Source organism: Syntrophaceae bacterium (assembly GCA_013177795.1).
In the GTDB taxonomy this organism is placed as follows: domain Bacteria; phylum Desulfobacterota; class Syntrophia; order Syntrophales; family UBA2192; genus UBA2192.
In genome coordinates this window covers 569,804-627,474 of sequence record JABLXY010000003.1, presented here as the reverse complement: position 1 = coordinate 627,474, position 57,671 = coordinate 569,804, and the positions used below count along the sequence as shown (strand labels likewise).

Sequence of the window (57,671 nt, the reverse complement as noted above, 5' to 3'; positions counted from 1 at the left end):
TTGAAGCGCAGGAAGAAGAGGCGTTCCACCGAAAGCCTTGGGACAAGGCTGTCCCTGATCCTCCTGGTCGCCTGCATCACGGGCCTGATCGCCCTCTGGCTCATCCCCGAAGGCGGCCGGCAAGACGGCGCACCGCCCCCGCCGCCATCGAAGGAACCCGCCGGGAAAACCCCGCGTGCCGCCCCGGACAGGCACGGCACGGTCCCGTCCGGCGAAAAGGGCACCGCGGGCAAACGGGTCGCCATCGTCATCGACGACATCGGCCACGATCCCGACGCGCTGGGAAAGCTGCTGGCCATCAAGGCCCCCTTGGCCTTTTCGGTGCTGCCGCACGCCCCCCACGCCCGATCCTGCGCTGACGCCATCCATCGGGCGGGCCGGGAGGTTCTCCTGCACCTTCCCATGGAACCCCACGGCTGGCCCGAGCGGGACCCCGGCCGGGGCGCCCTGTTTGCCTCCATGACGGCGAGCGAAATCCGGCGGACCCTCCTGGAAGACCTGCAGGCCGTGCCGCACGCAAAGGGCGTGAACAACCACATGGGATCGAAGTTCATGGAGGATCGGGAGGCGCTGCGGGTCGTCTTCGGCGTGCTGCGGGACAGAGGGCTCTACTTCGTGGACAGCCGGACGACGGAGGCCTCTGTTGCGCGGGAGCTGGCCGCGGAGCAAGCCCTGCGGTTCGCCGAGCGGGACCTCTTTCTCGACGAGGCCGAGGACCCTAGCCGGGCCGCGATGCGCCTCGAGAGGCTCCTCGACAGCCGGGATGCGCGGAGCGAGCTGCTGCTGATCGGTCACCCCTACCCGGAGACGGTGAGCGCCCTGGAGGAAGCGGTCCCCCGGTTGTCCGCGGCGGGCATCCGCTTCGTGCCGCTCTCCGAGCTCGTCGAGGGCCGTGAGGCCCCCCGGGGCGCGGCCATGCACAGAAACCCAAACAGGAACCGGTAGCCATGAAGAAAGCCATTCGGAATGCAATCCTGCTGGCCGTCACGCTGGCGGCGCTGGCCGGCCTCGCCGCCCCCGCGGCGGCAAAGCAGGCCGCGGCGTCCGACCCGTCAAGGAACGCCACCTATCACTACTCGATCGGCACGATGCTCGCCCTGGACGGCAAGCTCAAGGAGGCGGCCGCGGAGTACGAAAAGGCCCTCGCGCTGGACCCCAAGTCGGCCTTCCTGGCCGGGGAGCTGGCCTCGCTGTACGTCAAGATGGGCGATTTGGACCGGGCGCTCACCGTCTGCGAGCAGTCCCTCGTGCACAACCCCGAGCGCGCGGAGACCTACGCGCTCATGGGAAGCATCCACCTCTTCAAGAAGGACTACGAGAAGGCCATCGGGGCCTACAGGCGCGTCATCGCGCTGGACCCGGAAAACCACGACACCTACCTCTACCTGAGCGTGATCTATGCCGAGCTCAAGCGCTACGACGAGGCCGTGGCGACCCTGCAGTCGCTCCTCGCGAAGGACCCCAAGAGCGTCATGGGCCACTACTACCTCGGAAAGATCTATGGGGAGATGAGGCTCTACAAGGAGTCCGCGGCGTGGATGGAAAAGACCCTGGCCCTGAAGCCCGGCTTCGAGTCCGCCCTCTCCGATCTTGCGCTGCTCTACGAGATCCAGAACGAAACCGCCAGGGCCCGGGAGATTTACGGCCGGCTCATCGAGGAGCACCCCCTGCGCATGGGCTACCGGCTGCGCCTGGCGAAGCTCCACATCCGGGAGAAGCGCTATGCCGAGGCCATCGCGATCCTCGAGGAGGTCCTGAAACTCGACAGCCGCAACCGGGAGGCGCGCCTCACCCTGGCGCTGGCGTACCTGGAGACCCAGAAGACGGAGCGCGCCATCGAGGAGCTCAACACCCTTCTGGCGAGCGCCCCCAACGACCACGAGGCGCGCTATTTCCTCGGGGGAGCCTACGAGGAGAAGAAGATGCCCGGCGAGGCGCTCGAGGAGTACGAGCGCATCCCCGCCGCATCGACCCTCTACGGAAGCGCCCAGGTCCGCGCCGGCTACATCCTGAAGGGACAGGGCAAGACCGCCGAGGCCATCGTGAGGGCCCGGAAGGCCCTGGCCGCCAAGAAGGACGACCCGGCCCTCTACGGGCTGCTGGCCGCTCTCTACGAGGCCGACGGCAGGCTCGACGAGGCCGAGGCGACCCTCAAGGACGGCATCGCGGCGGCTCCGCAGAACACGGACCTGCGCTACCGGATCGGGATGCTCTACGACAAGATGGGTCGCCCCGACGACGGCATCCGCGAGATGGAGGAGATCCTGAAGCGGGAACCCGACAACCCCGAGGCCCTCAACTTCATCGGGTACAGCTGGGCGGACCGCGGGATGCGGCTCGACGAGGCCGAGGCCATGATCAAGAAGGCCCTCTCCCTCAAGCCCGGCGACGGCTACATCACCGACAGCCTCGGCTGGGTGTATTTCCGGAAGAACCGGCTCGACGAGGCCATCAAGTATCTCAAGGAGGCGGCATCGATCCTGCCCGAGGATGCAGCCATTGCCGACCACCTGGGGGATGCGCTCGAAAAGGCCGGCAGGCTCAAGGAGGCCCTCGAGCAGTACGAGAAGGCCCTGAAGCTCAAGCCCGACATGAAGGGGCTGGCCGAGAAGATCGACGCCCTGAAGGCGCGGACGGGCGGCAAACGGTGAGGCGGAGCCTGTCATCATGCGGAAGTTGAGAAGTTTTGAAGTTATGAAGGTTGGATCGTCTCCCCGGACGAGATAGGTCGATAGCCCATCCAAGCTTCTCAACTTCCCGGCTTCTCAACTTCATCATCCACGAGCGGAAACTCATGATTGGAAGAAAACCCGCCATCCTACTCTCCCTGTTCAGCCTCCTCGCCCTCCTGGCCGGCTGCGCCCCCGTGGGGGGGCTCGTCGTCTCCGAGAGGGACATGCCGCCGCCGGAAGCCCTCCTCGACAGGCTCGGCGCCGACGACGCCCCCGGGAAAGTCCTCATCGGCATCCTGCATGTCACGGCGAGTCTGCCCCGGGAGAGGCACACGCTCAAGATCGCAGCCGCGGCCATGCGGCCCGACCGCCTGCGTCTCGAGGACATCTCGGTCATCGGCCTGCCGGACTTCATGCTGGCGGTCAGGGGCGAAGAGATCCGGATGTTCCTGCCCCGCTCGGGGGAGTTCCTGATCGGGACGGAATCGTCGGAGGAGATCCGGCGCGTCCTCCCTCCCCCGCTGAGGCCGCTGGACCTCGTGGCCCTGCTCTACGGGCAGCCGCCCGGCGTCCCGGGAGCGAAGACCCTGAAGGGCTCCGTCGACGGCAACCGCTTCCGGGTGGACGTCTACGCGGGCGGCCGATGGGCCCAGTCCCTCTGGGTGGATCCGGCCTCGGGACGCCTGGCGCGGATCGAGATCGCAGGCCGCGACGGCGGGACGGCGTACGCGGCGCAGTTTCACGACTTCACGGACGTGGGGTCGATCGCCGTGCCCGGCCGGATCGAGATCGAGACGTCAGGCCTGGCGGCCGTCCGGCTGTCTCTTCGCAACACGGCCCCGGAGCTGGCGGAACGGGATGACGACCGGGACCTCTTTCTGCTCACCCCCCCCGAGGGCGTCACCCCCAGGGCGGCCCGGTAAAAAAAGGCGCCCGGCCTGACGGCCGGCGCCCCGCAGAGAAATCCCCCTTCATCCCCCTTGGTCTGAGGGGGATTGCATTTACTTCAGTTCAGAAAGCTTGGCCTTCGCGACCCGCGCCTGGTTCGTGTTGGGGTACTTCTTGATGACCTGGTTGTAGACGATCTTCGCGCTCGCCTTGTCGCCGAGCTTCTGGAAGGCCATCCCCTGCTTCAGCAGGGCGTAGGGGACCTTGTCGCCGTTGGGGTGGTCCTTCACCACCTTCTGGTACTCCACGATGGCCCGCTCGAACTTGTCCTCCACGTACCACGTCTCGCCGATCCAGAACTGGGCGTTGTCCGAGTACGCCGTCTTGGGGTATTGCTTCAGGAACTTCTGGAATTCCTCGCGGGCCTTGACGTACTGGCCCTCCTTGAAGAGCTTGTAGCATGCGTTGTAGGCCGCCTCCACGTCGTTCTTCGGCTCTGTCGTCGCCTCGGCGGCCCCGACGCCCACGCCCTCGGCCTTCGCGCCGTTGGTCGATTCCTTCTTCGCGATCCCGAGGAAGCTCTCGATGTAGCCGATCCGGAAGGCCATGTCGTCGAGGCGGGCCTTGAGGTTCTGCCCTTTGCCGACGCCGGAGAACTCCTTGTGCATCTCCTCGACCTGCCCCCGCATCGTCTGGACCTGGTCCCGGACGCTGCCGAAGTCGGCGCCGAGGTCGGCCTGGTTTTTCCGGAGATCCCGCGTCGTGTCGGCCTGGCTCTTCTCGAACGCGTCGAGCCGGGCCTGGAGCTTTTCCACCTCCGCGCGGAGCGCCGCGATCTTGCTGTCGGAGTCCCGCTGCGTTTTCTTGAGGTCATCGGTCGTGGCACAGCCCCCGATGATCAGCAGTGCGATGGTCACCAGAATGACAGCCGTTCGTTTCACCGTGAGCCCTCCCCTCCCCGTCTGCTACTTCCCGGAAAACACGAAGGTCGCGTTGCGGTTCTTCCGCCAGCAGGCCTCCGTCGGCTCCGTGCAGACCGGCCGCTCCTCGCCGTAGCTGATGGTCTTGATGCGCTTGCGGTCGATGCCGAGGTTCTGCAGGTAGCGCGCCGCCGCATCGGCCCTCTGCTGGCCGAGGGCGAGGTTGTACTCGTTGGTCCCGCGTTCGTCGCAATTGCCTTCGATCGTGAGGCTCTTCGTCGGGCTTGCCTTGAGCATCTGGGCCACCTTGCCCAGCGTCTCGCGGGCCTCGGCGCTGAGTTCCGCTCGGTCGAACTCGAAGTAGATCCGCAGGTCCTTGAGGCTCGCCGCCTCGGCGGCCGCCCGGTCACGCTCGGCACGCTCGCGGGCCTCCTGGTCCCGGATGGCCTGCTCGCGCAGGGCCCGCTCACGGGCCTCCTGCTCGGCCCGCTGCCTGGCCATCTCCTCTTCCGAGAGCCCCGGCTTCGCCGCGGGCTTCGCCACGTCCTCCTTCACGGCCTTCTTCGGGGCGCCGCACCCGACCGTGAGCGAGAGAGCCAGCACGAACGCCATGATGACTGCCGGAAGGACACCGTATCGCCTCATTGCCATCCTCCTTTTGAGCCCTTCGGATGAACCCCGTTGTCAGCTCCTCCGGGCCTGATGAGGCAAGTGCCCGTAAGGAAATTGCTTTTGACGGGTTTCTCTTAAACCATCCCTCCGGCTCCGTCAATACAAATTTAGGTGGGGCGACCACGTGGGGGACACGTAGGCGTCGAGCCCCTCGTGGATGACGCGCACGTTGGTGCCGTTGGCGTTCATCACGCAGAGCCGCGACTTGCCCCCTGCACGCGACACGAAGGCGATGTAGCGACCGTCAGGGGACCAGGCGGGGTTCTCGTTGCGGCCCCCGTTGGCCGAGACCTGGACCGGCGTGCCCCCCTCGGTATCCATGACCATGATCTGGAAGCCGCCTCCCGCCCGGCCCTCGTAAGCGACCCGGTTTGCGCGGGGGTGCCAGGCCGGGGATGTGTTGTAGCCCCCCTCGAAGGTGAGCCGCCGGACGTTGCCGCCGTTGGCATCCATGAGGTAGATCTGGGGCGTGCCGCCCCGGTCGGAGACGAAGGCGATCTGCCGGCCGTCGGGCGACCAGGTTGGGGAGACGTCGATGGCCGGGTCGTGGGTGAGCCGCGTCATGGCGCCGTCGGCGAGATTCAGGATGAAGATGTCCTCGCTGCCTTCCTTGCTCGAGGTCACGAGCATCCGCTTCGAGTCGGCCGACCAGCTGCCGGGAAGGTTCAGCCGCCCCGTGGACAGGATCCTCCGCGTGGTCTTGCGGTTGAGATCCATGACGTGCAGGTCGGGGTTGCCGTCCTTGTAGGACAGGAACGATATCTGCCGGCCGTCGGGCGACCACCTCGGGGAGAGCGTGATGGAATTGAAGTTGGTCAGCTTCACCGGTTCGGTGCCGTCGTAGTTGACCGCGTAGATTTCGGATGCCCCCCCCTTCTTGCCGGCGAAGGCGATCTTCGTGTCGAAGAGCCCCTTTTCACCCGTGAGCGCAACCAGGATCTCCTGGGCGAACCGCACGACCATCTCCTTGCGCTCCTCGATCTTGCCCGAGTAGCGCTTGCCCACGAGGAGCTTGCCCTGCACGACGTCGAAGAGGCGGCACTCGAGGGTGAGGTCGCGGCCGCTCACCGTGAACCCGCCCGTCACGAGCGACTCGGCGCCGATCCCGGCCCAGGCCGGGAACTGGATGTTCTCCGTGGCGATGCCGAGCTTCGCCTGGTCGACGAGAAAGGCCTTGCGGTCGAGGACGTTGAAGAACCCCGTGATCTCGAGGGTCTTGCCCAGCGTGTCGGCGAACCAGGGCGAGAGGCTGTCCTGGCCGGCGGCGTTGTTCATGTTCTTGAAGGTCGCGATGGCAATCGGGAACTTCTGCGCCGACGGGGAGTCGATGTTGATGTAGACCTTGGCATCCGCCGCCGGCGCGGCGGCGAGCAGCAGAACACTCACAAAAAAAAGAACGATGCGGTTTTTCTTCATCGTGCCTTCAAACCCTCCCGTTTTGAAAAGATGGAAGTTAGGAAGTTGCGAAGTTATGAAGCTTGGAGGATCCTTCAGAACGCGAAAAACCTGCATGCCTTCCAAATTTCTCAACTTCCAAACTTCTCAGCTTCATTATTTTCGATAGTCCGCCGAGCGGAACCGAATCCCCAAGTCAACGCTCGAGTCCTGGATCCAGGACGGCAGCGGCGGGAAGGGGTCGGATTTCCGGATCGCCCGGTAGGCCGACTGGTCGAAGTAGCTGTTGCCCGAGCGCTTCTCGAACCGCACATCCGTCACCTGCCCGCTGCGCAGCACCCGCACGTCGAGGATGGCCTCGAGGTTCCTGTCCGCCAGGATGCTCTGCGGCAGGGCCCAGTTCTGCCTCACCCGGGACCAGATCTCGGCGTAGTACTGGCTCATCAGCGAGGCCGTGTTGCCCTGCCCCGAGAAGGGCTGGCCGCCCGCGTCGGCGGACTCCGCCCTCTTGCGCATCTCCTCGATGGCCTGATTGAGACGGGCCGCGTCCTGCTTCGTCGTCGGCGCATCCGACTTGAGCAGCGGCGTGGGCGTCTTCGTGACGATGCTCTTCTTGAGGACGATCGCGTTGTCCCGCACGCTCTCCCTGAGGGCCTCGCTCATGACCTCCCGGGAGAGGGCCGCCGTGGCGCTCTTGCCCGGGCCGGGCGGCGCGCTCACCAGGTCCACGGAGTAGGCCGGGCCGAAGGTCCACGTGCGCGACGGGAAGGCGGGGGAGAAGAAGAGGACGGCGAGGGCGACGGCGTGGATGAGGAGCGACATCAGGACGGCCGCATTCAGGCTCGCGGGGCCGTCCGGCCGCCATCTGAGGATGTTGCCTGTCATCTCGAATCCCTGGGCGGTTCCGTGATCATGCCCAGCTTGTCGATGCCGGCCTTCCGGACCTCGGACATGACCTGAACGACGACCCCGTACGGAACTTCCTTGTCGGCGCGCATGAAGAGCTCCCGGTCCGTCCGCGACTTGAAGATGCTCTCGAGCTTGGCGCTCAGGTCCGGAAGCGTCGTCTTGAACTCGTTGATGTAGATCTCCTGCTTGCCGTTGATCGTGAGCACGAGCTTCTCCTCGCTGACGTTGATGCTCTTGGCCTTCACGCGGGGCAGGTTCACGTCGATCCCCATCTGGAGCATGGGCGCCGTGACCATGAAGATGATCAGCAGCACGAGCACCACGTCGACCAGGGGGGTGACGTTGATTTCGGCCAGGGGCTTGTTGCCGTTGTCCGTCCTTCGTCTGAAGCGGGCCATGCTCTACCTCTGCAGGTAGTGCCTCTCGACGATGTTGAGAAACTCGGAGGCGAAATTGTCCATCTCCAGGGAGATGGAGCGGATCCGGTTCAAGTAGTAGTTGTAGAATACCACCGCGGGGATGGCCGCCGCAAGGCCGAAGGCGGTGGCGATAAGGGCCTCGGAGATCCCGGGCGCCACGACGGCCAGGGTGGCCGACCCGCGGGCGCCGATGCCGCGGAAGGCGTTCATGATGCCCCAGACGGTGCCGAAGAGGCCGATGAAGGGGCAGGCGCTGCCCGTCGTGGCCAGGAACCCCAGAAGGCTCTCGAGCTTCGAGGTCTCGGTGCCGCAGGCCCGGTGGAGGGCACGCTCCACGTTGTCGAGCCCGCGCATCTCGATGCCCGGCGCATCCAGGAGATCTCCCTGGCTTGCCCGGGGGGTGCGGCTGATCTTTCCCAGCTCGAGATAGCCCGCCCGGAAGACCTCGGCGATGGTCGAGTTCGGATACCGCTTCGACTCGGGCAGCACGTCAGAGAGCTTGCTTGCGTTCATGTAGGCATCGAGGAACTGGTTGTTCTCCTTCTCCGTCCTGGAGATGACGCGGTACTTCATCAGGATAATGGCCCAGGAAACGATGGAGAAGACGAGCAGCAGCAGCAGGACGAACTGCACCATCGGCCCCGCGTCGATGACCATCTGGAGGAGATTCCCCCGGAATTCCCCCCCGAAGTCGACGGCGGATACCGCGAAGAGAGTGCCCATGACGACCTCCGGGTCCGGCCCCTAAATGCGATGAGACGATGGAGCGAGACCTCGCATCCATCGCCTTGGGGCAGCGACCCTGACAAGTTGAAGTGGCCTATCTGTAATGGATAAGGCACCGGATGTCAACCCTCTTTTCCGGGCGGGCACGAGGGGCGGCGCAGGAGTCAGGGCCCTGCAGGCGCAGGGCAAAACCGGCCGGGCCGCCACGGATTCCTTGACTCCGCCCCCTGCCTCTGCTATAGACGAACCAACGCCCTTTTAAGAGCAATCCGGAGAGATTGAAAAAGGTCGCCACCATGACTGTCACCGTTGTTCGTCGGCTGCCGAGAAAACAGGGCCTTCCCGGATGAGGGAGGGTTTTTTTTTGCGTGCCGGAGGGCCGCAGGGCGCCGAACGCGGAGAGGAGGGACATGAAGAAGCGAAAAGTCGTCATGGACGCCGAGGGGATCGAACGCTCGCTGACGAGGGTGGCCTACCAGATCCTCGAGAAGAACAAGGGGGTCGAGAACCTCGTCCTGGTCGGCATTCAGAAGGGCGGCGTCCTGCTGGCCGAGCGCCTGGGGAAGAAGATCTCCCAGATCGAGGGGGTCCCCGTGCCCGTGGGCAAGCTCGACATCACGCTGTACCGGGACGACATCATGAAGTCCGGCAGGGCACGCCAGATCGGCAAGACGGACATCCCCTTCTCGCTCGACGGCAGGAAGGTCGTCCTCGTCGACGACGTGCTCTTCACCGGCCGGACGATCCGGGCGGCCATGGACGCCCTGATGGACTTCGGCAGGCCCACGCTCATCCAGCTGGCCGTGCTCATCGACCGCGGCCACCGGGAGCTGCCGATCCGGGCGGACTTCGTCGGGAAGAACCTCCCCTCGTCCCACTCGGAGGAGGTGCTCGTCAAGCTCTCGAAGCGCAAGACCTCGGACTCGGTCATCATCGAAGAAGCCTTTTGAGAAAGCGGCACGCTGCAAGCCAAACGGCCCTGACGTCGGGTGCGCCCCGGCCGCCGCGGGCTGAGCGACAACACCGCAACCTGTTGCGCATCCACGGGGTTTCGACATGAAGCTGGCCAGAAAAGACCTCCTGGGCATCCAGGAGCTGAGCGTCGAGGAGATCAACCTCATCCTCGACACGGCGGACTCCTTCATCGACGTCTCCACGCGGGAGATCAAGAAGGTGCCGACCCTGCGCGGCGTGACCGTGGTGAACCTCTTCTACGAGCCCAGCACGCGCACGCGCACCTCCTTCGAGATCGCCGCCAAGCGCCTGAGCGCCGACACGATCAACATCGCCACCTCGACGAGCAGCGTCGTCAAGGGCGAGACCTTCATCGACACGGCCCGCAACCTCGAGGCCATGAACCCGGACATCATCGTGCTGCGCCACAGCGCCGCGGGCTCGCCCCACATGCTCTCGCGGGTGGTCCGCCAGTCCGTCATCAACGCGGGCGACGGGGCGCACGAGCACCCCACGCAGGCCCTGCTGGACATGATGACCATGCGGGAGAAGAAGAAGCGCCTCGCGGGCCTCAAGGTGGCCATCGTGGGGGACATCGCCCACAGCCGGGTCGCCCGCTCGAACATCTACGGGCTCACCAAGATGGGCGCGAAGGTGAGCGTGGGCGGCCCCATCACCATGATGCCCCGGTACATCGAGCGCCTCGGCGTCGAGGTCCACTACAGGCTCGAGGACGCCATCCGGGACGCCGACATCATCATGATGCTGCGCATCCAGCTCGAGCGGCAGGAGACGAACCTCTTCCCCTCGCTCCGGGAGTACGCGCGGTACTACTGCCTGAACCGCACGAACATCGCCGCGGCGAAAGACGACGTCCTCATCATGCACCCGGGCCCCATGAACCGCGGCGTCGAGATCTCGCCGGAGGTCGCCGACGGCCCCTACTCGGTCATCCTCGAGCAGGTCACCAACGGTGTCGCCGTGCGGATGGCCCTTCTCTATCTCTTGTCGGGAGGCAAATCATGACGACGCTGCTCAGGGGGGGACGGGTCATCGACCCCTCGCAGAAGATCGACGACGTGCTGGACGTTCTCATCGAGGGGGGGAAGATCGCCGCGACGGGGCGCAATCTCGTGGACGACGGCAAGGGGAAGAGGAAGGATGCCGGCCTCACGGTGATCGACGTCCGGGGCAAGCTCGTCGTGCCGGGGCTCATCGACATCCACACCCACCTGCGCGAGCCGGGCTTCGAGTACAAGGAGACCGTCGAGTCGGGGTGCGCGGCGGCCGTGGCGGGCGGCTTCACGTCCATCGCGTGCATGCCCAACACCAACCCCGTCAACGACAACCGCTCCGTGACGGAGTTCATCCTGCGGCAGGCCCAGAAGGCGGGCCTGGCCCGCGTCTACCCCATCGCCGCCGTCAGCAGGGGCTCCGAGGGGAAGGTGCTCACCGAGTTCGGCGATCTCAAGGAGGCGGGCGCCGCCGGTTTCTCCGACGACGGCAGGCCCGTCATGCACTCGGGCCTCATGAAGCGGGCCCTCGAGTACGCCCACTCGCTGGACATGCCCGTCGTCTCCCACTGCGAGGACCGGCAGCTCTCGACGGGGGGGCTCATGAACGAGGGCCTGGCCTCGACGGAGCTGGGCATGCCGGGGATCCCCACGATCGCCGAGGACATCATGGTGATGCGGGACATCCTGATCGCCGAGTACGTGGGCACCTCGGTCCACATCTGCCACGTCAGCTCCGCCGGCGCCGTGCGCATCATCCGGCAGGCCCGGGAGAGGGGCGTCCGGGTCACGGCCGAGACGGCCCCCCAGTACCTGCTGCTCACCGACGAGGCCCTCAAGGGCTTCGACACGAACTGCAAGGTCAACCCGCCCCTGCGCAGCGCCGAGGATGTGGCCGCCGTCCGGGCGGGGCTGCGCGACGGGACGATCGAGGTCATCGCCAGCGACCACGCCCCGCACTCGGCCATCGAGAAAGAGGTGGAGTTCGAGTACGCCGCCAGCGGCATGGTCGGCCTCGAGACCTCGCTGGGGCTGTGCTGGAAGCTGGTGGAGGAGGGCGTGCTGACCCCGTCGGAGCTCATCGCCCGGATGACGGCGCATCCCGCCCGCGTCCTGCGGATCCCCGGCGGAACGCTGAAGAAGGGCGCCGATGCCGACGTGACCGTCATCGACCCGAAGAAGGCCTGGACGGTGGACATCCGGAAGTTCCGCTCCAAGAGCCGCAACTCGCCTTTCGACGGCTGGAAGCTCCCCGCGAAGGCCGTCCTCACCATCGTGGGGGGCGAGATCAAGTACAGCGAACTGTAAGGGCGGGGGCAAATCCTCTCCCCTGTCGCCTCTATGAAGACGTCTCAGAAAACAAGGGCGATCGTTTTGCGGTCGCTCGACTACGGCGAGTCGGACCGCATCCTCACGTTCCTCACCGACGACTTCGGCAAGCTCAAGGGCATCGCCAAGGGCGCACGGCGCAGCAGGAAGCGCTTCGCCAACGCACTGGAGCCCTTCTCGCTCACCACCCTGCTGTTCTCCCGGAAGGGGCGCAGCGGGCTTGCCCTCATCGAGGGATCCGATGTCATCCGGCACTTCGCCGGCATCCGGGAGGACCTCGACCGGACCCTCGTGGCGGCCTGCGTGGCGGAACTCGCCGAGCACTTCTCCGTGGAGGGGAAGAAGAACCTTCCGCTCTTCGACCTTCTTGCGGATTTTCTCGACTTCATCGAGTCCGGCCGGATGACCGAGACGGCGGAGCGGTTCTTCGAGCTGCGCCTCCTGAAGGCGGCGGGATTCGAGCCGGTGCTGGACCGGTGCGTCACCTGCGGGGCGCCCCTGGAGATGATCGCGTCGCCCCGGTTCGACTGCCGGGAAGGGGGGATCCGCTGCCCGCGCTGCGCCGCAAGCAGCCCCGACAGCATCCCCGTCTCCGCCGGCACCCTGCGAACCCTGCTGATGGGCCGGGACATCGACTTCGTGAGGATGCCCCGCGTCGTGCTGTCGGGACCCATGGCGCGGGAGGGCCGGGAGGTGCTCGGCTGCTTCATCCGCCACCTCACGGGCCGGGAGCTCAAGTCCGCGGGCGTCCTGGCGGAGATCCGGAAGCGCTATACAGATAGAAGTTGAGAAGCTACGAAGTTGAGAAGTTCGGAAAAGCCGGACGGACGCGTTCGGCCATCGGTTTGTCCAAGCTTCCCAACTTCACAACTTCCCAGCTTCCCGTTTTTTAGTTGACATACCCCCCTCTTAGTGCTACTTGTCGCGCTCGACAGATCCCCGTTTTAACAGGTGTTTTGCGCGACGGGGCGTTTCTTCGATCAACCGGCTGCCCCCTTGGGCCGCACAGCGGGAGGTGACGGACGTGACCTTTCAGGAATTGGTTCTTGCTCTGGACAAGTACTGGGCCGGCCAGGGCTGCATCCTGCAGCAGCCCTACGACCTCGAGGTCGGTGCCGGCACCTTCAACCCGGCGACGTTTCTGCGCTCCCTGGGCCCCGAGCCCTGGAACGTGGCCTACGTGGAGCCCTCCCGGCGCCCCACCGACGGCCGCTACGGCGAGAACCCCAACCGGCTGCAGCATTACTACCAGTACCAGGTCATCATGAAGCCCTCGCCCATGAACATCCAGGACCTCTACCTGGACTCGCTCCGAAGCTTCGGGATCAACCCCCTGGAGCATGACATCCGCTTCGTCGAGGACGACTGGGAGTCCCCCACGGTGGGCGCCTGGGGACTGGGCTGGGAGGTCTGGCTCGACGGCATGGAGATCACCCAGTTCACGTACTTCCAGCAGGTGGGCGGCATCGACCTCAACCCCATCTGCGCCGAGATCACCTACGGCATCGAGCGCATCGCCATGTACCTCCAGGGCATCGACAACGTCTACGAGCTCGAGTGGGGCCACGGGATCAAGTACGGCGACGTCCACCACCGGGGCGAGGTGGAGTGGTCGCATTACAACTTCGAAGAGGCCAACGTGGAGATGCTCCGCAAGATCTTCGACATGTACGAGGCCGAGGGCATCCGGATGGCCGAGAGGGGCCTCGTGCTGCCCACGTACGACTGTTGCCTGAAGTGCTCCCACACCTTCAACCTGCTCGACGCCCGGGGGGCCATCAGTGTCGCCGAGCGCACCACGTACATCGGCCGCGTGCGCAACCTCGCGCGCCTGAGCGCCGAGGGCTATCTCAAGCAGCGCGAGCAGATGGGCTTCCCGCTCATGGGGAAGTTCCGCAAATAGGAAATATTGGAATGATGGAATGGTGGAACCATGGGGCTTTTTGAATAGAAGAATTCTTCTTCATTCACCCCCAATATTCCATTGTTCCATTATTTCAAATGCAACCGAAACAAGACATATCCGACATACACGCATGCAGCGATTTCATGGAGTAGATTGATGCCGAAGGAGCTGTTTCTCGAGATCGGGACGGAGGAGATCCCCGCGGCCTTCCTGCCGAAGGCGATCGCGGACATGGAGGAGATGATCCGGAAGGAGTTCGCCGCGAACCGGATCCGGCACGGCGCGGTCAAGGCCATGGCCACACCCCGCAGGCTTGCGCTCTGCGTGGCCGGCGTGGCCGAGAGGCAGGAGGACCAGCTCATCGAGAAACTCGGCCCTGCCAAGAAGGTCGCCTACGATGAGCAGGGCAACCCCACGAAGGCCGCCCTCGGCTTCGCGAAGGGACAGGGCATCGACATCTCCGAGGTGGAGATCATCACGACCGACAAGGGCGAGTACATCGGCGCCCGCAAGAAGCTCGAGGGCGAGGAGACCGCGAAGCTGCTGCCGACGCTGCTGCCCCGGTTCATCCTCTCGATCCCCTTCAAGAAGTCCATGCGCTGGATGAACCTCGAGATCCGCTTCGCCCGGCCCATCCACTGGATCGTGGCCCTCTTCGGCGGCGAGGTGATCCCGTTCCGGATCGAGAACATCACGAGCGGCGACACGTCCCGCGGGCACCGCTTCATGAGCCCAAAGCCCTTCAAGGTGAAGGGGTTCAGGGACTACCTCGCCAAGACGCGCAGGCGCTTCGTGCTCGTCGACCCCGAGGAGCGGCGCCGGATCCTGCTCGAGGAGGCCTGCAAGGCCGCGGCCGCCGTGGGCGGCAGGATCCTCGAGAACGAGGACCTCGTCGGCGAGGTCTCCTTCCTCGTCGAGTACCCGTCGGCGGTGCTGGGCAACTTCGAGAAGGACTACCTGAAGCTCCCCAAGGACGTGCTCATCACGACGATGATTGCCCACCAGAAGTACTTCCCCGTCGTCGACGGGTCGGGCAATCTCATGGCGCACTTCGTGACGATCAACAACACCGTGGCGAAGGACCCCGCCGTCGTGGCCCGGGGCAACGAGAAGGTCATCCGGGCGCGGCTGGCCGACGCGAAGTTCTTCTTCGAGGAGGACCAGAAGACCCCCCTCATGACGCACTTCGAGCAGCTCAGGAAAGTCGTCTTCCACTCGGCCCTCGGCACGTCGTACGAGAAGGTCATGCAGTTCCGCGAGCTGGCGGCCTGGATCGCCGACCGGGTGAACCCCGCCCTCAAGGACACGGTGGACCGGACGGCCCTGCTGGCCAAGGCCGACCTGGAGACGAAGATGGTCTACGAGTTCCCCGAGCTGCAGGGGATCATGGGGCGCGAGTACGCCCTGATCCAGGGCGAAAACCCCGTCGTCGCCAGGGCCGTCTACGAGCACTACCTGCCCACCTCGGGCGGCGGCGACCTGCCCCGGACCGATGAAGGCGCCATCGTGAGCATCGCCGACAAGACGGACACCATCGTGGGCTTCTTCGGGATCAACGTGATCCCCACGGGGACGGCCGACCCCTACGCCCTGCGCCGCCAGGCCCTGGGCATCATCAACATCATCCTCGACAAGGGCTACCCCCTCGAGCTGCCCGAGCTCGTGGACCGCAGCATCGCGATCCTCGCGAAGAAGCTCAAGCGCCCCGCCGAGGAGACGAAGAGGGACGTCCTGGAGTTCTTCAAGGGCCGCTTCGCGAACCAGCTCGTCTCCCAGGGGCGACCCTACGACGTGGTGGAGGCCGTGCTGGCCACGGGCCTCACGAACCTCGTGCAGGCCATCAAGAAGATCGAGGCCGTCGAGGCCACCAAGGGCAACCCCGACTTCGAACCGCTGGCCGTCGCCTTCAAGCGGGTCAGCAACATCCTGAAGGACTTCCGGGACGGCCGCGTCGACCCCGCGCTCTTCGAGCACGAGGCCGAGGGGGCCCTCTACAGCGCCTACACGGAGATCCGGAAGAAGGCCGAGGCCCTCATCGGGACGGGCAACTACAGGGAGGCGCTGCTCGAGATGGTCCGCCTGCGAAAGCCCGTGGACGACTTTTTCGAGGCCGTCCTCGTCATGGCCAAGGACGAGAAGGTGAGGTTCAACCGCCTTTCGCTGCTCGAGGCCGTGTCGAAGCTCTTCCACCAGGTGGCGGACTTCTCGAAGATCGTGACCGAAAAATAGGAAAGCGGGGCACGGGATCCGGGCCCCCGAAGATGACACACAAACAAAGGATCGGGGAGATAACTCTTCGATCCTTTTTTTATGGCCCTACGTTGCCCGGGGTCCCTGCGGCAAACGCGTTCACACACCCGCCGCCGCGGCGGGAGACGCTTCCTATGAACCGCAGGAGGGGAAACGTTTCAACTCAGATTCCGCTGCACCGGAACAGCGTCACCGGGCGGGATTCGTACCAGGCTCTGAGCGTTTCTGTGTCGATTCTCCGCTCTTTCCGGATGCGGTAACCGTTGTCCTCGAGCCGTCGTTGGAACTCCCGGGTGAGGTCCGCTCGGATGAAGAGCACCGTCGTCCAGCGGTCTGTCTCGAGGATCACGAAGTCATAGCCGCCCGCAACGGCGACGGGGTCACCCACCTGGTTGAGCTCCCGGCTGAGATTCGCCGCAAAGTGGAAGGCCCTCTCCGGGTCCTCCTCGAACCGGAGTCGATCCGGGGCCTTCGCGTTTTCGTAGGTCCGGTACCAGAACACCTCGGGCCGCTCGCGCAGGAGGATGTCCGGGTTGACCCGGATGCGTCCCAATCGGGAGAAGAGATCGCTGCGGGCGATCGCGGGGTTTGTATACCCCCAGAGATCCACGATCTCCCGGTCGTTCATGTACCCGAAGGCGTTGAGTTCCGTCGTGGCGACTCTCCACCCGTCAGGCAGGAGACGGTCGACGATCTGGCCGCCCACCGTGTAGGGCGGCGCCGGTTCACCGGGGCTCCGGGACTGATCGCTCAGCATCGTCGCGACGCCGAGGCCCGGCACGACGGCCAGGCAGAGTGCGATGCCGAGGGCCCGACGGAACCCCCCGGCGGAAAAGAGACGCCGGCTCTCCAGGACGGGGGGAACCCCTTGACGGTCGAGGTACAGCAGGGCGAAAACGGCCAGCATCAGTTCGAAGCCGACGTAGTACCTCCCGTCCCCGACCGGGTTGTAGGCCGTCGCCGTGTAGAACACGAAGAGGCCGCCCATCACGAGAAAATGCCATCGGATCTTCTTCTCGTCGAAGTTGCGGACGAAAAGCGCATAGGCGACCACCAGCGTAAAGAGGGCCTGCTGGGGCTTCGCGAAAAACAGTCCGATCAGCCATAGCTCATACAGGCTCAGGAGCGGAATCAGGCAGGGCCGGAACGACTTGAAGACGATGGGGTTCGGGACCCAAACGCCGTAGAAGAATCGGCACAGGGCACTGTAGAGCAGGAGAGCACCCAGCGCAGCGGCGATCTGCCGCACCGGCACGACCCGGTCATGCGCCCAGGACACGAGGAAGACCGACGCGCTGTACAGGACGGCATCCGGCCGGATGAGCGGCATCACGGCGGCCGCCCAAAGGGCTCTCTCTCTCCTGCCCTCCAGGTGGCACCAGAGGCTGGTGAAGAACACGAGCGAGAGGAGGCCCCCGCCGAAGCCGTTGGAGAAGATCTTCACGAGCGAGGGGTTCGCGGCGAAAAGCAGGAGCAGGCCGAGCCGCAGGCCGAGGTCCCGGCTTGCGAGGCAGCGGTCGAGCAGCACCAGGTGCAGGCCCCCGATCAAGAGACCGAGCGCGAAATCCGCGTAGAGCAGCGACAGGTGACTGAAGGCAAAAGGCGCAAGGAGGAGGTAATAGAGAAATTCGACAGTCCCGGCCACCGGCTTCGCCGGGGAGAACGAGAACAGGCCGTGGTGGTGGAGGTTGTAGGCGTGTTCGAGGTTGACGAAGACCTCGTCGAGGTAGAAGCGGGTGGCGATGAAGGTCCCCAGGTAGGCAACGGCGGCAACGGCAAGGGCAAGCTTGTTTTTCAGGGCCGCGCCGATGCGCTCACCCGACCGCAGAAGCAGAAACGCCGGGATCGCAGAAAAAAGCAGGATCAGCGCCCCGACCTTCCAGGAGGGAAACCATTCCGTATAGAGCAGCAGGGAAAGGGGATCCCCTGCGTATTGATGCCAGTAGATCATGGCAAGCGGTCCCTCCGGTCAGGAGACACCCCGCAGCAGGCGCAGGATTCCCTGCCGGAGCCAGGCACGGTGCGTCGTGCCGGTCTTTCGGTGCGCGGCGTCGAGATGGGCCGCATACCAGTCGTAAGATGCCGCGAGGGCCTCGGCATTGCTGAGGCGCGGCTGCCAGCCGAGCTGCGTCCTCGCCTTGGCGACATCGAAGAAGAAATCCTTGTGATAGGTGTAGTAGTGCCAGTCCGCCAGCGGCGACAGGCGCATCGCGTCCAGGGCCCGCAACAGGGGAATGGCCAGCGCGGCGGGGATCGACCGGATGCGCGATCGTGACCCCGCGTGCGCCGTGAGCGCCCCGAGATCGTCGCGGAGGGTCCCGAAGCGGTCCGTCCCGATGTGGAACAGATCATTCGATGCCCGTTCCGCGATCCGGATGCAGGCGTCGGCCAGTTCCGAGACCTCGACGAACTGGATCCGGTTCGTCCCGGGGCCGATGAGGTAGATCGTCTTTCCGGCGCGAACCCAGTCGAAGAGGATCGAAAAGATCCCCAGGCGGCCCGGCCCGATGACGGTGCGGGGGCGAACGATGGAGATGTCGAGCCCCTTCGTCCTGTAATCGAGACAAAGGGCCTCGCCGTCGGCCTTGGAACGGGCGTAGACGCCGATCGGGTCCAGTGCGGCGGTCTCGTCGAGAGGGCTCGGCCTTCGGACCCCCAGGACGGCGGAGGAGGACATGTGGAGGACCTTCGAAACCCCGTGCCGGAGCGCCCCGTCCAGGACGTTCTTCGTCCCTCCCACATTGACGTCCCAGAAGGCCCGGCCGGCCTTGGAGATGGGAACGAGGGCCGCGATGTGAAAGACCCTGCGGACCCCCCGGCAGGCCTCGATCACGCGCTCGCGGTCCCGTACGTCCGCCCGGACGAATTCCCAGCGCCCCCGCGGCAGGTCACCTTCCGGGGCGGCTAGATCGAGAATGCGCACCCCCTCGCCGCGCGACAGCAGTTGCCGCGCTATGTTGATTCCGATGAACCCGGAACCGCCGGTGATGAGATTCATACGGACTCCGTTGATCCTTCCGTTCGCATTCAGCCTGCCCCGGCTTTCCCGTCGCCGCGGGGAGCTGCAGGAGATACCCTGTTTCACTCCCTCAGCGGTAAATGATGACCGATGACGACAGGGCCCAGAGGAGAACGCTGACGAGCAGCGGCCCGTCCGTCAGGATCACCTCCGTGGGTGAATCGCCGAGCTGTTTCACGTAGAGCAGGTAGTAGTACCGCATGAGACCGTAGAGAACGAAGATGGAGGACAGCAGCAGGCCCTTGGTCCCGAACTTCCCGTAGGCGTAATCCGATACGGTGTACAGCATGTAGGAGATGATCACCCCCGTCGCGGTGATGAGGAGGAGGCTGTCGAGAAAGGGGGCGTTGTACTCCTCCAGCACCCTGCGCGTGCCCCCTCGCACCGGGCTCCGGGCGGAGAGCAGCTCCGCCCGGCGCTTCCCGAAGCCGAGAAACAGCGTGAGAAAGATCGCGGCCACGTAGACCCACTCGGAGGTCTCCGCCCTGACCAGAACGATTCCCCCGAGAATCCTCAGAAAGAACCCCAGTGCGATGACGAAGACGTCGACGATGACGACGTGCTTCAGGTATGCCGAATAGGCGAGGTTGACCAGGATGTAGACGCTCAGGACGACGCCGAAGTCCCGGGCCAGCCCGAAGCCCAGGACGACGCAGGGAACGGAGACGGCCGCGGCGGCGGCGAGGGCGGTGACGGCGGAGAGCTTTCCCGCCGGGATGGGGCGATGCCGCTTGGCCGGGTTGCCGCTGTCGGCCGCCCGGTCCAGGACGTCATTCAGGATGTAGACGCTGCCGGACACCAGGCAGAACAGGACGAAGCCGGCCAGGAGCTCCAAGTTGGCCTGGAGGTCCATGAGCTTCTTGCTGAAAATCAGCGGGGCGAAGATAAAGCCGTTCTTCACCCAGTGATGGGGCCGCATGGAAACGACCACATGGGAAACGACGCCGTTCGAAAGGGTCAGCGTCCGAGGGATCATGGCAGCAGCCCCTTGCTCCTGCACCACGCGATGGACCGCCGCATCCCCTCGCGCAGTTCGACCGCGGGTTCGTACCCCAGATCGGCCCGCGCCTTCTCGACGCTGCAGGCGATGTTCTTGTTCATCTCGCCGGCGACATGGATATTCATCTCGTAGAGGCCGAGCGACTGCAGGCACCCGTCGGTCCACTTGCACAGTTCCGAGAGCGCCCCCGGAACGAACCGCGGCTTCAGGGTCACGCCCAGCAGGTCCGCCACGGTCTCGTAGATCTCCAGCATCGAGTAGGGACGCCGGTCGGCAATCCAGTACAGGTTCCCCGCGGCCTTCTCCGACAGGGCGGCGAGGATGAGCGCCTGGCAGGTGTTGTCGACGTAGGACATGGAGCGGAGATTCTGCCCGTTGCCGAACACGATGGGCTTCCCGCCGCCGATCATCTTGAAAAACCGGGTCTGGCGGGCCGGCTGGCAGGGACCGTAGAACCAGCAGGGGCGCAGGATGACGGTCTCGATCCGCCCTGCCTCATGGAACCGCCGGACTTCCAGCTCGGCGTAGTATTTGCTCAACCCGTAATTCATGTAGGGGTTGTAGGGCGATTCCTCCGTGAAGAGCTCGTGCGCCGATGGATTCAGTCCCGCCGGCGAGTTGGAACTCACGTAGACGAACCGCTTCACCCCCGCATCCGCCGCGGCGTGGAGCAGGTTGCGCGTCCCGTTCGTGTTGACGTCGTAGACACGGCGGACATGGAACAGGGGCGGGTGGATCATCCCCGCGATGTGAAACAGGACGTCCATGCCCTCGCACACGCCCTTCAGGGCATTCCGCGTGATGTCCGCCCGGGCGATCTCGACCGCGGGTGACAGTTCTTCGATGGCCCGGGTTTCCACCCCCGGCTCCACGACGCACCGGATCCGGTCCCAGGGCAGAACGGGCCCCTGATTGCCTTCAAACCCGCGGAGGAGAATCTCCAGAAACCGGTTTCCCAGCCAGCCCGGGACACCCGTGATGAGCACATTCATGCAGGACTCCTTGATCGGTTTCTTTGCTCTTCTGCCTGCTTTTTTGCAAGATCTGTGCATGAGGGGCGCGGCAATCGCGTCCCGATCCTGTTCAGTGATGCCGCCGGCCCGAGTACTCGATGATCGAGATGATCACGGTGATCAGAAAGGCCTGCCCCACGAGCAGGATGCTGTCGATCGTCCGGGCGTTGCGCAGGGCGATGGCGCTGATCCCCAGGGTGGCGGACAGGGTGTAGATGAAGAGGACGACCTTGCGCTTGTCCCCGAGCAGCTCGTAGAGCCTATGGTGCAGGTGGTCCTTGCCGACGTAGTCGATCCACTCGCGGAAGCTGCGGACCTTCCCGGTCGCGATGCGCTCCACGGTGATGTAGGTCATGTCGAAGATGAGGACCCAGAAGATGAGGACGGGCGCCGAGAAGGAGACGATTTCGTTGTCCGTGACCGCCCACTCGCCCTTGACGGCGATCGCCGCCAGGACGAACCCGACGAAGGTGCTCCCCGTGTCGCCGAGGAAGATGCCCGCGTCGCGCTTCATGTTGAAATTGTAGGGCAGGAAGCCCAGGCAGCTGCCCAGCATGGCGATGGCGATCCACCCCATGGTGGGCTGCCCCGTCTGGTAGGCGACGATCCCGAGGAACAGGGAGATGATGGCCGCGACCCCGGCCGCCAGCCCGTCCATCCCGTCGATGAAGTTCATGGAGTTCGTGATCCCCACAATCCACATCACCGTGAGGAACGAGTCCAGGGCGAACCCCCAGACCGTCTCGTTGGGGAAGAGGTCGAGGACGATCCCCTCACGGATCATGACCGCCACGACCAGCAGCTGGACGAGGAGCTTCCAGCGGGCCGGGATGTCGCGCCAGTCGTCGATGACGCTGACGATCGCCACGACGATGCCCCCCGCGAGCACGACGAGCATCTGGTGATCGAGGATCATGTTGGCGAACAGCGATGCGTTGAAGGCGAGGATGATCGCCAGCCCGCCCAGCAGCGGCGTGTTGCGCTCGTGGATCTTGCGGCCCCCGGGGACGTCCACGATGTCGAGCCGCATGGCGGCCCACATGATGAAGGGGGTGAGCGCCCCCGCGAGACAGCACGACAGCAGCAGGATGTAGAGCCAGCGCTTGCCCAGCTGAAAGAAAAAATCGCTGAAGGCAGGAATGATGAGCAGGCACGACACGATGGTTGCCACGAACCAGAAGATCCGCCGCGGAAGAATCTGCCTGAATGGAGCGGTCAGCATGCCCGGCTCGCCTGTCCCAGGGGCCTTTTTTCCTGCGCCCGCTCCGTGCAGTGCCTCGGCAGCACGAGCCGCAGCGCCTTCACGACGGTTTCGATCTCGGCGGCGCCGAGAGCCGGGTACAGCGGAATCGACACGGCCCTGCGCCAGGCCTCTTCGGAGGCCTCATACCCCGAAAGCCCGAGGTAGCGGTGCAGGGGCTTGAAGACGGGCCTGCGGCACTCCACGCCGCGCCGCCGCATCTCGTCGATGAAGGGCCCCGCGTCCCCGTCGAGCGTCAGCACGTACCGGTACCAGACGGGCTCGCCGTCGGCCGGCGCAAAGGGCACAGGCAGGCCCAGGCCCCGCAGCACGTCGCCGTAGAGGTCGGCGATCTCCCGTCGGCGGGCGATGAAGCCGGCGAGCTTCCGCAGCTGGCTCAGCCCGAGGGCCGCCTGCAGGTCCGTCATCTTGCAGTTGTAGCGGACGCGGAACTGCTCCTTCTCGTCCATGGCACGCAGGTCGCGGACCTCCGCGAGAAGGGTCTCGTCGTTGCCCAGCACCATGCCGCCCTCGCCGGTGGCCATCATCTTCGTGGCGTAGAAGGAACAGACGGCGAGTGACCCGTAGCCTCCTGTGCGCTTGCCGCGCCAGCGGCTCCCCAGGGACATGGCCAGGTCCTCCACGACGGGCACGCCCAGCGAGTTCAGGGCATCCAGGTCGGCCGGGGTCCCGAACATGTGGGGGACGATGACGGCACGGGTTCTCGGGGTGATCCGCCGCCGCGCGTCGCCGGCCGAGAGGTTGAAGGTCGCAGGCTCGATGTCGGCCACCACCGGGGCGGCCCCCGTGTGGAGCACGGCGTTGAGCACGGCCGGGCAGACGTAGCTCGGCACGAGGACCTCGTCACCCGGGCCCACCCTCAGAGCCAGCAGGGCCAGGTGCAGCGCCGCCGATCCCGAGCTCACCGCCACGGCCCCCCGGACGCCGACATACGAGGCCATGCGGCTCTCGAAGCGGGCGACTTCCCCGTCCTGGGCGAGCTGCCCGGAGAGCAGGACCCGCTGGACCTCGCGTGCGTCTTCCTCGTCGATGGAGGGCCGGGAATGGGGGATCATGGTGATGTCGCCTTCTGGAATCACCCGCCCAAGCAAAAAAGCCCGGGGGGATCCAATCCCCCTGACATCCCCCTTGTCAAAGGGGAAAGAGGGGGATTTCGTCCTTCACATGTTCACGAACAGCCGCAGCGGCACGAACCCCTCCGCATACTGGACCCTGCCCTGGATGCCGCGGAAGACGGCCGTCGAGGTCGCCACGTCCGTGATGGAGAGGCCCTCGATGTTGGTCTTCATCACCTGGGACCGGTGCGCCAGCAGCGCGTCGATCTTCTTCGGGAGCGTGTCCTTGATGTCGACGAAGACCAGCGGGCTGAAGTTCACCGTCGTGGGGACCTCGTAGAACAGGACGTTCTTCACGTAGCGCGTGGCCGAGACGGTGGCCTTGCTCAGCGAGCGGTGATCCTGGTGCGTGTCGTTGCCGCAGTTGACGAAGATGAAGTCGGGGCCGATCTTCCGGATGAGCACCTCGATGTCGCACACCATCCGGTTCATGTGGGGGGAGAGCTCCGTGTCGTTGTACCCGCCCCAGATCAGGTCCTTCGCCCCCAGCAGCGCCGCCGCGCGTTCCTGCTCCTGCCTGCGCACCTCCGCCTCGCCGCCCCGGGCGCCGTTGGACATGACGAGCAGGTAGATGTCGTGGTGACAGCCCGCCTGGGCGTACTTCAGCAGATTGCCGGCGCAGCCGATCTCGATGTCGTCGGGATGGGCGCCGATGGCCAGGATCTTCACGACAGCCCCCTCAGGATGGGGAGGCTCGCCTCCCCGTGGTTGTAGATCAGGTCGATGACGGACAGGTGGGACTCGAAGGCCCCGAAGAGCTGGTCGTACCGGGGATGACGATAGTCCTGGAAGACGACCTCGATGCCCGCCCGCTCGTACTTCGACAGGTCCATGTAGCCGTGGCCGCCGCTTCCGGCCAGGTAGGTCCCCGCCCCGAAGTGCTTCGTCAGCGCGATGAGGCGCTCATCGGGGTCCTCGGGGAACGACCCCAGCTCGGAGGCCACGTAAATCGGGGTCGTGATCCCCAAAAGAGCGGCCAGGCGCCTGACGACGTGGATGTTGAGCGCGGCGACCGTTTCCCAGCTTCGCGAGAAGAGGTCCTCGAAGAAATCCTCCAGGATCCCCCAGTGGGGCGCCCTGCGGTAATTCGTGGCCAGGGCCTGGCGCTGCCGGTGCTGCCAGCGCTCGCGGCTGTTGACCCCCACCTCGCAGATGCGCTGGGGGTAGCGGTACGTGACGGGCACCGTGAGCCACTGCGGGCCCTGGGCCGTCTTGATCCGGTTGCGGTTCTGCCACTCGTTCTTCTTGTACTGCACCGTGTCGAGCAGGACGAAGACGTCCGCCCGGTCGATCTTGTCGAAATAGCCCAGCCAGGGAAGGTACTGCGGCTGGTGCACGGAGACGATCATCGCGATGCCCCTTTACGCCGGAGGCTCAGCCCCCCGTGGCCTGTTTCACGTCGAGATTCATGCGGTAGTCGACGAATATGGGGTTCGACACCAGGGTCCCGTACTCCTGCATGTCGACCCGGTAGAACGCTCGCTCGCCGGGCCTGAAATACTCGTCCTCGTAGTGAATCTCCAGGGGCAGCGGCCCCTCGAAGACCTTGACGAGCTCGCCCGATCGGATCAGCCGCACCCGGACGGGTGCCGAGGACCCGGCATCCCCCGAGATCCGGACCCGGATGACGGGGTTTCCCTTCAGGGCGATCTGCTCGCCCGAGATGGCCCGGCTGCCCCCGTCGGCCGAGGAAACGGAGAACTCGTCGAGGCGGGCGAACTGCGGGTACCGTCCCCGGTAGGCGTAGGTCTTGCCCGTGCGCAGGGCCTCCAGGACGTCCTTGCGGGTGAGCTTCTCCACGAAGAAGCCCGTCTGGAAGTTCCCCAGCTGCTCGCCGGCTTCGTTTTCCTTGTGGTAGTGGGCCGTGGCGATGCCCCAGGCGGGGTGCTCGCGGTACCCCCGGCAGTAGTCCGACAGCAGCCGGTCCCACAGCCCGCCGGGCTCGGTCACCGTGACGGTGTCGCCGTACAGGACGGCAAAGCCGGTGTAGCCCCTCGACTCGTCGAGGACCTCGGGGTGAGGCGCCGTGTGAACCTTGATGGGCCCCATCTCCCGCACGCCGGACTGTGTTTCCACATGGTTCCAGAAGGTGAGGCCGCCCTTGCCGCGCACGTCGTCGATGAGCAGCTGCCAGGGGGCGATCCCCTGATCCCCCCTGTACGGGTCGAAGGGCGAGCTTCGGAAAGGGTCGCTGTTGGCGATAAAGGCCACGCTCAGCACGGCCACGGCGATGCCGGCGATGCGGTAGTGGCCCTTCCAGCGGGTCATGACCACCCCCACCGCCAGGGCCGCCAGGAGCGCGAAGATGCCCGGCAGGGCCAGGTTCATCCACCGCGTCGAGAAGCCGTTGTGGAGAACGGGCAGCGTCTCGTAGTCCTCGGGGGTGTCGAGCCCGACCGTCAGGATGCGCCGCTCGTGGTTCCAGGCGGTCAGATCGCCCGTGATGGGGCTCCCGGTCCAGTGGTAGAAGGGCGCCGTCTCGGTGCCCGGGATGACGATCATGTCGGGGTATTTCTTCTCCGCTTCCCGGATCGCATGCAGCCAGGAAGAGGCCCCCCAGCGGTTGATGGATCCCTTCTCCTCGCGTTTCTTGACGAGGTTGCGAAGCGGGGGCAGGCCGTATTCCAGGGCCATGCGGTCATGGTCATTGATGACGACGACGGAAAACCCCCGCTCCCTGGCCATCCGGACGAGCGTCTCCACGTCGTAGGCGCCGTCGCTGAAGCTCGAGCGCAGGTCGATGAGACCCCGTGCCGGCGTAAGACCGGTCCGCGTCTCCTGCTGCGCATCGGGCGCCGCATCGGCTGATGCCGCGAGGGCCGCCGCAAGGACGATCGAACAGATCAACGCGAGGTTCTTTTTCTTCAGGCCCATGGGATGTCCCCGGAAAAGGGTTTTTCTCCTTCGCCCCTGAATGAGCAAAACCCTTGCCAGATTGATGCGTTAAGCGAAAAAAAATGAGGGGGATATCAGGAGGGAGTAGGGTGCCTTGGGGCCCTCACGGATCGGCGAGGCAGCGTGCCGGGGCCTCGAGGCCCTCCGGGCGCGGGGCGAATTCGGCATAGAGGGCCTCGATCTTCCGGACCATGGCCGCAGAGCCGTAGACGGCCGCCTTCTCGGCGGCCCTGCGGGCCATGCGGCGGGCCGTCTCGGGGTTTTCCAGGCAAAACAGGATGCGCTCGGCCAGGGCCTGCGGGTCCCCCGCCGGGACGAGAAACCCGTTGACCCCGTCGTCGACGAGGTCGATGATGCCGCCCACGCGGCTTGCGACGACGGGCTTTTCCAGGGCCATGGCCTCGACGAGCGCCTTGCCCATCCCCTCGTTGATCGACGGGAAGGCGAAGCAGTCCAGGGCGCTCATCAGGCGCGCCGCGTCGGGACGCCATCCCACGAAGCGCACGTTCGCCGCGATCCCAAGGTCTGCGGCACGGGCCTGCAGTGCCTCCAGCAGCTCGCCCGCGCCCAAAAAGACGAACACGCTGTCCGGGTGACGGCCGATGACCCTGCGGGCCGCATCGACGAGGACCCCGGGGCCCTTGATGGCCGTGAGCCGTCCCACGGTGCCCACGGCAAACGCCCCGTCGGGGATGCCGAGGGCCCGCCGCGCCTCGTCCCTTGCCGCCTTCGCCGCCATGAACGGCGCCAGGTCGACGCCGCTGTGGATCGTGACGAACGCCTCTTCGGGTGCGATGCCGACGCGCAGGTGATCGATCCGCTCCTGGTCCGTGAGCATGACGAGCCGGTCCGTGACAAGGGCGGAGAGCTTCTCGAGGAAAATGAAGAAGCGGGTCTTGGCCGGGCCGAAATACCCCCAGAAGACGTGGCCGTGCGGCGTGTGGATGACAACCGGGACCCCCGCCAGCCACGCCGCCCAGCGGCCGAGGATCCCCGCCTTCGATGTGTGGGTGTGGACGATACGGGGACGCTCCCGGCGGAAGAGCCGCCAGAGGGCAAGCAGGGTGACCAGGTCCTTGACGGGGCTCACCCGCCTGACCAGCCCGGCCAGGGTCAGGATTTTGACTCCCCGGGCACGGAGACGGGCGAGGTTTTCCTCCACGCAGGCCGTTTCCTCCGGCCCCATGGCGGACTCGTCCGACGGCCCGATGACCAGCCGGACGTCGTAGAGCTCCGGGTCGAGGCCCATGCAGGTGAGGTACGTGTTCTCGGCGGAGCCGCCCTTGTCGAAGCGGGTGATGACGTGGATGACGCGGATCCGGCTCATACGCTTCCCGCCATGTATGTTTCGTGCCAGACCTGGAAGGCCACGAGGTTCCAGAGCTGCCACGAGGTGTCCCTTCGCCTTTCGCGGAAGTCCTCGACGATCCCGGCGACGGCCCGCGCATCGAAGATCCCCTGGCGCCGAAGACGGGCCGCCTCCAGCGTCTCGTCGATCAGCCCGCCGAGCTCGCTCCGGAGCCAGGCCGCAACCGGCATCTCGAAGCCCCATTTCGGACGCCTGTGCAGCGCGGGCGGCAGCAGGTCCTTGAAGGTCTCCACGAGGATGAACTTGCCCCGGCCGTTGCGCAGCTTCCGGTCCCCTCCGATGGTGAAGGCCAGCTCGCAGACCCGGTGATCCAGAAAGGGCACGCGGACCTCCAGGGAGTTCAGCATGCTCATGTGGTCGACCTTCTTGAGCATGTCGCCGGGCAGCGATTCCTTCACGTCGGCCCAGAGCATCCGGTTGACGGCGTCGTCGTCGCGCTCCCGGAGCCGCTCGCGGAGGATGTGCTCGCCCAGCGAGAAATCCACCTCGGGCCGCTTCTGCAGAAGCTCCTCCCGGGCGGCGCGGTCGAAGATCTCGTTCCACGCAAGAAATCGTCTCTCGAAGGGCTGTCCCGCGCCCCGGACGAACTTCTTCAGGCGGCGCGCGTAATCGGTCAGCAGGGTCTCACGGGAATCGGGAAGCCATGCGGCCGCGGGTTCGATGAGATGCCTGCGCAGGGCGCGCGGGATCCGGTTGTAGAGCGAGGCCCAGCGCTCGCCGGCATACATGCGGTAGCCGGCGAAGAGCTCGTCGCCGCCGTCGCCCGAGAGGGCCACCTTGACGCTCCTCGCCGTCTCGCGGGCCACGATGCAGGTGGGAAGCGCCGAGGAGTCGGCGAAGGGCTCGTCGAAGGACGCGAGGACCGACGGGACGGCCTCCAGGACGTCGCGGGCGGTCAGAACGATCTCGCGGTGCTCCGTGCCGTGGAAGCGGGCCGCATCGCGGGCGTACGCACGCTCGTCGAAGAGAGGCATGTCCGCGAAGCCGATGGTGTAGGTCTGCACGGGCCGGGGGGAGTGCCTCGCCATGAGGCCCACGATGATGCTCGAGTCGATGCCGCCGCTGAGAAAGGCCCCCACGGGGACGTCGGCGACCATGTGGCGCCGCACCGCGGCATCGAGGGTCTCGAACAGCTGCTGCTTCTGATCCTCGAAACCCGCCTCGCCGCGGCCTGCATCCCGCCTGCCGTCGATGTTCCAGTATTCGCTGACGCTCGGAGCGCCGTCCCGGAAGACGAGGGTCTGCCCGGGCGGCAGCTTCCGGATGCCCTGGAAGATGGTCCAGGGTGCGGGGATGTAGTTGAACGTGAGGTAGAGCCCGAGCGCCTGCCAGTCGATCCGCCTCTCCACGGCGGGGTGCCGCAGGACGGACTTGATCTCCGAGGCGAAGACGAGGGTGTCGCCGCCGTGCCACCAGACAAGGGGCTTGATGCCGACGCGGTCGCGGCCCAGGACGAGCGTCCCCGCCCGTTCGTCCCACACGGCGAAGGCGAACATGCCCGCGAGCCGCCGCGCGCAGTCGGCCCCCTCCTCCTCGTAGAGGTGGACGATGACCTCGCTGTCCGTGCTCGAGCGGAAGCGGTGTCCCCTGGCCTCGAGTTCCCTGCGGAGCTCCGGGTGGTTGTAGATCTCGCCGTTGAAGACGAGCCACACGGTGCCGTCCTCGTTGGACAGGGGCTGCCGGCCCGCCTCGGAGAGGTCGATGATGGAGAGCCGGCGGTGGCCGAGCCCCACCGACACCCCGTGCCCGTGCCGCAGGTAGACCCCCGACGCATCGGGCCCCCGGTGGGTCATCACGTCGGTCATGCTTCGAAGGACCGCCTCGTCGACCCGGCTGCCGTTTGTCGTCACCGCCCCGCAGATGCCGCACATGACATTCAGACCCTGTCCATTTTCTTTCGTGCCGTCACCTCCAGGGAGGGTCCCCAGAGGAGCCTGCCCGCGCTGAGCCGCTCGGCGGATTTCGCCCCGTGCCACGCCGCCCGCCGAAGCGCGCGCAGAACCCTCACCCGTCCCGTGCGCCCTCGGTATCCGCTGAATCCGGAAAGGCCCGCGTTGCGGATTTCGACCGGCGCGAACCCCCGGTCGGCGAGCATGCCCGCGAGCCACCCCGCCGACAGGGCATAGTTGTGAAACACCACGAACCGCCCGGCGCCGCCGCCGAGCCCGCAGGATTGCAGCAGCCGGAAAAGAGCCATGTGAAACGGGCCGTTGGGCACCCTCACGTAGAGCAGCCCGCCTGCCCGCAGGAGCGCGGCCGCCCGGGTCACGTCCTCCCACGGGTCGACGAGGTGATCCAGCACGTTGATCATCGTGATCGCATCGTACCGGGTCCCCGGGTCGACGTCCTCGAGGGTCCCTTCAAAGCCCGCATCCCCGATCGTCCTGCGAAGGTAATCGATCGACTCCCGCGAGGGGTCGACCCCCGCCGCGTCCCAGCCGCGATGCAGCGCCTCGCGGAGGAAGAACCCGCAGCCGCAGCCCACGTCGAGAAGCCGCCCGCGCCCCACCTGCCCCTCGATCCGGTCCAGCGCCTCTCGGTAAATCCCGTCCCGGTAGCCCTCGATCTGATCCCAGGCAAGCTCCCGGAAGTAGTCGTTCTCGTAGTATCGGCGTTCCCGTGCGGCTTCCTCCGGCCCGCAGAGACCGTCGCGAAACACGAGCCGGCAGTGCGGGCATTCGAATAAGCGCCGCCCGCCGACGGCGGCAAGGGGCCGTGCCTGCCCCCGGCAGTAGGGGCACCGTCGGGACTCCACGGGCCGGTTCATCGCCAGGCCTCCGAGGGCCGCAGCAGGGGTTCGGCCGGGGTCTCGGCGGGGCGATACTCCGCCCGCGTCCCGAGTCTTGACCGGTAGCCGTCGAGCAGACCCTTGAGGATCGCCTTCGCCCTGCCGCTTTCCCCCCCGCGGACGAAAGGCAGCACGAGGGCCATCTTGACGGCGTAGGCCAGCGTGTGCCGCAGTTCGGCCCGGCGCCCGTGCGTGCGGTACGCGTGGATGGAGTTCCGCACGGCGTAGTAGAAGCGGTATGACTCGGTGTAACAGGTCACGCCGCGTCCGAAGATGCGCAGCGACTGCTTGTCGTCCTTGCGCGTCTCCACGATGAGGCTGCCGGGGACCCAGAAGAATCGCCATCCGCAGGCGGCCATGCGCAGCGCGTACTCCGCGTCGTCGGCGTAGAGGAAGTAGTCCTTCCGGGGAAGGCCCGCCTGCCGCACGGCCTCGGCCCGCATGAGCGTCCCCCGCCAGGCGAAGCACGCGATGGGCGTCGGGGCGGCGTCCGGGTGGTTCGGGCCGACGGCGCGCACGGCGCCCACTCGGTCTTCGCGTCCCTCGAGATCCCTGAGGCCCCGATAGAGGGATTCCAGGGCATCGGGGGGCATCCGGACGTCGTCGTCGAGGGTCAGGATGGCGTCGGCCCCGTCCAGGGCCAGCCGCAGGCCCTCGTGAAACCCGCCGGCGGATCCCTCGTTGCGTGCCATCTTCAGATAGTCGATTCCCCGCAGTGCCCCGGGGAGGGGATTCGAGCCGCACCGTGTGGAGTTGTCCACCACGATGATGCGGTACGGCTCGAGGCTCTGACGGCGCAGGTCCTCCAGGAGATCCCGAAGCATCCCGGGGTTGTTGAAGGTGACGATGACGGCGGTGATCGTTTCGTGCGGGTCCATGACGGTCCGTCACTGTGTTTCGGGTCGATACGAACGGATCAGGCCGATGCCGCCGAACTGCGCCCGCCGGTTCTCGACGAACTCCACGGAATCGAAGGCACCGCGGATCTCGTTCCAGAACCGGTCCACCTCGCAGCCGCTGGCGGCGGAGTGGGGGACGATGTCGTGGAAACCGACCATGCCGCCGGGGCGGACGAGCGTGCGGTACATCTCGAAATCCTTTTTGACCCCCTCGTAGGTGTGGTCCCCGTCGATGAACAAAAAATCCACCTTCCTGCCCCCGAGGATGCCCCGCAGCGTCTCCAGGGTGGACGGGTCGTGCGAGTCCCTGCGCAGCAGATGGACCCGCTGGCCGGGCCTCGCGAAGGATCGGTACAGCGGGGCCCGCCACACCGGGTAGCCTCCCCCGAAGGCCCCGCCGGGGAGATCGATGCTGACAAGTGTCGCATCGGCCGAGGCGGCCCGGGTCAGCATGAAGAGGGTCCCCCCGGAGGCCGTGCCGATCTCCACCACGGCGGACGGCCCGAGCCGCCTGACTTCCCCGAGCAGCGCCTCGAGCTCCACCCGGCTCTGCAGGGGCCGGATGAAGCGCATGGCCGGGGAGAAGACTCCCGACAGGGCGGCTTCGAAGCCGGGGATGTCCTGGAGCCGCCGGAGCGCCTTTCGGCACTCCAGGTAGGAAACCGTTTTCATCGGCAGCTCGACAAAGACCCTTTCGAAGCCGGCACGGACGGCCTGGCTGCTTGCGCTCATGAAACCCCTCCCATGGTGATGGGCTGCCTCGCCTGCGGCCGCATCCGGAGCTGGCCGCGGCAGCCGTCGAAGACCTCATCGGCTGTAATCATGTCCATGCAGCGGGGCTGCGGGCAGCGGTCCTGCGGGCAGGGGCGGCAATCGATCGCGTGCCAGATGAGCCGACAGCGCTCTGGCGGCGCGCAGGGACCGAATTGTCCTGGCAGGGACGGCCCGAACAGGGCCACGAGAGGCGTGCCCGCCGCGGCGGCGATGTGCATGGGACCGCTGTCGTTGGTCACCAGCAGGTCGAGGCCGCTGATGACACAGGCCAGGTCGTCGAGGCGCAGTTTCCCCGAAAGATTGACGGCCGGGTGCCGCATCCCCTGTTCGACGGCCTCGGCGATCCGCGTCTCCGCCGGTCCGCCGAGCAGAACGATCCGTGCCCCCTCGCTTTCGACGAGACGGTCCGCCACACGGCTGTAGCGGGCGGGGTCCCACCGCTTGAGCGAGCGGTCGCTGCCGGGGTTGAGGCCGACGACGGGCTCTGCGCGGCGCTCCGGGAAGAGGCCGCTCCAGCGGGCCTCGACGGCGCGATCCCAGAAGACGTCGACCCCAGCGCCGTCGGCAACCCCTCCGGCCGCCACGGCCGCCTCGAGGATGGCCTCCGCGAAATGACGGTCGGCGAAGGTCCCCTCCGCGATCCGCTTCGTGAGAAAGAGGCCGAAGCCGTGCCGGTCGTGGCCGGCACGCTGGCAGGCACGAATCGCCCGGAACAGCAGCCCCATCTTGAGGGCCCCGGAGACGGACTCGACGCTGTAGAGATTCACCGCCATCCGGTACCGGAACCGCCGAAGCCGGCGGACGAGTCCCAGCATGGCGAGCGCATGCGCCTTGTCCCCCCGGAGTTCCCGTATCGGGAAAGGCCACACCCGGTCGATGTAGGGGTAATGCCGGGCGAGCGGGGCCGCGTCGGTGCTCGTGAGCAGGTGGATTGCCGCCCCCGGGTACCCGTTGCGGATGGCGCGGATGCCCTTCGAGGCGAGAATCAGGTCGCCGATCCCGGCGACGAGCACGATGAGAATGCAATCCCGATGCGCTGCCATGAGCCGCAGATCTTCCCTGCCCTTCGTGCGAAAAATTCCGTGAATCCCGCCATTTCAGAGCAAGAAGCATACCACGGGCGATCCGGATCGCGGCGAGGGATCAGGCTCAGGATCCGCTTTCGGGGACCGCGTACACCGTGATTTCCTTGTGGAGGTCCGCAGCGGAACGCACGTGCTGGAGAACTTTTTTCAGCGGCCACAGCAGGGCCACGTGGCGGGCAATCATGCCGTGGGGGTCGCGGACGCCCGCCTTTCGCATCAGGGCCGCCCCCCCGGTTCCGCCGCCTTTTCGGATCCCGCAGACCCGGAATCCCGTACGGCCCAAGGCCCGGCGGAGCGTGTGTTCGTCGAAATAGAAAAGATGGAGCGGGACGGCGTCGAATACGTAATCCGGGGCGCTGATCGGCGTCGGAACGGCGATGACGGCGGTTCCGCCCGGCTTGAGGATCCTCCGGACCTCGACCAGTGTCGCGAGGGGGTCGTGCATGTGCTCGAATACGTGCCAGAGCGTGACCACATCGAAATGCCGGTCGGGAAACCGCGCGTCCCCGAGCAACCCGTTGAAAACCTCGATCCCGAAGCGCCGCCGGGCGTAATCCGCCTCGACGCGCGACAGCTCCACGCCATGAACCTCCCACCCCCTCTGCCTGCACCGGTCGAGGAAAAACCCCCAGGCGCAGCCGATGTCGAGAATCCTCCCCCTGCAGGCGAGCGCTTCGATCCGGTCGAGCTCCTCCGTGAAGCGCACCCGGTGCACGGCCTCCTCGCCGCTGGGATCGTCGGACGGGGGCACGGGGGCGTGATCCCGATCGTCATAGCAGGCAAGCAGATCGGCGGGCTCGGGGAACGGATGCAGGAAGACCAATCCGCACCCGCTGCAGCGGACATAGGCATAAGGGCCGTGCGAAAGGACGGTGCGGGTTCGATGCCCGCCGCACAGCCTGCAGCCGCCCTCAGCGGCGATTTCCTCATTCGGCGGGATGGGGCGCTGCACACGGCTTTGCCCATCGCTCCAGTACACGGATTCCATGATGTGCCCTCCCCTCGTTTGTTCCGAGCCTGTCTTTCCGTCAGAAACCCGCCGCGGCGAAAACGGCCCGGACGGCCATGCCGGGCGTGATCCGGCGCATGCAATCCAGCGTCCCCGTCTTGCAGACCCCCGCGTTGCAGCCGATGCAGGGCAGGTCGTCCAGCCTGAGAACCACGTGTCCGCTGCCCAGCGGGTGCCACCGTTGCTGCACCGTGGGGCCCATGAAGGACACCGTCGCAACCCCCAGCGCCGCGGCCACGTGGAGCGGGCCCGAGTTGTTGCAGACCAGCACGCGGCAGCGACGGACCAGGGCGCAGAACCGCCGCAGATCGCCCTGGACAAAAACCGGCCGGCGGCCGCGGATCGCCGCGCCGATCCGCTTCAGGCGCTCCCCGTCGCCGGGGCCGCCGAAGACGATTGCGGCCCGGCCACCGTCCGCGGTGACGGCGTCGATCAGCTCGGCATAGTACTCCTCAGGCCAGTGCTGGGATTCGCTGCTCGCGCCGGGGTGGACCCCGATGAGCGCCCGCCCGCCGAGATTCTCCGACTCGATGAAGCGTGCCGCCTCCCCGCATTCCTGCTGCGAGACGTGGAGCCGGGGCTCGCCGCGGACGGGATGTGCCCCGAGGGCGGCCAGGAGGCCGGCGACGACCTCGGTGATGTGGCGATCCCGTGCCGGCGCGGGCAGGTGTGCCGTGAAGAACACGTCCCGCCCCCCACCGCTTGCATACCCGACCCGCACCGGCGCTGCCGAGAGCCCTGCGAGCAGGGCCGGCTCCAGATCCCAGGAATCGAAGGGATCCACGGCCACGTCGAACCGGAACCTCCGCAGGGTGCGGATCACGTCGAGCTTCTTCCGGATCGGCGCGTTCCTGTCGTAGACGACGATCCGGCTCACGCTCGGGTGGTGCAGAAGCAGGTCCCGCGCCGCAGGGCTCACGAGGACCGTGATCTCCGCCCCGGGATAGACGGTTTTCAGGGCATCCATCGCCGGCGTGGAAAGGACGAGATCGCCGATGCCGTCGATCCGGACAAACAGGATGGAAGTGACTTCATCCCTTCTTGCGGGCGCGGCCCCCCCCGCGGGCCGCTTCGGCCGCAACGCCCGGAGGACCGCCCCGCGCACGGCGAGGCCCATCTCTTTGAGCGAATTCCTCATGGCCAACAGGTGTCGGGACGCCGGCGGCGCAGGGACACGCCGGTCTCCGCACGTCGTTCATGTCCGCGGGTTGTGCGGGGCCGCCTCGGCGTTCCTGCCGGTTCCCCACCCCGTGCGAAAGACACGCAGCCCCGGCAGTTCGACGGCTTTGGTCGCCGGGATGTCGGCATCCATCGGACAGGGCCGATCGGGCCAGCACAGGTAGTAGTCGATCCGATACTCCCGGAGCGCCCGGGCGAATTCCACGGCCGCCGGGGGTCTCGATACCCCCAAATACCGCACCTCCCCGGTCCTCGAGAGGAAGTAGGCGATGTAGAGGGAGGCGTCATAGTTGCCGTTGGACCCGATGTTGCCGGCAACGCCCCCCGCCCTCAAGGTCTCGGCGTGCTCCCGAAGCCCCTCGTTGATGAACAGGTTGGCACGAAGGTCCCGAACGGGCGTCAGCGCGAAGGACAGGCAAAGCAGCGCGATCGCCGCCAGGCGTCTCGGGGGGGTCTCCGGGAGCAGCCGGTGCAAGAGACATGCCCCGAGAATCAGCAGGAGAAAGATGTCGAGATACAGGTACCGCCTGTCCACGAGCAGGGGAAGATAGCCGAGCGGGTGCACGGCCAGGGAGAGCAGCAGAAGGGAGGCCGGGTCCTGAAGAAGTTCCCGCCGCGGGAGGCCCAACAGGCGGAAGAGGGCGAACGCGAGGATCGCAGCGGAAAAAACGGAGCCTGCCTGAAGGGCATCCACGGTGGCGAGGACGTTCGCAACGGTTCGAATCACCGTGTCCCGCCCGCTCCGCGCCGGATCGATCGGTTCCCACCGGGACGCGGCCAGCCCGGGAGGGTCCTCCCAGGCACTGAGCGCGCGGTCATCGGGCGGCAGGGCGAACCCCTCCTCCAGAAAGTTGGCCGTGGGGCTCTGGTGCACGAGGCGGAAATTGTACGTGCCGGCCGCGCTGATCGTCAGCCGATCGTACTTCACGCTCAGGGCTGCGATCCACGGGGAGCAGACCGACAGGAACGTGAGCACGCCCAGAAGCAGACAGAGCCGGATGTCTCTCCGCCGGCGGGGATCCGTCTCGCCCGCGTGCCGCCAGAGGCTCACGAGCGGGAAATGGACGGCGAAGAACGGGAAGGCGTACGCCTTTGCAAAATAGGCCAAAGCCCCCAGCAGCCCGCAGGCGGGACCATCCCATCGACGCGCCCCAAAATCCGGCGCGAGCACGCGCTGCATGTAGACGATCAGGATGACGGCCACGAGCAGATCGGGGTTTGGATTCGTCAGGCCGAAGGCATAGAACATCGGGGCCATCGCCAGGGCAAGCAGGCCCTGAACCGTATCGGGAAAGCCGAGATCCCGGAAGATCCGGCGAAGGGCAAGGAAACCGACCGCACCGGCCGCCAGGCCGAGAACCTTGATGGCGTCGAGGGGTTCGATCCCGAGGCGGAGAAAGGGCACGAGCAGCCAGGAGATCAGGGGGGACCACATCCAGTTGACGGCCTCTTGGATGCGCCCTTCGCTGTACTTGGCCGCGATGGAGACGTACGAAGGGGTGTCCGTCGTGATCGAGCACGGGTATGCCTGCATCAGGATCGCACCGACGGCGAGGTACACCCCCATGAAGGCGGACGTTGCCGGCAGCCGGATCCACCGGGCTAGCGGGATCCCGCGAATCCGCGTTTCCGCCGCGGCGGATCCCTCACCGGCCGCTTCCCCCGGAACGGCCCGGGGGCCCTCGGCGCAGCGGATCGGCGACGGCTGCGGCCCCATGCCCTTCATCGGCTTCCCCTCTCTGCCGGCCCGCCTTTCCGCCAGTAGGCGCTGCAGGTGTCGATCAGCCGGATTTCCGCGTCGATGCCGTGGGCAGCGCGGTATTCCTCGACGGCGAGGCGGCAGGGACCCAGGAAAAAGTCGTCGATGATGCAGAACCCGCCCGGCGAGAGCTTCGGGTACAGGTTCGTCAGGGCATCCATCGTCGACCCGTACATGTCGCCGTCGAGCCGAAGCAGGGCGAGCTTTTCGATGGGAGCCGCGGGCAGCGTGTCCTTGAACCATCCCTGGAGGAACACGACCCGGTCGTCGAGAAGCCCGTACTTCGCGAAATTCCTCTCCACCTCCTCCCGGGACACGGCAAGGAACGGGATCCGGTGAAACTGGGACTCCCGGTCGGCGGGAAAGGCCTGCGGGTCGGGTTCGGGCAGCCCCGCGAAGGAATCGGCCACGAAGACGCGGCGGTCCGAAACGCCGTACGCGGCCAGGACGCCCCGCATGAAAATGCAGGCCCCACCCCTCCAGACGCCCGTCTCGATGAAGTCCCCCTCCACCCCCTCGGCCAGGATTGTCTCGATGGCCGACTGCAGCTGATCGAGGCGCTTCATCCCGATCATGGTGTCCGCGTAAAGCGGCCAGAACTGCCCGTTCGACCTCTGGTGATCGGTCACATTCCTCCGCTTTACGATCTCGAGATTCCGCGCCGCCAGTGCCCGGGACACCCACGACACCGCGGCCCGCTTGAGCGGGCTGCGCGTCTCGTTGAACAGGGTGAGGGGGATCGGCGGCTCCGGCCAAAGGCTGAAGGAGAGCGTCTTCTTCAAAAGATCGAGGTAACGTTTTTCCGGTTCCCGCTTCATCTTGCATTGCCTCCCCGCACCGTGCCGCCACACGCTGCAACAGCGCCGTTCAACAGGCTCCTGTAGAGCCTTTCGGTGGCCTTCACATTCTGCTCAATACTGAAATGTTCCTCCGCGCGGCGCCTGGCCGCCTCCCCCATGGCCGCCCGCACGGCGTCGTCGGCCAGAAGGCGGCCGATGCGATCCGCAAGGGCTTCGGCATCATCGGGCGGGACGACATGCCCCGTCACACCCTCCACGACGGCTTCCCGGGTGCCGCCCACATCGGTGGCGACGACGGGCTTGCCCAAGGCCATGGCCTCGATGACGGCCCTCGGAAATGCCTCGCTGCCGAGGGACGGCAGCACAGCCAGGTCGGCCGCCGACAGGACCCCGGCGATATCCGGACAGTGGCCGAGGAACCGCACCCGGTCGGCGATGCCGAAGCGGCGGCCGATCTCCTCGCAGTGCTCCCGGTATGCTTCGTCGGTGATCTCCCCGCAAAAAAGAACCCATGGATTGCACTTGCGATTCCCGATCAGTCCCAGGGCCTCCACGAGGCGCGCCTGGCCCTTCATCGGCTCCACGCGTCCGGCGCATGCCACGACCCGCTCCCCTTCGCGGACGCCGAGATGTCCGCGGAATACCGCTTCACCGCCGGCCCGGAACTCGCCGAGATCGACCCCGTTGTGGATCGTGACGAACTTCCCGCCCGACGCAAAGTCGAAACGCCCCCGCAGGGCATCGGCCACGAGGACGAGCTTCGCGGAGAGCGCGCAGAGCAGCCGGTCGTAAGGGTCCCGGTCCGACGAGCGGATGTGCCAGACCAGGGGGATCCCGGCGAGCGCCGATGCCAAACCGCCATAGAGGGTGTTCCGGGGTCCGTCGGTGTGGACGATCCGGAACCCGCCCTCGCGGATGAGCGCGCGGATTCGCCGCAGTGCGCGCCAGCACGCGGCGGAGTTTCCGGGGGCGACCCGGGGCAGGTCGATGGGGCTGACCGCAATTCCGCGGGCGCGGAGCCGTTCGGCCAGCTCCCCCTCGGCCGGCACGGCGACGTGGGGCCGAAAGGCCCGGCGGTCGAGATTGCAGACCAGGTGGTAGAGGCTCCGCTGCCCCCCGTACCGGAGGTGGCCGAAGCTCGAAAAGTACAGCACCGGGACCGGTTCAGACCGCATGGGCCCTCCCCTGCAGGACCTCGTCGTATATCTGTTCGATCTGCCCGATCATGGTTTCGCGGGAGAAGCGTTCCTGGTAGAGGGAACGGCTTCTTTGCCCCATGCGAAGGCGCAGGTCCGGATCGTTGACGAGCCGCTCCAGCGACCGGGCGAGTTCCCGGGAGTCCCCCGGCCGGAACAGGTAGCCGTTCTCCCCGTGCTCGATCACCTCGGGGATGCCGCCGATGTCGGAACCGACCAGGGGCCGTCCCGCCGCCGCTCCCTCGATGAGGGCGACGCTCAGGCCTTCGCGGCCGACCGTGCAGAGGACAACGACATCTGCACGCTGGAGAAAGGGCAGGACATCCTGCCGCACGCCCGCCAGCATGACGCGACTGCCCAGGCCCATCTCGCCGATGCGCGTTTCGAGGGCCTGCCTGCCCGCCCCTTCGCCCACAATGACGCTTTTGATTTGTTCGTGACGCGGGGCCAGCTCCGCCAAGGCGGACAGCAGGACCTCATGCCCCTTGTTCGGGGTCAGGGAGGCGATCGACAGGACCATGAAGTCCCCCGGCGACAGCCGAGAAAGAATGTCGTGCGCCGTCCCGGCCCGCGCTGCGGAATGGTCCGGCTCGGCGAAGGCCGTGTTGTGGACGACCCGGATCTTTTGCGGGGCGACGCCGAGGTTCTCGGCGGCGAATCGGCCCACGGCCCGCGAGACGCAGACAACCCGGTCGGAGCGGCGGGACAGGAAGGCTTCCATTCTCCGGTTCCGGGCCTTGAAGCGCTGATCGGTCGTGTGGATGTGATGGATGACGGCGGGGCCCCGCCGCAGCAGGAGCGCCAGCCGCGCGAAGGTGCCTGCGAAATAGCCGTGCGTGTGCACGATGTCGAACCTCTCCTGGTCGATCATCCGGGCCAGGTCGCCGAGCCGCAACGGGTTGTAATAGGACGCCAGGCCGAGGATTCGCACCGGCACGCCCCGTCGCATCAGGTCCTCCGCGATGACCCCGCCCCGGGCGAGGCACCAGACGTGCAGATCGTACTTCGCCGGATCGAGGCCCAGCGCAATCGTTTGGATGACCCGCTCAAGGCCCCCCATGCCGAGGTCCTCGACGATGTGCAGGACTCTTTTGCGCTTATCGCATGCTGCCATGATGGTTCCCATTGAGGACCCCGATCAGTTCCTCGAGCCGGTGCACGTACGTGTGGCGGGAAAGCGCCTCCTTACGGCCCTTTTGTGCGATGGCCCGCCTCTCTGCCGGCCGGTCGAGGTAATGACGGACCTTTCGCCGGAGGTCATCCGCATCGTCGAACCCCACGAGGTGCACACCGTCGCGGAACAGCGCAAAGGTGTCGCGCTGCCGGTCCGTGATCAGGAAGGCCCCGCAGGCCAGAACCTCGAACACCCGGGGGCTGGCCTGATGGACGGCAAATCGTCCGTCCGGGTCGTGGTAATGCGTGGCCAGGACGATTCGGCTGGCGCTGTAGATCCGCAGCCACTCCGAGGGGACCGTGTGGGCCTTGCGGACCCGTCCCCTGAGCGGGGAGCCGGCACGCAGATTCTGCCAGCCCGGGCCCCAGAGGGCAAAATCGAAGTCCGCCAGCGACTCGAACAGGGCCTCCCGCTCGGGGTAGTGCGAGCCGACGAAGACGACATCGCTGCCCCAGAGCCGCCTCTCCTCCTCCGTGAGGACGACGGGGCGGTGGCTCGCGGGCTCGCAGCCCACGGGGAGCCAGTGCGCCCTGTCAATGCCGGCTTCGCGAAGCAGATCGACGAACTCCGATCCCTGGCAGAAGATGTGGTCGTAGTGCGGGGCGGCCTCGAGGTGGGGCATACGCCCCCTCGGCGGGTCCGTGGTCCAGAGCGCGGTCACGATCCCCATGGCGCGGATCCGGTCGACCGTTTCCGGCAGGATGCGGTCGCCCCCCGTCACCACGACGGCGTCCACGGCCCCGCGCCGGGCCGCGTCGACCAGTCTTCGGTTGATGCAGGCAAGGTCCAGCCTGTGAAGCCAGCCGATACGGCTGCGGATGCGGCCGGGAATGACGTGCCGGCGGTCGTCGTAGACGACCACATCGTGGCCGAGCGCCCGCAGCGCCCGTTCCATGTACTCCGTGACCGTCTCGTAGTGCGGGTTGTGGTACCCCGAAAACAGGATCTTCATGCGCTTGCGCTCTTCATCATCGAACCGGCTCGCATCCGGCCTTTCTCGTCCGGCAGGCCGCGCGCGATCCCAGGTCCCTCTTCCCCCTGAACCCCGTACCCCGGCCCCAATACGGTTCAGCAAGACTCCCCAGGGTGCAGCCCTTCACCCCGAGGGCCCGGTAATCGCCGAACATCTCTTCCAGGCGGCGAAACACGCCATCCGCGTCACCTTCCGTCTGCGTGAGCGGGCTCGTGCCCGGCGCAAGCTCCGAGGAGTGGATCATGAACACCAGCACGTCGATGCCGCCCCGCGCGGCCGCACGGTGGATGGCCCTCCAGTCCCCGCGGCGGCTCGCCGGCGATATGCGGAGCCACCTCTTCCGGAACACGGTCCGGTCGAGGAGGCGCTTTGCCGGCGACTCCGGCAGTGCGGAGAAGCGCCGGGCCGCCGTCGATCCCTCGCGGACCAGCCGGCCCGTGTAGAGAACCGTCATGGGGGCCTCCAGGAGCCCCGATTCACCGGGCCGGCAGACATTCTCCCCGGAGAGCCGGTACGGCGTCGCCGGTGCGTGACGGTAGTCAGGCCCCCCCGCGAGGGCCCCGTTTCCCGTATCCGCCCAGGAGGTTTTCGGCGTGACCGAGCAGTCGACCCGGTATCCCTGCCTGACAAGGGCGCCGACCATGGAGGCGCCCAGCCCCCAGCGGGCGGCCCTGAAGCTCCTCGGCGGGCGGCCGAACCGCTCTCCGATGCCCTCCGTCAGCGTCTGCAGCTTCCGCTCGAACCAGGTCGCGGGAAGCTGGGAGGGGTACATCTGCAGCGTCGGGTTTTCCTTTTCGAGCGCCATCAGGGGCGGCGTTGTCCAGGGCTCGAGGTGCGCGCCCACCTCCGCCCGTCCCTCATCCTGCCAGCCCCGCAGCCGCTTCACCGTTTCGCGGTCCTGCATGACCTCCTGGGCCACGAGGTATGTCGCAACGAACCCGAAACGCTCGCAGAGAGCCTGAAAACGGGGGAGGCACCGGAGATTGTCCAGCGTGACCCTGCCGTCGAAGGCCCACTGGTTGTCCGCCTCGGTGTCCACGGTGACGATCAGTCTCATGATGCCGCACCCGCCGCAACCCGGCCCGGGACGCAGCGCCCGACGTCCTCGAGGAGGTCCCGAAGCCGGCATGTATACGTGTGGCTCCGCAGGGCCTCCTCCGCGCCCTGCCGGGCGATGCGCTGCCGCTCGCCAGGGTTTTCCAGGTAACAGCGGACCTTCGCCGCCAGCTCCGCGGCATCCCCGAAACAGGCCAGGTGCTCCCCCTCGCGGAACAGGGCAAGCACGTCGCGCTGGCGGTCGGACAGGACGAACGCCCCGCAGGCCATGGCCTCGAACACCCGGGGGCTTGCCTGGTGGCAAGGGACCCGGCCCCGGGGATCGCGCCAGTGCGGGGCCAGGACGATCTTCGCGGAGCGGTAGATCCCGGTCCACACCGCGGGCGCCGTGTGGGCGCCTTTGACGTGCTTACGCAGCGGGGAGGCCGGCGGGAGCCGCTCCCAGCCCGGACCCCAGATGGCGAAATCGGTGCCGGCAAGGCCCGCGAAGAGCTGCTCCCTCACCGGGTAGTGCGACCCCACGAACACGACGTCGTGCCCGAGCCCCCCCTTTGCACCGTCGGAGATGCGGCAATGGCTCTCGGGGTCGCAGCCCATGGGAAGCCACCGGGCCCCCTCGATGCCGTTTGCGCGCAGAATCTCCAGTGCCTCCGTGCCCTGGCAGAAGATGCGGTTGTACGCCGGGGCAGCCCGGAGGACGGGGGAAAAATTCCACGGCGCGTCGATGGTCCACAGAACGGCGGCAGACCCCTCGGCTCTTGCCCGATGCACCGTGTCGGGATCGACAAGCTCGCCGCCCAGCACGATCAGCACATCCGGCCGGAGCCTCCCGGCGCGGGCGCGGAGGCGACGGTTGAGCCACGCGCGGTCCGCACGCTCCATCCACCGGCTGCGGTCGCGGAGGCGGCCCGGGATGCACCGCGCACCGTCGTCGAAGACGTGCAGCTCGTGCCCGAGGGCGCGGACCGCCCGCTCGATGTACTCCGTCACCGTCCAGTAGCGGGGGTTGTGGTATCCGCTCAAGAGGATTCTCATCATCACCGTCCGCGGGGGCTCACCACGGCTCCCTGTCACCCGGCCCGGCCTGCAGAGAGGGATGCAGCGCTCAGCAGCAAGGACTTCAGGAGCAGATAGTACGTGTTGGGAAAGAGGGGATAGCTCCGGACGGCCCGGAGGAACTCGGGCAGCGCCTCCCGCCGCCTGCCGTTTTCCAGAAAGTAGAGCCCCCGCATGTAGTGCACGTCGTGGGTGAAGCGCCCCAGGACGCTGGCGATCTGCGGGTGCCGCCCCGCGAGGTCCCTCAGGTGGCCGATCAGCGCCAGCCGGGCGTCCTGAAAGGGCTCGCTCTGCGAGTAGTTGCGGTCGTGCCGGACCCACTGCTGCACGACACCGGGCTCGTAGCGGAGCCGCGCACCGGAGACGAAGAGCCGCGCGAAGAACTCCGCGTCGTCGAGCCCCGTCAGCGCAGGGTCCTCCGAGAAGCCGCCGATCCGGCGGAAGGTGTCCGCGCGGATCATGATCGTCTGCATGGTCACCAGCGCCAGGTCCGTGGCCATGGCCCGGAGGCACTCTTCACCGGAGGCCTGACGGCTCACGAACCGGTCGATGAGGCGCCCGTCGTCGAAGACGCGCTCGTAGTCGGAATAGACGGCATCGGCCGTGCCGTCAGTCAACATGGCCCGGACCTGCCGCTCCAGCCGGCCCGGCATCATGATGTCGTCCTGGTCGATGAAGCACAGCAGGCCGGCCCTCGCCTGCCCGGCACCGAAATTGAGGGCGGCGCCCTTTCCCGCATGGGGGATCCGGAAGCGCCGCACCCGCGCATCGGACAACAGGCTGCCGGCCGCTCCGTCGGGAACGGCGGAACCGTCTTCCACAACGATCAGCTCGAAAGGCACCCCTGCCTGGCTCAGCACGCTGGCCGCTGAGCGTTCGATCCAGCGCTCCCCCTCGTAGTAGGGGAGGATCACCGAAACCTGTAACGCCGACGTCATGTCCGATCCCCCGTCGGGGACAGGAAATGCAAGAACCTCTCCAGATCCGACGGATTCCGCCTCGTCATCTACCGCACGGGGTTCTCCGCCCGGAGCGCGGCCTTCCGGCCGTCAGGGGCTTCGCCGGCTGAGGGCCCGCGTGTTTCCCCGGCTGCGCACAGGCCGTTGAGCACCTCAACGACGAGCCCCCTGTAGCGTCCCGCGCTGAGTGCGGCATCGGCGGCGATGAGGCAGGCCGCGTAGAGGCCGAGCCCCGCGGCCGCGAGGAACATGAGCCCCGGCAGGGCCACGGTCCCTGTCAGCCGCTTCAACAGAATGACCCCGACGGCCATGACCGTCGAGGCCCCCAGCGGGACGGCCAGCAGGGCGAGAATCCGGGAAACCGGCGATCCCGCGATCCTGACGGCAGCGGTGAGCGCCACGGCGGCCGCCGCGATCGCCGTCAGCGCGACGGCAAGCGCAGCGCCCGCGATGCCCCACAGCAGGGTGAGCGGGTAGAGGCCCGCGGCCAGGATGCCGAGCTGCAGCAGCGAGGATCCCGTGAGCAGTCCCGGGCGGCCGACGGCCATCAGCAGCGAACCCGTCGTGCCTTCCAGGGCTTTCGCGATCCCCATGACGCTCAGGATCTGCATGGCCGGGGCGATCCCCTGCCAGCGCTCGCCCAGGACCACGCGGACGAACTCCGGGGCGACGGCGAGAATGCCGAGCCCGATGGGCGCGCAGACCATGGCTGTTGTCTGGAGGACCCTCTCGAAAGACTCCCGCAGGCGGCCCGGCTGGTCCTGCAGCATTGAGAAGGAAGGGAAGACAACCATGGAAAAGGCGATGGCCACCTCTGATGAGGGGATCACCGCGGTCAGAAAGGCCATCTGGTAGTGTCCCAGGGGCTCGGCCCCCAGCATCCGCCCGATCAGGATGCTGTCGAGCTGCGATACGGCGAAGCCCGCCACGGCGAAGCCGGACACCCACTTGCCGAAATCCAGCAGTTCCCGGAAGGCGGCCGGATCGAAGCGGAACGACGGGCGGTAGGGGTGCAGCGCGTAGGAGAGGAAGACCCGGAGGACGTTGCCGGCCAGCCCCCCCCACACGAGCGCCCAGACGTCCCGAAGCACGGCGGCGAGGAGCACCGTCAGCGCGAATTCCAGTGCCGACGCCCATCCCTCGAATCGGAACTGCCTGTCGAATGCCAGGTCCTTCTGGAAGAAGACGATGCCGATATTCGCTAAACCCCCGAGCAGAACGGAGAGGGATACGACCCGGAGGATATCGGTGAGCCTGGGTTCCGTGAAGAAGGCGGCCACAACGGGCGCGGCCAGAACCAGGATGAGACACAGGACAAGGCTCCGCCCGAGCGTCACGGCCCAGGCCGTGTCCAGGCATTCCCGGGCACCGGTCCTCTTTCGGATGAGCGCCTGCTGCATGCCCGTCTGGGTGATGCTGTCCAGGCCCGTCACGAACAGCATCGCCATGGCGATGAGCCCGAAATCGGCCGGGAACAGAAGCCGGGCGAGCACGATCGTCCTCGCGAACCCGAGCGCCCGGTTGAAGAGGCGCAGCCCCAGCGTCCAGAGACCGCTGACGAGAACCTGCCTGAAAATCGATGCCGTCGGTTTCGATGCCATGACGATTCCGAACCGGGACGTCCGGTGCAACGGTTGATCGCGGAGGGCTTTCCGCATCGCGATCAGCGGCCGCTCCTGTGCCCCTCCGCGTTTTCGAACCGCGGGATCATGACGATCAGGGCCGTCAGGAACCAGAACGGCTCCATGATCCGCACGATGATGAAGGTGTTGGCGCCGATGCTGTGGACGAGAAGCCCCACGAGACCGGCGATGTAGCCGACGGCAATCGCCTCGAAGAGGGGATCCCGGCTTGCGCGGAGCGCCCGCATGCCGTGCCTGAAGAGAAGCGCGATGAGGACGAGGAAGGCCGTGAGGCCCAGCAGGCCCGTCTCGATGAGGATTCTCGGGATCTGGGCGTCGACGAAGGAGTGGCCCGTCACGCCCCAGCCGATCAGGGGGTGATGAACGAAGTCCTCCATGAGAATCACCTTCCAGGAGATCAGGCGGGCCGATGTGGACGAGTCGACCTTGATGGCCCCGATCTTGAGCTGCTCGTCGTTGTCGGGCTGGTTGAAGGTGTAGTTGACCCGGTCGGTGACGCTCTTGGGGAGAATGAAGGGCGACGCGGCCAAGAGGATGGCCAGGGGAATCACGATGAGAAGACGGTTGCGGCTCAGCGCGATGAGCGTCAGGATCGCCGGGGGCAGCGCGACCCAGGAGCCGCGCGAGAGGGTCGCCGCCAGCGCAACGAGCATCAGGCCGAGCAGCACGATCAGCAAGGGCTTTTTCCCGATCGACTTCGGTGTCGCGAGGAGGCTGACGACCAGGCAGAGCATGAGCACGAGGTAGCCCCCGAGCGTGTTGGGCTCGCCCTCCTCACCCTCGAAGGGTGCGGAGACGCGCTCCACGTAGGGGATCTGGGAGATGGCGTAGACGCAGACGCAGAAGCAGACCACGAGCATCGCGACCAGGAACCGGCGGATCTGATCCTTCTCCCGCAGGTGGTTGACGGCCATGAAATAGATCAAAAAGTACTCGAAGTACTTCAGGATGAAGAAGAACCCCACGACGGGGTTCAGGCGGCGCATCAGGTAATAGCCGTGCACCGTGGCCACGATGCAGATGACGAAATAGACGGCGATGGGAATGTTGAGCGGCGTTGTGCGGAAAAGGCCCAGTTCCTTGTCGACGGCCATCCGGAGGAACCAGCTCAGCCCGATTACGGCGATCAGGATGTCGTCGGCCCTGAGGGCGACGCCTCGGCCGCGGGCCGCGGCAATCTCGTCTCCCCCCCCGACGGTCAGCTGGGGCCCGAGGAGCATCGAGAAGATGAGCATGTAGAGGGCGATCTCGGTGCTGACGAAGCTGAAGGTGAAGACGATGATGGCGACAACGGAGGCCACGGCGATGCCCAGCGACAGCTTGTTGGCCAGCATGGCCCCGCACAGGGCAAGGCCGACGGCCGCCAGCAGGAAAACCGCCGCCCGCGTATTCCCCTCGAGGTTCTGGATCCCGATCATCTTTGTCCGACCGTCGGTTCGACTTCCCCGCCGTCCCCCGTCGGCCGCTGTGAAGCGGGCGGCGGACGCAGGTCTCCGTCCGAACGAAGGAATGCAAGAACCAAACCATGGTGCGGACGGGACATCGGCCGTCGGCAAGGGTCGGTGCGGGAGTCGCGCGGCGGGAGTGCTATCGGCCTCCGGCCGGCAGCTGCTTTTCGACGGCTTCCTTCATCCGCTGCATTTCGTGATACTTGCGCTCGATGTCCCGGGGGCGGTAGGTCCGGTCCTCGGGGATGTCGAAGACCCCGCCGAGAGCAACGACGAGAAGGGATGTGAGGACGGCGGCGGCAAGGATTAAGAGAAACCGTTTCAGGGTGAGGCCGCTCCGGGGCACGCGGATGCGCCTCTTTCGGAGCCCGCCCCCTGAGGATGCCGTTCTGCCGGCCGCCTTGAGGTCATTCATCGCATCACCCCGGGGCCCGGAGTGCCGACAACGATACCGGTTTCGCCGCCCGGGGCCTTCGCCGCGGCCGGCGGGTCACCCGGCGTCACGGCCCCGCGGTGCTGAATTTTCCGGGCCTCCAGCGACGGCGCGGCGAAAGTGAGATAGCCCATCTGGTAGAGGATCCCGGCGGCAAGGAACGTGACGGCCAGGATGAACACGGCGGCCCTCACGATCGCCGCCCTCTTTTCCTCCTTGGGATCGCGCCCGATGGAGGGGCGCGCCGCGCCCGCCGCCTTGATGCGGTCCCGAAGCGAGCGGCCGGAAACCGGCTGCTCTCCCTCTGCCGATCCGCCGCCGGCGACGCCCTTTTTGAAGAGACCGAGCCGCGCCTTCAGCATCTCGGGGATGGCCCGGATCCGGTCGGCCGGCGTCTCGGGCTTGCCGTCCGTCTTCTGGGAGAAGTAGTAGTAGTACTTGTACTTGTAGTCGGCGTAATCGGAGCTCAGCTCCGCCCTCAGGCCGTTGAGGATGACGCCGATGACGTTGGCCTTCACGTTGTCGAGCTGGGCCTTGGCGCGCTTGAGCACCCCGCGGGGGATCCGGCCCACGCGGTAGACCATCACCACGGCGTCGGCCTTGGCGGCCAGCAGCGCCGCGTCGGTCGCCGCGAGCAGCGGGGGGGCGTCGATGAGCACGACGTCGTAGGCGGAGCGGACCTCGGCGATGAAGTCGCCGATCGCCTTCGAGTAGATCAGCTCCGCCGGGTTCGGCGGGATCGTCCCCGACGAGAGGATGTGGAGGTTCTCGATGCCGGGCGTCTGCAGGATGTCGTCGGTGCTCAGCGTGCCCGTCATGATGTCGGAGATGGTCCGGACGACCTTCCGCCACTCGTAACTGCCCAGCAGCACGTCGGAGAGCCCCGGCACGTAGTCCATGCCGAACATCCGGGAGATCATGGGCTTGCGCAGGTCGCCCTCGATGAGCAGGACGCGGTTGCCGCCCTGGGCCATCGTGATGGCCAGGTTGACGATGGAGGTCGTCTTGCCCTCCTCGGGGGAGGAGCTCGTCAGGACGATCGTCTTGATGTCCTTGTCCAGGCAGGCGAAGGCGAGGTTCGTCCGGATCGCGCGGTAGCTCTCCGCGAGGCGCGACTTGGGCGCGAAGTGCGAGACGAGCCGGGCCCCCCGCTCGGCCACCTCCGCGTCGACGTCCTCGGCGTACTTCTCCTTGAGCGTCTCCTTGATCTCCTGCTGGCTCACGTGGGGGATCAGCCCCAGGACGTGGACGCCCAGCAGGCTCTCGATCTCCTCGATGGCCCCCAGCGAGGTGTCGAACATCTCGACGAGGAAGGCGAGGGCGATGCCGAGGATGAGCCCGATGAGGAACCCTGCAATCGCCTTCTCCTTGATCTTGGGCGCGTTGGACGGGGTCCGGGGCTCCAGGGCGGGCCGGATGATCTGCACGGTCTCCACGCGCTCGGCGTTGGTGATCTGCGCCTCCTGGAACTTGCGCTCCAGCATGTTGAACACTTCCTGGTTGAGCTGGATCTGCCGCTCGAGCCGCGAGAGCTCGAGACGTTTCTCCGGGAGGATCCGGACCTGCTCCGCAGTCTCGTCGATCTTCGCCTTGAGGTCCCGGATGTCCTCGCGCAGCTGCGACTCGAAGGCGGCCATCTGGCCCTTCATCGTGACGATGATCTCGTCGATCTGCCTGCGGATCTCCGCCACCTGCGGGTGGAGCTCCGTGTAGGTCTTCAGCAGGGTGTCGCGCTCGAGCATGAGCTGGACGAGCTTGTCGTTGAAGGACTTGTAGGCGGCCGGCGCGTCCTCGAAGTGGAAGCTCGTCTTGGAGCCCAGCGGCGTCGATCCCGCCCGGTCGAGAAGGCGCCGCATCTCGCCCGCCTTCTGGGCGTTGGCCACGGCCTTGTCGTAAGCGGCCTGCAGGGCCTGGAGCTTCGAGACCATGGCGGTGCTCTCGGCGTCGATGGAGACGAGCTTGTGCTGCTCCCGGTAGGCCTTGGCGGCCTCCTCGGAGGCCTTGAGCTTCTCCCGGGCCTGGACGAGCTGGGCCTCGATGAAGCTCTTCTGGCTGACCGAGCGCTTGTTCGTGTCGTTGATCCGCTCCTCCCGGTAGACCTCGGCGATGGTGTTGGCCAGCCGCACGGCCAGCCGGGGGTCCTCGGACTGCACGTGGATGTTGATGACCCCGATCTGCTGCTCGAAGTCCGACTCCACCATGTTCCGCAGGCTCAGGACCGTCGCCAGGTATTCCTTGTTGGCCCGCACCTCCTCGGAGGTGAGGTTGGCGGGGATCATGCCGAGCTTCTTGGCCGCCTTCTCGACGATCCCGTGGCTTCGCACGACGGCGGCCTGCGACGTCAGCATGTCCGCGTTGTTCCAGGGCATCGACTCCTGGTAGATGCCTGCGCCGGAGAGCATGACCCGCTCGAGCTTCACGCTCGCCGTGGACTTGTAGAGCGGCACGGGCTTGCTCAGCAGGGCGAACAGGGTGCTGAGGGTCCCCGTCAGCAGGAGCGTGACGAGGATGATCCAGCGCCTCTTCTTGACGATGCGCCAGTATTCGCGGAGGTTGATGTCGTATTGGGCCATGGTCTCTCTACTTCAGGAAGCGCATTTTGGTCGGATCGCCGTAGGTGTCGCGATACTGCGCCGGCTTCAGCAGGTAATCGAGAAGCGGCACCGTGTTGGTGATCCACTCGTTGATGTCGCCGATGAGGATCCGCGGCACCCAGACGATGTCGCCGTTCTTGAGCGCCACGTTCTGGGCGATGTCCCCCTTCTTCGTGATGTCGTCGTAGCTGGCCGACAGGATGACCGGTTCGCCCTTCCGCTCCTGGTACTCGCGGATGATCTTGATGTCCGACTTGACGGCCAGGCCCGTCGGCCCGCCCGCCAGCGACAGCAGGGCCAGCAGATCGCTGGCGTCCTTGAGCCGGTAGATCCCCTGCGCGTTGACCTCGCCGAGGACGTAGACCCGCTCGCCGAAGAAGGGCAGCTCGGGCACGGTGACGATGTCCCCCGCGTCGAGGATCACGTTCTGGCTGGTGTCGCCCTTGAACATGACGTCATAGAGGTTGAGCGTGTAGCGCTTGCCCCTGCGCAGCAGCTCCACGTTGCGCAGATCCGCGTTGCCGCCCTCGTCCCCCACGACGACCTGCGTCTGGCCCGTCCCCGAGAAGGAGCCCCCGCGTCCCATGACGGGGCCGCCGGCCGACACGATGAGATCGAGAACGGTCGTCTTCCCCTTCAGGGGGTACTTGCCCGGCCCGGAGGGCCCGGGGGGGATCTTGTTGATCTGGCCGAAGAGCAGGACCGTCTTGCTCCGGTATTCCTTGACGACCACTTCGAGCCGCGGCGCCCGGATGTACTGCCTCAGGCCCTCCATGAGCGCCTCGTGCAGCTCACCCACCGTGCGGCCGCCCGCCTGCACGTCGTCCATGAAGGCATAGGAAATCTTTCCGTCGGATCGGACCTCCGCGATGTACTCCGTGCTCTTCGCCCCTTCCCAGTAGGTGATCTTCAGCACGTCGCCGGGCCCGAGCAGGTACTCCGGCGTCCCCCTTCGCTGCGTGAAGGACTCGTTGCCGGTGGCGGCGGCCATCGCCGCGATGTCCGACTGCTGCTGCCGGCGGGCCTTCTCGGCCGCGGCAGCGTCCTCGGCCGAAGACTTGAGCGTCTTGACGGGCACGCCCTTGGCCTCGAGGGCGTGTGGGATGTAGGTGCTGCAGGCCGACAGGCCGGCCGCGGCAAGCACGAGGAGCGTTGCAACGGTTGCATTTTTCATTCGCCAGTACATTCCGACTCTCCTGCGCAGGATGACCGGATTCATGACATGCCAACATCATGCCAGTTAAAAGAAAAAGCGCCCGTGTACGGTTCTTGCATGACAAGAGCACGACCTTCCCTGCCCGGCGTCCGGGAGTCCTTCCCGGTCTGGGCGGCGGGCGGTCGGTGCCCACGAACGAAGAGAAGGCGGAAGTCCCATGGTGCGATACGTCGACCTGATCACCGATGCCGCGCAGAGCGGCAGGAAAGACGACACGGCGCAGCCCCCCGCAACCGCGGTCCCCGGGTCCCTGTTCTCCCGCGCCGCGCAGGGACCGGCCGCGAGAGAGCCGGATTCGGACAAGGACATCTACCTCTGCCTCTGGCGGCATCTCCAGGCCATCAAGGTGAGCATGCTGGAAAACAGGGCCTTCGACATCCTGCCCCTGCGGGAGCAACTTCGGGCGATCGCGGGCAGCGCCGAGACGATCGACCGGCTCTACCACTACACGACGCGCTACGGCAACGAGGAGGACTACACGGCATCCCACTCGATCAACACCATGATCTATGCCCTGAAGATCGGCCTGCGGCTCGAGTACGCGCCGGGCAGCCTCGAGGCGCTGGGACTGGCCGCGCTCCTGCACGACGTCGGCATGTTCGCGGTCCCCGACGCGATCCTGCGCAAGCCCGAGGCCCTCTCCGGCGAGGAGACGGCCGCGGTCCGCAGGCACCCCGAGACCGGCCGCAGCGCCCTTGCGCCCTGGAGCGCCGAGATGCCCTGGCTCGCCCAGACGGCCTACGAGCACCACGAGCTTGAGGACGGCAGCGGCTATCCCCGGGGTCTCAGGGGCGAGCAGATCTCCGAGTATGCGAAGATCGTCGGCCTGGCGAGCACCTACGAGGCCATGACGCACGAGCGGCCCCACCGGCGCTGCGTGTCGGTCCGGGAGCTCGTCGACACGAAGAACCGCTCCTTCTCCCCGCGCGTGATGCGGGCCTTCCTCGAGCAGATCTCCCTCTACCCCATCGGGAGCTTCGTCCGGCTCAACAACCGGACCCTCGGCAAGGTCGTCGGGACCCACGTCGGCCAGCCGCTGCGGCCCGTCGTGCAGATCCTGGAGGACGCCGACGGCAACCGGGTGACGGACGACAGGACGGTCAACCTGCTGGGCAACCCGATCCTCTGGGTGACGGGGCCCGTCTCGGACGAGGAGCTCGCGCGCATCCAAAAAGGATAGAAGTTGGGAAGTTAAGAAGTTGATAGCGTAAAATACGCGTTACCTGTTCTTTGAAAAAGCAGAGAGCATCTGATACGCCTTTGGAGAATTCGCCAAAACTCGAAAGGAGGTATCAAGATGCTCCCAGGAGAGTTACCCCTCCCGGAATGGATTGTTGCCTGCCCCGGGGACGTTGTCAACCGGTTGTTTGTTCATTTGGCCGCCCTGTACGATCAGGCCTTTCCCCGGAGTTACGGGCAGCGGCTTCGGGACATCCAGCTGCAGTGGCTGTCGGCCCATCGGGGCCGGCTGCGCTGTCCGCGCTGCGACGGCACGGCGCTGATCCGCAAGGGTTGGCGGAGCCGGGTGCTGCGGACGTCGCGGGGGCGCCTGTCACTGGCGGTCCTGCAGATGCGCTGCAAGGCCTGCGGCCGGACGTTTCGGCCGGTCAATGCCGTGCTGGGGCTTCCCTTCGGGCGGCGCTTCCTCGACGAGCTGGTCGAGAAGGCCATCGGGCTGGGGATCCAGATGCCCTTCGGGCGGGCCTCCTGGGCCCTGCGCGCGCTGCTGGCCGATGCGCCTTCCCCGGAGGGGCTGCGGCGCCAGATCGCCGCCCGGGCCGCGACGCTCGCCCCGAGCGACGAGGTGGCCGGCAAGACCGTGCTGGTCGACGGCACCCGGGTCAAGGCGGGGAAGAACCCGCGGGGCTCGGCCGTTTATCTGGCCGTCAGCGCCATCCCGGGTCCCGCGGTGGCCGGACGCCCGACCATCGTCAAGCGGCTGGTGCACGTGCACGTGGGTGATGCCGAGGGGCTTCGCCGGCGACTGCTGGGGTTGCCCATCGAGCGGCTCGTGCATGATGGGGGCCTGAACCTCGAGGCCTGTGCCTCTGCGGTCCAGCGCTGCCGCTGGCATCTGGTGCACCAGCTCAATCACTACCTCTGGCTCGACGGCATGCAGGTCGAGCAGCGCCGGCACTACCAGAAGCGCCTCAAGCGGTTGCTGTGGCGCCGGGGGCCCCGAGCCCCCGAGGGCTTGGATGCCTTTATCAAAGAGCTGCAGCGCGACGGCTTCCGTCAGTCGGCCGAGCACCTCCAAAACGCTCAGCCGCACGCCTTCAGCTGGCAGGCCGACAAGGGCTTTGCCTTCACGACCACCGCTCCCCTGGAGCGGGAGATGAGGGAACTCAACCGCAGGGCCGATGTCGGGGCCCGCTGGAGCGACCGCGGGATCGAAAACGTCCTGACGGTGCTGTTCCACTACCGGCTCAATGAAAAACCGATAGTGCCCCTAAGGGCGTATCAGTAGGTAACGTGTTTTTGTTGCTATCAAGAAGTTTGGAAGTTTGGAAAAGCCGGTAAAATAGGAGGGCTGGGAGCCTGTCCGAACTTCTCAGCTTCCCAGCTTCGCAGCTTCCTGTCTCGGTTCCGCCCCGGCCAGCTCGTCGCCCGGCATGGCCGTGTCCTCGATGACCTGCCTCACGATGTCCCTGTCGATTCTTTCGGCCTGGATCCCGAACCCGATGAGCAGGCACATGTCGCAGAGGTTGTTGACCCGCCGGGGCACGCCCCGGGTCTGGCGGTAGATCTCCTCGAAGGCGTCGGGGGTGAAGATCTCGCGCGTCGCGCCGGCACGGCCGAGCCGGAACTCGATGTACCGCGCCATCTCCTCCGGGGTGAGCGGGCCGAGGTGGTAGCGGATGGCGATCCGCGAGTCGAGCTGCTCGATCCGCCGGATGATGCCGCGCAGCTCGGGCTGGCCGATGAGCAGCAGGTTCAGCAGGAACCGGTCGTTGAACTGGTAGTTGAGCAGCAGGCGCACCTCCTCGAAGTTGGTGGGCGAGAGCAGCTGCGCCTCGTCGATGACGAGGATCGTCGTGCGGTTCTCCCGGAAGTCCTGCATCATCATCTCGCCCAGCGCGTTCAGGAGCTCGTGCTTGGAGTGCGAGGCCGGCTCGAGGCCGAACTGGTAGAGGATCTCGCGGATGAACTCGATGGGCTCGAGCATGGGGTTCGTGATGAGCCCCACGTGGTAGTCCTTCTGGGGGAGGTTCCGGATGAGCGCCCGCGACAGGGTCGTCTTGCCGCAGCCCACGTCCCCCGTGAGCAGCGCGGCGCCCTTGCGCCGCTGGACGGCGTAGACGAGGCGGGTCATCGCCTCGCGCCAGTGCCCCGAGTTGTAGATGAACTTCAGGTCGGGGACGATTTCGTAGGGGAAGGTCTCGAGCCCCCAGTGTTCCAGATACATCGAAGCAGTCCTTCCAGGGAGAAATAGATCTCCGCAAAACAGGTCCGGTAGTGATAGGCCGTCATCCCGTAGGGGTCCCGGATGTCGAGCCCGTCGCCGCCGCCCGGCGCGGCGAAGGACTTGAGCAGCCGGACCTTGCCGACCGCGGCGGGATGGCGCCTCAGCACCTCGTCCCGCTGGGCCTCCTCCATGACGAGGACCCAGTCGGCCCCATCGACCATCGCGGCCGACAGCGACCGGGACCGGTGCCCGTTGGCCTCGATGCCCTTCTCCCGGAGGAGGGCCGCGGCCCGCGGGTCGGCCTCTGCGCCGCCGAGATCGAGCAGGCCGGCCGAGGCCGCCTGCACGCCGCTCAGTCCCGTCCGCCGCAGGAGCGACCGGAACACCCGCTCGGCCATGAAGCTCCGGCACAGGTTGCCCGAGCAGACAAACAGGATTTTCTTCGGGGCCGCTTGCGCCGTCACGGAATCGACTTCCATCCTCACGGTCGAGGCATCGCGGAAAAAGATTGCAAAACCCATGCCTTGACGGGGCGGCGAGGCAAACGCGCCCCTGCGGGCCGCCCGCTCTCGCGGCGGGGGATCGATTGGCACATTTCCTGTATTAAAGACCGTGACAGCCCGGACGATATGGAAAAGCGAAAACCCGACAAGGAACGGATGCCCACGATGGAAACGGCAAAGATGATGGAGAGGCTCGACATCTCCTCCATAACGGCCCTCTCCGAGAAGCTCAACCAGCGCAAGAAACTGCTCGACATCACCAACCAGATCCACGCCGCACAGAACATCAAGGAGATCCTCGTCGAGCACAAGGAGGGGATCCTCGCCCTCTTCAACGCCCTGCTGATCACGATCTACGTGGCCGACAAGCCGCGCAACGAGCTCTACTCGCTCTACCTGGCGGGCTCGCAGCTCAAGGAGATCCGCCTGCCGATCAGCAACCGAAGCATCGCGGGCTTCGTGGCCAACACGGGCCGCGCCGTCAACATCGCCGATGCCTACGACAAGGAAGAGCTCAAGCGGGTCGACAAGACGCTCTTCTTCGACGAGGCCTGGGACAAGCAGTCGGGCTACCGGACCACCCAGGTGCTCGCCGTGCCCGTCATGCACGAGAACACCCTCATGGGGGTCATCCAGATCGTCAACCGCAAGGGAGGCGGGAAGTTCACGGCCGACGAGCAGAGCCTCCTCGAGGAGATCGCCGAGGTCCTGGGCATCGCCCTGTACAACCAGCACCGCGTCTCCTCGCGGCGCAAGACCCGCTTCGACTACCTCGTCAACCACAACCTCATCAAGGACGCCGACCTGGAGGCCGCCTTCACGGAGTCGCGCCGCAGCAACGAGCCCATCGAGGAGATCCTCATGAAGCGCTTCCGGATCTCCCGGGACGACATCGGGCGGTCCCTGGAGGACTTCTACCGCTGCCGCTACGTCCACTACAACGCGAAGCACCCCATCCCCGACGACCTGCTCAAGAGCCTCAAGCGCGAGTACCTGCGCCGCGAGCTCTGGGTCCCCCTGGAGAGACTTGCCGACGGCCGGATCCGCGTCCTCGTCGACGACCCGAACAACATCCTGAAGAAGGACATGATCGAGAACCTCCTGAAGACGAAGGCCGTCGAGTACTGCGTCTCGCTCAAGGAGGACATCATCCGGTTCATCAACCACTTCTACCAGACGCAGGAGGGGGAGAAGTCCTTCGAGGAGCTCCTGGGAGGCGAGGGCCAGCTCGTCGAGGACCGCGACGACTACGAGGAGAACGGCGTCTCCGAGTCCGACAGCGTGATCATGCAGCTCGTCAACCGCATCATCAACGACGGGATCGCCCAGCGGGCCTCGGACATCCACATCGAGCCCAACCTCAGCCGCAAGAACGTCGAGATCCGCTACCGCATCGACGGCAGCTGCTCGCTCTACCAGACGGTGCCCTACAGCTACCGCGCGGCCATCGTCTCGCGCATCAAGATCATGTCTAACCTCGACATCACGGAGCGCCGTCTCCCCCAGGACGGCAAGATCAAGTTCCGGCGCAGCAACGGCGAGGAGATCGAGCTCCGCGTCGCCACGCTGCCCACGGCGGGCAACCTCGAGGACGTGGTGCTCCGAATCCTCCAGAAGGGCGAGATGATGCACCTCGAGGACATGGCCCTGTCGCCCTGGAACTACCAGAACCTCATCAAGCTCCTCGAGAAGCCCTACGGGATCATCCTGTGCGTGGGGCCCACGGGCTCGGGCAAGACGACGACGCTCCACGCGGGCGTGCACCGCATCAACACGCCGGAGCGCAAGATCTGGACGATCGAGGACCCCGTCGAGATCACCCAGTACGGGATCCGGCAGGTCCAGGTGAACCCCAAGATCGGCCTCGACTTCGCCCGCGCCCTGCGGGCCTTCCTGCGCGCCGACCCCGACGTGATCATGGTCGGCGAGATGCGCGACTTCGAGACGGCCAAGATCGGCGTCGAGGCCTCGCTGACGGGCCACCTCGTGCTCACGA

50 protein-coding genes (1 of these 50 cut by a window edge) are annotated in these 57,671 nt (G+C 66.5%); 12 read left to right on the top strand and 38 right to left on the bottom strand.

Translation table 11 applies throughout. The features are described from left to right. The 3 genes from HPY67_12760 to HPY67_12750 all read left to right on the top strand — a co-directional run bounded on the left by HPY67_12760 (position 1) and on the right by HPY67_12750 (position 3,595). On the top strand, positions 1-945 hold the full coding sequence (locus HPY67_12760) for a divergent polysaccharide deacetylase family protein (protein NPV05593.1): 945 nt from the start codon (positions 1-3) through the stop codon (positions 943-945). Positions 946-947: 2 nt separating this feature from the next. Continuing rightward, entirely contained in the window at positions 948-2,651 is a 1,704-nt protein-coding gene (locus HPY67_12755) for a tetratricopeptide repeat protein (GenBank protein NPV05592.1), read from the top strand. 143 nt (positions 2,652-2,794) lie between these two features. Next, positions 2,795-3,595 (top strand): DUF4292 domain-containing protein, encoded by an 801-nt coding sequence (locus tag HPY67_12750; protein ID NPV05591.1) that lies wholly within the window; start codon positions 2,795-2,797, stop codon positions 3,593-3,595. A 78-nt stretch (positions 3,596-3,673) separates the two neighbouring features. On the opposite strand, the gene ybgF is transcribed toward HPY67_12750, so the two are convergent. From ybgF to tolQ, 6 genes are all read right to left on the bottom strand, one after another. Beyond that, positions 3,674-4,501 (bottom strand): tol-pal system protein YbgF, encoded by an 828-nt coding sequence (ybgF, locus tag HPY67_12745; protein NPV05590.1) that lies wholly within the window; start codon positions 4,499-4,501, stop codon positions 3,674-3,676. A gap of 24 nt (positions 4,502-4,525) precedes the next feature. Next, complete coding sequence (gene pal / locus HPY67_12740; GenBank protein NPV05589.1) at positions 4,526-5,125, bottom strand: peptidoglycan-associated lipoprotein Pal; 600 nt, start codon at positions 5,123-5,125, stop codon at positions 4,526-4,528. Between the two features lie 123 nt (positions 5,126-5,248). Continuing rightward, on the bottom strand, positions 5,249-6,568 hold the full coding sequence (gene tolB, locus HPY67_12735) for a Tol-Pal system beta propeller repeat protein TolB (GenBank protein ID NPV05588.1): 1,320 nt from the start codon (positions 6,566-6,568) through the stop codon (positions 5,249-5,251). Between the two features lie 135 nt (positions 6,569-6,703). Beyond that, entirely contained in the window at positions 6,704-7,432 is a 729-nt protein-coding gene (locus HPY67_12730) for a TonB C-terminal domain-containing protein (GenBank protein ID NPV05587.1), read from the bottom strand. After that, positions 7,429-7,854: a protein TolR gene (locus HPY67_12725; GenBank protein ID NPV05586.1), complete on the bottom strand. Its 426-nt coding sequence runs from the start codon at positions 7,852-7,854 to the stop codon at positions 7,429-7,431. The genes HPY67_12730 and HPY67_12725 overlap by 4 nt, the downstream gene beginning before the upstream one ends. A 3-nt stretch (positions 7,855-7,857) precedes the next feature. Then, positions 7,858-8,598, bottom strand: a complete 741-nt coding sequence (gene tolQ, locus HPY67_12720; protein NPV05585.1) for a protein TolQ — start codon at positions 8,596-8,598, stop codon at positions 7,858-7,860. Positions 8,599-9,011: 413 nt separating this feature from the next. On the opposite strand from tolQ, the gene pyrR reads away from it, so the two are divergent. The 6 genes from pyrR to HPY67_12690 all read left to right on the top strand — a co-directional run bounded on the left by pyrR (position 9,012) and on the right by HPY67_12690 (position 16,032). Further along, positions 9,012-9,551 (top strand): bifunctional pyr operon transcriptional regulator/uracil phosphoribosyltransferase PyrR, encoded by a 540-nt coding sequence (pyrR, locus tag HPY67_12715; GenBank protein NPV05584.1) that lies wholly within the window; start codon positions 9,012-9,014, stop codon positions 9,549-9,551. 106 nt (positions 9,552-9,657) lie between these two features. Next, complete coding sequence (locus tag HPY67_12710) at positions 9,658-10,581, top strand: aspartate carbamoyltransferase catalytic subunit (GenBank protein NPV05583.1); 924 nt, start codon at positions 9,658-9,660, stop codon at positions 10,579-10,581. Next, positions 10,578-11,876: a dihydroorotase gene (locus tag HPY67_12705; GenBank protein ID NPV05582.1), complete on the top strand. Its 1,299-nt coding sequence runs from the start codon at positions 10,578-10,580 to the stop codon at positions 11,874-11,876. The genes HPY67_12710 and HPY67_12705 overlap by 4 nt, the downstream gene beginning before the upstream one ends. 66 nt (positions 11,877-11,942) lie before the next feature. Beyond that, complete coding sequence (recO, locus tag HPY67_12700) at positions 11,943-12,686, top strand: DNA repair protein RecO (protein ID NPV05581.1); 744 nt, start codon at positions 11,943-11,945, stop codon at positions 12,684-12,686. Between the two features lie 235 nt (positions 12,687-12,921). Further along, positions 12,922-13,800 (top strand): glycine--tRNA ligase subunit alpha, encoded by an 879-nt coding sequence (gene glyQ / locus HPY67_12695; protein NPV05580.1) that lies wholly within the window; start codon positions 12,922-12,924, stop codon positions 13,798-13,800. Between the two features lie 159 nt (positions 13,801-13,959). Next, complete coding sequence (locus HPY67_12690) at positions 13,960-16,032, top strand: glycine--tRNA ligase subunit beta (GenBank protein NPV05579.1); 2,073 nt, start codon at positions 13,960-13,962, stop codon at positions 16,030-16,032. Between the two features lie 184 nt (positions 16,033-16,216). On the opposite strand, the gene HPY67_12685 is transcribed toward HPY67_12690, so the two are convergent. The 30 genes from HPY67_12685 to HPY67_12540 form a co-directional block, all read right to left on the bottom strand. Then, positions 16,217-18,004: a hypothetical protein gene (locus tag HPY67_12685; GenBank protein NPV05578.1), complete on the bottom strand. Its 1,788-nt coding sequence runs from the start codon at positions 18,002-18,004 to the stop codon at positions 16,217-16,219. A gap of 18 nt (positions 18,005-18,022) precedes the next feature. After that, positions 18,023-19,051 (bottom strand): NAD-dependent epimerase/dehydratase family protein, encoded by a 1,029-nt coding sequence (locus HPY67_12680; GenBank protein ID NPV05577.1) that lies wholly within the window; start codon positions 19,049-19,051, stop codon positions 18,023-18,025. A 91-nt stretch (positions 19,052-19,142) separates the two neighbouring features. Then, positions 19,143-20,048 (bottom strand): decaprenyl-phosphate phosphoribosyltransferase, encoded by a 906-nt coding sequence (locus HPY67_12675; GenBank protein NPV05576.1) that lies wholly within the window; start codon positions 20,046-20,048, stop codon positions 19,143-19,145. After that, the gene (locus tag HPY67_12670) at positions 20,045-21,064 is read right to left on the bottom strand and encodes an NAD(P)-dependent oxidoreductase (GenBank protein NPV05575.1); all 1,020 of its coding nucleotides are present in this window, start codon (positions 21,062-21,064) and stop codon (positions 20,045-20,047) included. Before HPY67_12670 ends, HPY67_12675 begins: the two co-directional genes overlap by 4 nt. A 91-nt stretch (positions 21,065-21,155) precedes the next feature. Continuing rightward, positions 21,156-22,307: an undecaprenyl/decaprenyl-phosphate alpha-N-acetylglucosaminyl 1-phosphate transferase gene (locus HPY67_12665; protein ID NPV05574.1), complete on the bottom strand. Its 1,152-nt coding sequence runs from the start codon at positions 22,305-22,307 to the stop codon at positions 21,156-21,158. Next, on the bottom strand, positions 22,301-23,401 hold the full coding sequence (locus HPY67_12660; GenBank protein NPV05573.1) for a DegT/DnrJ/EryC1/StrS family aminotransferase: 1,101 nt from the start codon (positions 23,399-23,401) through the stop codon (positions 22,301-22,303). Before HPY67_12660 ends, HPY67_12665 begins: the two co-directional genes overlap by 7 nt. Positions 23,402-23,506: 105 nt before the next feature. Beyond that, complete coding sequence (locus HPY67_12655; GenBank protein ID NPV05572.1) at positions 23,507-24,130, bottom strand: PIG-L family deacetylase; 624 nt, start codon at positions 24,128-24,130, stop codon at positions 23,507-23,509. Beyond that, entirely contained in the window at positions 24,127-24,810 is a 684-nt protein-coding gene (locus HPY67_12650; GenBank protein ID NPV05571.1) for a WbqC family protein, read from the bottom strand. Before HPY67_12650 ends, HPY67_12655 begins: the two co-directional genes overlap by 4 nt. 25 nt (positions 24,811-24,835) lie before the next feature. Then, on the bottom strand, positions 24,836-26,335 hold the full coding sequence (locus tag HPY67_12645; protein ID NPV05570.1) for a hypothetical protein: 1,500 nt from the start codon (positions 26,333-26,335) through the stop codon (positions 24,836-24,838). A 124-nt stretch (positions 26,336-26,459) separates the two neighbouring features. Beyond that, positions 26,460-27,683, bottom strand: a complete 1,224-nt coding sequence (locus tag HPY67_12640) for a glycosyltransferase family 4 protein (GenBank protein NPV05569.1) — start codon at positions 27,681-27,683, stop codon at positions 26,460-26,462. Further along, a complete protein-coding gene (gene asnB, locus HPY67_12635) occupies positions 27,680-29,596 on the bottom strand; it encodes an asparagine synthase (glutamine-hydrolyzing) (GenBank protein ID NPV05568.1) in 1,917 nt (638 codons plus the stop codon). The genes HPY67_12640 and asnB overlap by 4 nt, the downstream gene beginning before the upstream one ends. A gap of 5 nt (positions 29,597-29,601) precedes the next feature. Next, the gene (locus tag HPY67_12630) at positions 29,602-30,492 is read right to left on the bottom strand and encodes a class I SAM-dependent methyltransferase (protein NPV05567.1); all 891 of its coding nucleotides are present in this window, start codon (positions 30,490-30,492) and stop codon (positions 29,602-29,604) included. Continuing rightward, a complete protein-coding gene (locus HPY67_12625) occupies positions 30,489-31,391 on the bottom strand; it encodes a glycosyltransferase (GenBank protein ID NPV05566.1) in 903 nt (300 codons plus the stop codon). The genes HPY67_12630 and HPY67_12625 overlap by 4 nt, the downstream gene beginning before the upstream one ends. A gap of 9 nt (positions 31,392-31,400) precedes the next feature. Beyond that, positions 31,401-32,144 (bottom strand): class I SAM-dependent methyltransferase, encoded by a 744-nt coding sequence (locus HPY67_12620; protein NPV05565.1) that lies wholly within the window; start codon positions 32,142-32,144, stop codon positions 31,401-31,403. Then, on the bottom strand, positions 32,141-33,229 hold the full coding sequence (locus HPY67_12615) for a glycosyltransferase family 9 protein (GenBank protein ID NPV05564.1): 1,089 nt from the start codon (positions 33,227-33,229) through the stop codon (positions 32,141-32,143). Before HPY67_12615 ends, HPY67_12620 begins: the two co-directional genes overlap by 4 nt. 106 nt (positions 33,230-33,335) lie before the next feature. Next, positions 33,336-34,259 carry a class I SAM-dependent methyltransferase gene (locus HPY67_12610; protein NPV05563.1) on the bottom strand — a complete coding sequence of 308 codons (924 nt, stop codon included), beginning with the start codon at positions 34,257-34,259 and terminating at the stop codon, positions 33,336-33,338. A 40-nt stretch (positions 34,260-34,299) separates the two neighbouring features. Continuing rightward, the gene (locus HPY67_12605) at positions 34,300-35,418 is read right to left on the bottom strand and encodes a glycosyltransferase family 9 protein (GenBank protein ID NPV05562.1); all 1,119 of its coding nucleotides are present in this window, start codon (positions 35,416-35,418) and stop codon (positions 34,300-34,302) included. Between the two features lie 57 nt (positions 35,419-35,475). Then, the gene (locus tag HPY67_12600; protein ID NPV05561.1) at positions 35,476-37,185 is read right to left on the bottom strand and encodes a hypothetical protein; all 1,710 of its coding nucleotides are present in this window, start codon (positions 37,183-37,185) and stop codon (positions 35,476-35,478) included. Further along, positions 37,182-38,036, bottom strand: coding sequence for a macrocin O-methyltransferase (locus HPY67_12595; protein NPV05560.1), 855 nt, complete (start codon positions 38,034-38,036; stop codon positions 37,182-37,184). The genes HPY67_12600 and HPY67_12595 overlap by 4 nt, the downstream gene beginning before the upstream one ends. Continuing rightward, on the bottom strand, positions 38,033-39,193 hold the full coding sequence (locus HPY67_12590; protein NPV05559.1) for a glycosyltransferase family 4 protein: 1,161 nt from the start codon (positions 39,191-39,193) through the stop codon (positions 38,033-38,035). The genes HPY67_12595 and HPY67_12590 overlap by 4 nt, the downstream gene beginning before the upstream one ends. After that, positions 39,183-40,328, bottom strand: coding sequence for a glycosyltransferase (locus HPY67_12585; GenBank protein ID NPV05558.1), 1,146 nt, complete (start codon positions 40,326-40,328; stop codon positions 39,183-39,185). The genes HPY67_12590 and HPY67_12585 overlap by 11 nt, the downstream gene beginning before the upstream one ends. Next, on the bottom strand, positions 40,312-41,340 hold the full coding sequence (locus HPY67_12580; GenBank protein NPV05557.1) for a glycosyltransferase: 1,029 nt from the start codon (positions 41,338-41,340) through the stop codon (positions 40,312-40,314). The genes HPY67_12585 and HPY67_12580 overlap by 17 nt, the downstream gene beginning before the upstream one ends. 16 nt (positions 41,341-41,356) lie before the next feature. Further along, positions 41,357-42,418, bottom strand: coding sequence for a hypothetical protein (locus HPY67_12575; GenBank protein ID NPV05556.1), 1,062 nt, complete (start codon positions 42,416-42,418; stop codon positions 41,357-41,359). Then, positions 42,415-43,452 carry a glycosyltransferase gene (locus HPY67_12570; protein NPV05555.1) on the bottom strand — a complete coding sequence of 346 codons (1,038 nt, stop codon included), beginning with the start codon at positions 43,450-43,452 and terminating at the stop codon, positions 42,415-42,417. The genes HPY67_12575 and HPY67_12570 overlap by 4 nt, the downstream gene beginning before the upstream one ends. A 35-nt stretch (positions 43,453-43,487) precedes the next feature. Next, positions 43,488-44,411 (bottom strand): glycosyltransferase family 2 protein, encoded by a 924-nt coding sequence (locus HPY67_12565; GenBank protein NPV05554.1) that lies wholly within the window; start codon positions 44,409-44,411, stop codon positions 43,488-43,490. Between the two features lie 68 nt (positions 44,412-44,479). Further along, positions 44,480-46,033 carry a lipopolysaccharide biosynthesis protein gene (locus HPY67_12560; protein NPV05553.1) on the bottom strand — a complete coding sequence of 518 codons (1,554 nt, stop codon included), beginning with the start codon at positions 46,031-46,033 and terminating at the stop codon, positions 44,480-44,482. 62 nt (positions 46,034-46,095) lie between these two features. Further along, positions 46,096-47,493, bottom strand: coding sequence for a hypothetical protein (locus tag HPY67_12555; GenBank protein ID NPV05552.1), 1,398 nt, complete (start codon positions 47,491-47,493; stop codon positions 46,096-46,098). A 169-nt stretch (positions 47,494-47,662) separates the two neighbouring features. Then, positions 47,663-47,938, bottom strand: a complete 276-nt coding sequence (locus HPY67_12550) for a hypothetical protein (protein NPV05551.1) — start codon at positions 47,936-47,938, stop codon at positions 47,663-47,665. After that, on the bottom strand, positions 47,935-50,529 hold the full coding sequence (locus HPY67_12545; protein NPV05550.1) for an AAA family ATPase: 2,595 nt from the start codon (positions 50,527-50,529) through the stop codon (positions 47,935-47,937). Before HPY67_12545 ends, HPY67_12550 begins: the two co-directional genes overlap by 4 nt. Positions 50,530-50,536: 7 nt before the next feature. Then, complete coding sequence (locus HPY67_12540; GenBank protein NPV05549.1) at positions 50,537-51,736, bottom strand: hypothetical protein; 1,200 nt, start codon at positions 51,734-51,736, stop codon at positions 50,537-50,539. A 187-nt stretch (positions 51,737-51,923) separates the two neighbouring features. Between HPY67_12540 and HPY67_12535 the strand changes: the two genes are divergently transcribed. Both HPY67_12535 and HPY67_12530 read left to right on the top strand, forming a co-directional pair. Then, on the top strand, positions 51,924-52,946 hold the full coding sequence (locus tag HPY67_12535; GenBank protein NPV05548.1) for an HD domain-containing protein: 1,023 nt from the start codon (positions 51,924-51,926) through the stop codon (positions 52,944-52,946). A 195-nt stretch (positions 52,947-53,141) separates the two neighbouring features. Beyond that, positions 53,142-54,233, top strand: coding sequence for a hypothetical protein (locus HPY67_12530; GenBank protein ID NPV05547.1), 1,092 nt, complete (start codon positions 53,142-53,144; stop codon positions 54,231-54,233). An 84-nt stretch (positions 54,234-54,317) separates the two neighbouring features. Here the strand turns inward: HPY67_12530 and HPY67_12525 are convergent, their stop codons facing one another. Next, positions 54,318-55,172: an AAA family ATPase gene (locus tag HPY67_12525; protein NPV05546.1), complete on the bottom strand. Its 855-nt coding sequence runs from the start codon at positions 55,170-55,172 to the stop codon at positions 54,318-54,320. Then, positions 55,115-55,651, bottom strand: coding sequence for a low molecular weight protein arginine phosphatase (locus HPY67_12520; GenBank protein NPV05545.1), 537 nt, complete (start codon positions 55,649-55,651; stop codon positions 55,115-55,117). Before HPY67_12520 ends, HPY67_12525 begins: the two co-directional genes overlap by 58 nt. A gap of 150 nt (positions 55,652-55,801) precedes the next feature. Here HPY67_12520 and HPY67_12515 point away from each other — a divergent pair, with 150 nt between their 5' ends. After that, positions 55,802-57,671, top strand: the 5' portion of a protein-coding gene (locus HPY67_12515; GenBank protein NPV05544.1) for a GspE/PulE family protein. It continues 479 nt past the right edge of the window; only the first 1,870 of its 2,349 coding nucleotides appear in the window; its start codon is at positions 55,802-55,804; its stop codon lies off the right edge, out of view.

Excerpts from the sequence above, each read along its gene's own strand:
- HPY67_12755 (NPV05592.1), top strand. The coding sequence starts at position 948 with ATGAAGAAAGCCATTCGGAATGCAATCCTGCTGGCCGTCACGCTGGCG.
- HPY67_12750 (NPV05591.1), top strand. The coding sequence starts at position 2,795 with ATGATTGGAAGAAAACCCGCCATCCTACTCTCCCTGTTCAGCCTCCTC.
- pal (NPV05589.1), bottom strand. The coding sequence starts at position 5,125 with ATGAGGCGATACGGTGTCCTTCCGGCAGTCATCATGGCGTTCGTGCTG.
- tolB (NPV05588.1), bottom strand. The coding sequence starts at position 6,568 with ATGAAGAAAAACCGCATCGTTCTTTTTTTTGTGAGTGTTCTGCTGCTC.
- HPY67_12730 (NPV05587.1), bottom strand. The coding sequence starts at position 7,432 with ATGACAGGCAACATCCTCAGATGGCGGCCGGACGGCCCCGCGAGCCTG.
- HPY67_12725 (NPV05586.1), bottom strand. The coding sequence starts at position 7,854 with ATGGCCCGCTTCAGACGAAGGACGGACAACGGCAACAAGCCCCTGGCC.
- tolQ (NPV05585.1), bottom strand. The coding sequence starts at position 8,598 with ATGGGCACTCTCTTCGCGGTATCCGCCGTCGACTTCGGGGGGGAATTC.
- pyrR (NPV05584.1), top strand. The coding sequence starts at position 9,012 with ATGAAGAAGCGAAAAGTCGTCATGGACGCCGAGGGGATCGAACGCTCG.
- HPY67_12710 (NPV05583.1), top strand. The coding sequence starts at position 9,658 with ATGAAGCTGGCCAGAAAAGACCTCCTGGGCATCCAGGAGCTGAGCGTC.
- HPY67_12705 (NPV05582.1), top strand. The coding sequence starts at position 10,578 with ATGACGACGCTGCTCAGGGGGGGACGGGTCATCGACCCCTCGCAGAAG.
- HPY67_12690 (NPV05579.1), top strand. The coding sequence starts at position 13,960 with ATGCCGAAGGAGCTGTTTCTCGAGATCGGGACGGAGGAGATCCCCGCG.
- HPY67_12685 (NPV05578.1), bottom strand. The coding sequence starts at position 18,004 with ATGATCTACTGGCATCAATACGCAGGGGATCCCCTTTCCCTGCTGCTC.
- HPY67_12680 (NPV05577.1), bottom strand. The coding sequence starts at position 19,051 with ATGAATCTCATCACCGGCGGTTCCGGGTTCATCGGAATCAACATAGCG.
- HPY67_12675 (NPV05576.1), bottom strand. The coding sequence starts at position 20,048 with ATGATCCCTCGGACGCTGACCCTTTCGAACGGCGTCGTTTCCCATGTG.
- HPY67_12670 (NPV05575.1), bottom strand. The coding sequence starts at position 21,064 with ATGAATGTGCTCATCACGGGTGTCCCGGGCTGGCTGGGAAACCGGTTT.
- HPY67_12665 (NPV05574.1), bottom strand. The coding sequence starts at position 22,307 with ATGCTGACCGCTCCATTCAGGCAGATTCTTCCGCGGCGGATCTTCTGG.
- HPY67_12660 (NPV05573.1), bottom strand. The coding sequence starts at position 23,401 with ATGATCCCCCATTCCCGGCCCTCCATCGACGAGGAAGACGCACGCGAG.
- HPY67_12650 (NPV05571.1), bottom strand. The coding sequence starts at position 24,810 with ATGATCGTCTCCGTGCACCAGCCGCAGTACCTTCCCTGGCTGGGCTAT.
- HPY67_12645 (NPV05570.1), bottom strand. The coding sequence starts at position 26,335 with ATGGGCCTGAAGAAAAAGAACCTCGCGTTGATCTGTTCGATCGTCCTT.
- HPY67_12640 (NPV05569.1), bottom strand. The coding sequence starts at position 27,683 with ATGAGCCGGATCCGCGTCATCCACGTCATCACCCGCTTCGACAAGGGC.
- asnB (NPV05568.1), bottom strand. The coding sequence starts at position 29,596 with ATGTGCGGCATCTGCGGGGCGGTGACGACAAACGGCAGCCGGGTCGAC.
- HPY67_12630 (NPV05567.1), bottom strand. The coding sequence starts at position 30,492 with ATGAACCGGCCCGTGGAGTCCCGACGGTGCCCCTACTGCCGGGGGCAG.
- HPY67_12625 (NPV05566.1), bottom strand. The coding sequence starts at position 31,391 with ATGGACCCGCACGAAACGATCACCGCCGTCATCGTCACCTTCAACAAC.
- HPY67_12620 (NPV05565.1), bottom strand. The coding sequence starts at position 32,144 with ATGAGCGCAAGCAGCCAGGCCGTCCGTGCCGGCTTCGAAAGGGTCTTT.
- HPY67_12615 (NPV05564.1), bottom strand. The coding sequence starts at position 33,229 with ATGGCAGCGCATCGGGATTGCATTCTCATCGTGCTCGTCGCCGGGATC.
- HPY67_12610 (NPV05563.1), bottom strand. The coding sequence starts at position 34,259 with ATGGAATCCGTGTACTGGAGCGATGGGCAAAGCCGTGTGCAGCGCCCC.
- HPY67_12605 (NPV05562.1), bottom strand. The coding sequence starts at position 35,418 with ATGAGGAATTCGCTCAAAGAGATGGGCCTCGCCGTGCGCGGGGCGGTC.
- HPY67_12600 (NPV05561.1), bottom strand. The coding sequence starts at position 37,185 with ATGAAGGGCATGGGGCCGCAGCCGTCGCCGATCCGCTGCGCCGAGGGC.
- HPY67_12595 (NPV05560.1), bottom strand. The coding sequence starts at position 38,036 with ATGAAGCGGGAACCGGAAAAACGTTACCTCGATCTTTTGAAGAAGACG.
- HPY67_12590 (NPV05559.1), bottom strand. The coding sequence starts at position 39,193 with ATGCGGTCTGAACCGGTCCCGGTGCTGTACTTTTCGAGCTTCGGCCAC.
- HPY67_12585 (NPV05558.1), bottom strand. The coding sequence starts at position 40,328 with ATGGCAGCATGCGATAAGCGCAAAAGAGTCCTGCACATCGTCGAGGAC.
- HPY67_12580 (NPV05557.1), bottom strand. The coding sequence starts at position 41,340 with ATGAAGATCCTGTTTTCGGGGTACCACAACCCGCACTACGAGACGGTC.
- HPY67_12575 (NPV05556.1), bottom strand. The coding sequence starts at position 42,418 with ATGAGACTGATCGTCACCGTGGACACCGAGGCGGACAACCAGTGGGCC.
- HPY67_12570 (NPV05555.1), bottom strand. The coding sequence starts at position 43,452 with ATGAGAATCCTCTTGAGCGGATACCACAACCCCCGCTACTGGACGGTG.
- HPY67_12565 (NPV05554.1), bottom strand. The coding sequence starts at position 44,411 with ATGACGTCGGCGTTACAGGTTTCGGTGATCCTCCCCTACTACGAGGGG.
- HPY67_12560 (NPV05553.1), bottom strand. The coding sequence starts at position 46,033 with ATGGCATCGAAACCGACGGCATCGATTTTCAGGCAGGTTCTCGTCAGC.
- HPY67_12555 (NPV05552.1), bottom strand. The coding sequence starts at position 47,493 with ATGATCGGGATCCAGAACCTCGAGGGGAATACGCGGGCGGCGGTTTTC.
- HPY67_12550 (NPV05551.1), bottom strand. The coding sequence starts at position 47,938 with ATGAATGACCTCAAGGCGGCCGGCAGAACGGCATCCTCAGGGGGCGGG.
- HPY67_12545 (NPV05550.1), bottom strand. The coding sequence starts at position 50,529 with ATGGCCCAATACGACATCAACCTCCGCGAATACTGGCGCATCGTCAAG.
- HPY67_12540 (NPV05549.1), bottom strand. The coding sequence starts at position 51,736 with ATGTACTGGCGAATGAAAAATGCAACCGTTGCAACGCTCCTCGTGCTT.
- HPY67_12535 (NPV05548.1), top strand. The coding sequence starts at position 51,924 with ATGGTGCGATACGTCGACCTGATCACCGATGCCGCGCAGAGCGGCAGG.
- HPY67_12525 (NPV05546.1), bottom strand. The coding sequence starts at position 55,172 with ATGTATCTGGAACACTGGGGGCTCGAGACCTTCCCCTACGAAATCGTC.
- HPY67_12520 (NPV05545.1), bottom strand. The coding sequence starts at position 55,651 with ATGGAAGTCGATTCCGTGACGGCGCAAGCGGCCCCGAAGAAAATCCTG.